Origin of the sequence: Luteococcus peritonei (assembly GCF_039526385.1) — a bacterium.
Taxonomy (GTDB): domain Bacteria; phylum Actinomycetota; class Actinomycetes; order Propionibacteriales; family Propionibacteriaceae; genus Luteococcus; species Luteococcus peritonei.
The window spans coordinates 57,344-113,835 of the sequence record NZ_BAAAIX010000007.1 but is presented as its reverse complement, the minus strand read 5'-3'; the positions used below and the strand labels follow the sequence as shown (position 1 = coordinate 113,835).

At 71.2% G+C, this 56,492-nt stretch carries 50 protein-coding genes, 1 tRNA gene and 2 pseudogenes (2 of these 53 running past the window's edge); 33 read left to right on the top strand and 20 right to left on the bottom strand.

Translation table 11 applies throughout. The features are described 5' to 3' along the window. Both ABD073_RS15520 and ABD073_RS02920 read right to left on the bottom strand, forming a co-directional pair. Window positions 1-187, bottom strand: a pseudogene (locus tag ABD073_RS15520) (MFS transporter); its annotated part reaches 302 nt to the left of the window's first position; the annotation flags it as partial. An 85-nt stretch (window positions 188-272) separates the two neighbouring features. Continuing rightward, window positions 273-1,477 (bottom strand): annotated as a pseudogene (locus tag ABD073_RS02920) (alpha-hydroxy acid oxidase). Window positions 1,478-1,526: 49 nt separating this feature from the next. On the opposite strand from ABD073_RS02920, the gene ABD073_RS02915 reads away from it, so the two are divergent. After that, on the top strand, window positions 1,527-2,711 hold the full coding sequence (locus ABD073_RS02915; RefSeq protein WP_343872272.1) for a M20 metallopeptidase family protein: 1,185 nt from the start codon (window positions 1,527-1,529) through the stop codon (window positions 2,709-2,711). Between the two features lie 138 nt (window positions 2,712-2,849). Here ABD073_RS02915 and ABD073_RS02910 read toward each other — a convergent pair whose 3' ends face one another. Continuing rightward, a complete protein-coding gene (locus tag ABD073_RS02910; protein ID WP_343872271.1) occupies window positions 2,850-3,506 on the bottom strand; it encodes an HAD family hydrolase in 657 nt (218 codons plus the stop codon). Window positions 3,507-3,540: 34 nt separating this feature from the next. Here ABD073_RS02910 and ABD073_RS02905 point away from each other — a divergent pair, with 34 nt between their 5' ends. From ABD073_RS02905 to ABD073_RS02890, 4 genes are all read left to right on the top strand, one after another. Continuing rightward, the gene (locus ABD073_RS02905) at window positions 3,541-4,092 is read left to right on the top strand and encodes an NUDIX hydrolase (protein WP_343872269.1); all 552 of its coding nucleotides are present in this window, start codon (window positions 3,541-3,543) and stop codon (window positions 4,090-4,092) included. A gap of 127 nt (window positions 4,093-4,219) precedes the next feature. Then, a complete protein-coding gene (locus tag ABD073_RS02900; protein ID WP_343872268.1) occupies window positions 4,220-4,786 on the top strand; it encodes a hypothetical protein in 567 nt (188 codons plus the stop codon). A gap of 72 nt (window positions 4,787-4,858) precedes the next feature. Continuing rightward, window positions 4,859-5,608 (top strand): hypothetical protein, encoded by a 750-nt coding sequence (locus ABD073_RS02895; RefSeq protein ID WP_343872267.1) that lies wholly within the window; start codon window positions 4,859-4,861, stop codon window positions 5,606-5,608. A 7-nt stretch (window positions 5,609-5,615) separates the two neighbouring features. Further along, window positions 5,616-6,140: a type II toxin-antitoxin system PemK/MazF family toxin gene (locus ABD073_RS02890; RefSeq protein ID WP_343872265.1), complete on the top strand. Its 525-nt coding sequence runs from the start codon at window positions 5,616-5,618 to the stop codon at window positions 6,138-6,140. 55 nt (window positions 6,141-6,195) lie between these two features. On the opposite strand, the gene ABD073_RS02885 is transcribed toward ABD073_RS02890, so the two are convergent. Continuing rightward, the gene (locus tag ABD073_RS02885) at window positions 6,196-7,053 is read right to left on the bottom strand and encodes a glycerophosphodiester phosphodiesterase (RefSeq protein WP_343872264.1); all 858 of its coding nucleotides are present in this window, start codon (window positions 7,051-7,053) and stop codon (window positions 6,196-6,198) included. 135 nt (window positions 7,054-7,188) lie between these two features. On the opposite strand from ABD073_RS02885, the gene ABD073_RS02880 reads away from it, so the two are divergent. From ABD073_RS02880 to ABD073_RS02865, 4 genes are all read left to right on the top strand, one after another. Then, a tRNA-Gly gene (locus ABD073_RS02880) sits at window positions 7,189-7,262 on the top strand. Between the two features lie 144 nt (window positions 7,263-7,406). Then, complete coding sequence (locus ABD073_RS02875; RefSeq protein WP_343872262.1) at window positions 7,407-8,051, top strand: DUF1707 SHOCT-like domain-containing protein; 645 nt, start codon at window positions 7,407-7,409, stop codon at window positions 8,049-8,051. Between the two features lie 82 nt (window positions 8,052-8,133). Beyond that, window positions 8,134-8,619, top strand: coding sequence for a PH domain-containing protein (locus ABD073_RS02870; protein ID WP_343872261.1), 486 nt, complete (start codon window positions 8,134-8,136; stop codon window positions 8,617-8,619). Further along, on the top strand, window positions 8,619-10,466 hold the full coding sequence (locus ABD073_RS02865; RefSeq protein WP_343872259.1) for a PH domain-containing protein: 1,848 nt from the start codon (window positions 8,619-8,621) through the stop codon (window positions 10,464-10,466). The genes ABD073_RS02870 and ABD073_RS02865 overlap by 1 nt, the downstream gene beginning before the upstream one ends. Window positions 10,467-10,541: 75 nt before the next feature. On the opposite strand, the gene ABD073_RS02860 is transcribed toward ABD073_RS02865, so the two are convergent. Next, window positions 10,542-11,645, bottom strand: a complete 1,104-nt coding sequence (locus ABD073_RS02860) for a glycosyltransferase family protein (RefSeq protein ID WP_343872257.1) — start codon at window positions 11,643-11,645, stop codon at window positions 10,542-10,544. A 177-nt stretch (window positions 11,646-11,822) separates the two neighbouring features. Between ABD073_RS02860 and ABD073_RS02855 the strand changes: the two genes are divergently transcribed. From ABD073_RS02855 to ABD073_RS02845, 3 genes are read left to right on the top strand one after another with little or no spacing between them, the layout of a single operon-like run. Then, complete coding sequence (locus tag ABD073_RS02855; RefSeq protein WP_343872256.1) at window positions 11,823-12,998, top strand: acyltransferase family protein; 1,176 nt, start codon at window positions 11,823-11,825, stop codon at window positions 12,996-12,998. Window positions 12,999-13,008: 10 nt separating this feature from the next. Then, window positions 13,009-13,944: a glycosyltransferase family 2 protein gene (locus ABD073_RS02850; RefSeq protein ID WP_343872255.1), complete on the top strand. Its 936-nt coding sequence runs from the start codon at window positions 13,009-13,011 to the stop codon at window positions 13,942-13,944. 3 nt (window positions 13,945-13,947) lie between these two features. Further along, window positions 13,948-14,814: a glycosyltransferase gene (locus ABD073_RS02845; RefSeq protein ID WP_343872254.1), complete on the top strand. Its 867-nt coding sequence runs from the start codon at window positions 13,948-13,950 to the stop codon at window positions 14,812-14,814. A gap of 199 nt (window positions 14,815-15,013) precedes the next feature. Here the strand turns inward: ABD073_RS02845 and ABD073_RS02840 are convergent, their stop codons facing one another. Next, entirely contained in the window at window positions 15,014-15,703 is a 690-nt protein-coding gene (locus ABD073_RS02840; protein ID WP_343872253.1) for a hypothetical protein, read from the bottom strand. Between ABD073_RS02840 and ABD073_RS02835 the strand changes: the two genes are divergently transcribed. Beyond that, a complete protein-coding gene (locus ABD073_RS02835; protein WP_343872252.1) occupies window positions 15,675-16,979 on the top strand; it encodes a hypothetical protein in 1,305 nt (434 codons plus the stop codon). The genes ABD073_RS02840 and ABD073_RS02835 overlap by 29 nt on opposite strands. Window positions 16,980-17,800: 821 nt before the next feature. Here ABD073_RS02835 and ABD073_RS02830 read toward each other — a convergent pair. Both ABD073_RS02830 and ABD073_RS02825 read right to left on the bottom strand, forming a co-directional pair. Then, entirely contained in the window at window positions 17,801-18,721 is a 921-nt protein-coding gene (locus ABD073_RS02830) for a glycosyltransferase (RefSeq protein ID WP_343872251.1), read from the bottom strand. Continuing rightward, on the bottom strand, window positions 18,718-19,392 hold the full coding sequence (locus ABD073_RS02825; RefSeq protein WP_343872250.1) for a hypothetical protein: 675 nt from the start codon (window positions 19,390-19,392) through the stop codon (window positions 18,718-18,720). The genes ABD073_RS02830 and ABD073_RS02825 overlap by 4 nt, the downstream gene beginning before the upstream one ends. Window positions 19,393-19,544: 152 nt before the next feature. Between ABD073_RS02825 and ABD073_RS02820 the strand changes: the two genes are divergently transcribed. The 6 genes from ABD073_RS02820 (at window position 19,545) to ABD073_RS02795 (ending at window position 25,328) form a co-directional block, all read left to right on the top strand. Continuing rightward, window positions 19,545-20,597 (top strand): YveK family protein, encoded by a 1,053-nt coding sequence (locus tag ABD073_RS02820; protein WP_343872249.1) that lies wholly within the window; start codon window positions 19,545-19,547, stop codon window positions 20,595-20,597. After that, on the top strand, window positions 20,594-21,916 hold the full coding sequence (locus tag ABD073_RS02815; protein WP_343872248.1) for an O-antigen ligase family protein: 1,323 nt from the start codon (window positions 20,594-20,596) through the stop codon (window positions 21,914-21,916). The genes ABD073_RS02820 and ABD073_RS02815 overlap by 4 nt, the downstream gene beginning before the upstream one ends. 15 nt (window positions 21,917-21,931) lie before the next feature. After that, on the top strand, window positions 21,932-23,656 hold the full coding sequence (locus ABD073_RS02810) for an alpha/beta hydrolase family protein (RefSeq protein ID WP_343872247.1): 1,725 nt from the start codon (window positions 21,932-21,934) through the stop codon (window positions 23,654-23,656). 23 nt (window positions 23,657-23,679) lie between these two features. Continuing rightward, on the top strand, window positions 23,680-24,042 hold the full coding sequence (locus tag ABD073_RS02805; RefSeq protein WP_343872246.1) for a holo-ACP synthase: 363 nt from the start codon (window positions 23,680-23,682) through the stop codon (window positions 24,040-24,042). A gap of 62 nt (window positions 24,043-24,104) precedes the next feature. Beyond that, the gene (locus ABD073_RS02800; protein WP_343872245.1) at window positions 24,105-24,347 is read left to right on the top strand and encodes an acyl carrier protein; all 243 of its coding nucleotides are present in this window, start codon (window positions 24,105-24,107) and stop codon (window positions 24,345-24,347) included. 63 nt (window positions 24,348-24,410) lie between these two features. Beyond that, window positions 24,411-25,328, top strand: a complete 918-nt coding sequence (locus tag ABD073_RS02795) for a class-II aminoacyl-tRNA synthetase family protein (RefSeq protein WP_343872244.1) — start codon at window positions 24,411-24,413, stop codon at window positions 25,326-25,328. Between the two features lie 60 nt (window positions 25,329-25,388). On the opposite strand, the gene ABD073_RS02790 is transcribed toward ABD073_RS02795, so the two are convergent. Together ABD073_RS02790 and ABD073_RS02785 are read right to left on the bottom strand one after the other, a co-directional pair. Further along, on the bottom strand, window positions 25,389-26,738 hold the full coding sequence (locus ABD073_RS02790) for a glycosyltransferase 87 family protein (RefSeq protein WP_343872243.1): 1,350 nt from the start codon (window positions 26,736-26,738) through the stop codon (window positions 25,389-25,391). 144 nt (window positions 26,739-26,882) lie between these two features. Continuing rightward, window positions 26,883-28,403, bottom strand: coding sequence for a carbohydrate-binding domain-containing protein (locus ABD073_RS02785; protein WP_343872242.1), 1,521 nt, complete (start codon window positions 28,401-28,403; stop codon window positions 26,883-26,885). A gap of 293 nt (window positions 28,404-28,696) precedes the next feature. On the opposite strand from ABD073_RS02785, the gene ABD073_RS02780 reads away from it, so the two are divergent. Further along, on the top strand, window positions 28,697-29,998 hold the full coding sequence (locus ABD073_RS02780) for a DUF4832 domain-containing protein (RefSeq protein ID WP_343872240.1): 1,302 nt from the start codon (window positions 28,697-28,699) through the stop codon (window positions 29,996-29,998). A gap of 82 nt (window positions 29,999-30,080) precedes the next feature. Here ABD073_RS02780 and ABD073_RS02775 read toward each other — a convergent pair whose 3' ends face one another. The 6 genes from ABD073_RS02775 to ABD073_RS02750 form a co-directional block, all read right to left on the bottom strand. Then, the gene (locus ABD073_RS02775) at window positions 30,081-31,049 is read right to left on the bottom strand and encodes a GDP-L-fucose synthase family protein (RefSeq protein ID WP_343872239.1); all 969 of its coding nucleotides are present in this window, start codon (window positions 31,047-31,049) and stop codon (window positions 30,081-30,083) included. Beyond that, window positions 31,046-31,690 carry a YveK family protein gene (locus tag ABD073_RS02770; RefSeq protein WP_343872238.1) on the bottom strand — a complete coding sequence of 215 codons (645 nt, stop codon included), beginning with the start codon at window positions 31,688-31,690 and terminating at the stop codon, window positions 31,046-31,048. Before ABD073_RS02770 ends, ABD073_RS02775 begins: the two co-directional genes overlap by 4 nt. A gap of 77 nt (window positions 31,691-31,767) precedes the next feature. Continuing rightward, window positions 31,768-32,811 (bottom strand): GDP-mannose 4,6-dehydratase, encoded by a 1,044-nt coding sequence (gene gmd, locus ABD073_RS02765; protein ID WP_343872237.1) that lies wholly within the window; start codon window positions 32,809-32,811, stop codon window positions 31,768-31,770. Between the two features lie 50 nt (window positions 32,812-32,861). After that, window positions 32,862-34,145 (bottom strand): O-antigen ligase family protein, encoded by a 1,284-nt coding sequence (locus ABD073_RS02760; RefSeq protein WP_343872236.1) that lies wholly within the window; start codon window positions 34,143-34,145, stop codon window positions 32,862-32,864. Beyond that, window positions 34,142-35,275 carry a glycosyltransferase family 4 protein gene (locus ABD073_RS02755; protein ID WP_343872234.1) on the bottom strand — a complete coding sequence of 378 codons (1,134 nt, stop codon included), beginning with the start codon at window positions 35,273-35,275 and terminating at the stop codon, window positions 34,142-34,144. The genes ABD073_RS02760 and ABD073_RS02755 overlap by 4 nt, the downstream gene beginning before the upstream one ends. Next, entirely contained in the window at window positions 35,272-36,042 is a 771-nt protein-coding gene (locus tag ABD073_RS02750) for a WecB/TagA/CpsF family glycosyltransferase (protein ID WP_343872233.1), read from the bottom strand. Before ABD073_RS02750 ends, ABD073_RS02755 begins: the two co-directional genes overlap by 4 nt. A gap of 342 nt (window positions 36,043-36,384) precedes the next feature. Here ABD073_RS02750 and ABD073_RS02745 point away from each other — a divergent pair, with 342 nt between their 5' ends. The 5 genes from ABD073_RS02745 to ABD073_RS02725 all read left to right on the top strand — a co-directional run bounded on the left by ABD073_RS02745 (window position 36,385) and on the right by ABD073_RS02725 (window position 41,521). Continuing rightward, complete coding sequence (locus ABD073_RS02745; protein ID WP_343872232.1) at window positions 36,385-36,927, top strand: LbetaH domain-containing protein; 543 nt, start codon at window positions 36,385-36,387, stop codon at window positions 36,925-36,927. Next, on the top strand, window positions 36,924-38,198 hold the full coding sequence (locus ABD073_RS02740; RefSeq protein ID WP_343872231.1) for an MATE family efflux transporter: 1,275 nt from the start codon (window positions 36,924-36,926) through the stop codon (window positions 38,196-38,198). The genes ABD073_RS02745 and ABD073_RS02740 overlap by 4 nt, the downstream gene beginning before the upstream one ends. Window positions 38,199-38,208: 10 nt before the next feature. Beyond that, complete coding sequence (locus ABD073_RS02735) at window positions 38,209-39,360, top strand: glycosyltransferase family 4 protein (RefSeq protein WP_343872230.1); 1,152 nt, start codon at window positions 38,209-38,211, stop codon at window positions 39,358-39,360. A gap of 236 nt (window positions 39,361-39,596) precedes the next feature. Beyond that, the gene (locus ABD073_RS02730; protein WP_343872229.1) at window positions 39,597-40,898 is read left to right on the top strand and encodes an O-antigen ligase family protein; all 1,302 of its coding nucleotides are present in this window, start codon (window positions 39,597-39,599) and stop codon (window positions 40,896-40,898) included. Then, window positions 40,889-41,521 (top strand): YveK family protein, encoded by a 633-nt coding sequence (locus tag ABD073_RS02725; protein WP_343872228.1) that lies wholly within the window; start codon window positions 40,889-40,891, stop codon window positions 41,519-41,521. Before ABD073_RS02730 ends, ABD073_RS02725 begins: the two co-directional genes overlap by 10 nt. Before the next feature lie 862 nt (window positions 41,522-42,383). Here the strand turns inward: ABD073_RS02725 and ABD073_RS02720 are convergent. After that, window positions 42,384-43,997, bottom strand: a complete 1,614-nt coding sequence (locus ABD073_RS02720; RefSeq protein ID WP_343872227.1) for a glycosyltransferase family 87 protein — start codon at window positions 43,995-43,997, stop codon at window positions 42,384-42,386. A gap of 207 nt (window positions 43,998-44,204) precedes the next feature. Here ABD073_RS02720 and ABD073_RS02715 point away from each other — a divergent pair, with 207 nt between their 5' ends. From ABD073_RS02715 to ABD073_RS02680, 8 genes are all read left to right on the top strand, one after another. Further along, window positions 44,205-45,524, top strand: coding sequence for an FAD-dependent oxidoreductase (locus tag ABD073_RS02715; protein ID WP_343872226.1), 1,320 nt, complete (start codon window positions 44,205-44,207; stop codon window positions 45,522-45,524). Further along, window positions 45,521-46,537: a polysaccharide deacetylase family protein gene (locus ABD073_RS02710; RefSeq protein WP_343872225.1), complete on the top strand. Its 1,017-nt coding sequence runs from the start codon at window positions 45,521-45,523 to the stop codon at window positions 46,535-46,537. Before ABD073_RS02715 ends, ABD073_RS02710 begins: the two co-directional genes overlap by 4 nt. 2 nt (window positions 46,538-46,539) lie before the next feature. Beyond that, entirely contained in the window at window positions 46,540-47,664 is a 1,125-nt protein-coding gene (gene wecB / locus ABD073_RS02705; RefSeq protein ID WP_343872224.1) for a non-hydrolyzing UDP-N-acetylglucosamine 2-epimerase, read from the top strand. A gap of 9 nt (window positions 47,665-47,673) precedes the next feature. After that, entirely contained in the window at window positions 47,674-48,525 is an 852-nt protein-coding gene (locus ABD073_RS02700) for a hypothetical protein (protein ID WP_343872223.1), read from the top strand. Continuing rightward, complete coding sequence (locus tag ABD073_RS02695) at window positions 48,503-49,375, top strand: class I SAM-dependent methyltransferase (RefSeq protein WP_343872222.1); 873 nt, start codon at window positions 48,503-48,505, stop codon at window positions 49,373-49,375. Before ABD073_RS02700 ends, ABD073_RS02695 begins: the two co-directional genes overlap by 23 nt. 208 nt (window positions 49,376-49,583) lie before the next feature. Beyond that, entirely contained in the window at window positions 49,584-50,696 is a 1,113-nt protein-coding gene (locus tag ABD073_RS02690) for a glycosyltransferase family 2 protein (protein ID WP_343872221.1), read from the top strand. 132 nt (window positions 50,697-50,828) lie between these two features. Next, window positions 50,829-51,581 carry a polyphosphate--glucose phosphotransferase gene (gene ppgK / locus ABD073_RS02685; protein WP_343872220.1) on the top strand — a complete coding sequence of 251 codons (753 nt, stop codon included), beginning with the start codon at window positions 50,829-50,831 and terminating at the stop codon, window positions 51,579-51,581. A 281-nt stretch (window positions 51,582-51,862) separates the two neighbouring features. After that, window positions 51,863-53,281 (top strand): lipopolysaccharide biosynthesis protein, encoded by a 1,419-nt coding sequence (locus ABD073_RS02680; protein ID WP_343872219.1) that lies wholly within the window; start codon window positions 51,863-51,865, stop codon window positions 53,279-53,281. A 26-nt stretch (window positions 53,282-53,307) separates the two neighbouring features. On the opposite strand, the gene ABD073_RS02675 is transcribed toward ABD073_RS02680, so the two are convergent. The 3 genes from ABD073_RS02675 to ABD073_RS02665 all read right to left on the bottom strand — a co-directional run. After that, entirely contained in the window at window positions 53,308-54,609 is a 1,302-nt protein-coding gene (locus ABD073_RS02675) for a hypothetical protein (protein ID WP_343872218.1), read from the bottom strand. Between the two features lie 2 nt (window positions 54,610-54,611). Continuing rightward, the gene (locus ABD073_RS02670) at window positions 54,612-55,976 is read right to left on the bottom strand and encodes a tyrosine-protein kinase domain-containing protein (RefSeq protein WP_343872217.1); all 1,365 of its coding nucleotides are present in this window, start codon (window positions 55,974-55,976) and stop codon (window positions 54,612-54,614) included. A 114-nt stretch (window positions 55,977-56,090) separates the two neighbouring features. Beyond that, window positions 56,091-56,492, bottom strand: the end of a protein-coding gene (locus ABD073_RS02665) for a glycosyltransferase family 2 protein (protein ID WP_343872216.1). It continues 573 nt past the right edge of the window; 402 of the gene's 975 nt are visible here — the last part of the coding sequence; its start codon lies off the right edge, out of view; its stop codon occupies window positions 56,091-56,093.

Here is a 56,492-nt window from a genome sequence, read left to right as displayed (position 1 = left end):
TGGCCGGCAGCGACTTGGGGAAGAAGAGCGGCCCGATCACCAGCGCCGAGGCGATGCCGTAGAGGGGGTAGTCGTACCACTCGATCAGGGTGCCGAACCAGGCCGCGAGCACCGCCCGTCGGGCCTGCGGGGCCAGCCGGTCGGAGCATGCCGGTGTCTGGGGGTCTGCGAACAGCGGGTTGGTCATCGTCGTCCTTTGCGTCGTCGGATGGGGCGGCGGTGGATCAGCCGTGCGATGGGTGGGTTGGCGGGACGAGCCCAGTGAGCGGGATTCAGCCGGCGAGCAGTTCGGGGCCCTGGGCGCGCAGCTCCGCCACGGAGGCGACGCCGAGCAGCTGCATGGCATTGCGGGTCTCGATGGCCAGCAGGTCCAGGGCGCGCTCGACGCCGGCCTGACCGCCGGCCATCAGGCCGTAGAGGTAGGCGCGGCCGAGGAAGACGTGGTCGGCACCGCTGGCCAGCGCGATGGCCACGTCGGTGCCGGTGCGGATGCCGGAGTCCAGCAGCACCGGCATCTCGGGGCCGACGGCGGCGCGGATGGCGGGCAGCACGTCCACCGGCGCCACGGCGCGGTCCAGCTGGCGGCCGCTGTGGTTGGAGACCCAGACCGCGTCGGCACCGAAGTCGGCCACCCGACGGGCGTCGTCGGGGGCCAGGATGCCCTTGACCACGAACTTCCCGGGCCATTCCTCGCGCAGCCACTCCAGGTGTTCCAGCGCCAGGTCCGGGTCGAACATCGAGCCCACCAGCTGGTGCACGGTGGACTCGGTGCGCTCGAAGTTGGCCAGCGCCGGGGCGTCGTGGCTCACCAGGTCCAGCGCCCAGGCCGGGTGCAGCGCGGACTGAACCACGGTGCGCGCGGTCAGCTTCGGCGGCATGGTGAGCTGGTTGTGCTCGTCGCGCAGCCGGCGCCCGGAGACGGGGGTGTCCGCGGTGACCACCAGGGTGTCGTAGCCGTTCTCCCAGGCGCGCTGCAGCAGGCCAGTGGAGTTCTCGCGGCCGCGGCGCACGTAGAGCTGGAACCACTTGCGCGCCTGCGGGCCGGCCTCGGCGACGGCCTCGATGCTGCGGGTGCCCATGGTGGACAGGGTGAAGGGGATGCCCCGGCTCTGCGCTGCGGCGACGCCGGCCAGCTCCGCCTCGATCCGCATCAGCCCGGTCAGACCGATCGGCGCGATGCCGAAGGGCAGCTCGTGACGCTGGCCCAACAGGCGGCCAGGCTGGCCTGTCCGATGCCCTTCAGGTAGCGCGGCACCAGCCGGTGCCGGGCGAAGGCCTCCAGGTTGCCGCTGACGGCCCCCTCGGTGATGGCGCCGCCGTCGACGTAGTCCAGCGCGAAGCCGGGGGTGCGACGTCGGGCCAGCCGGTGCAGGTCGTCGATGCTGACCGCCTGCGCCAGGCGGCTCTGCTCGGTGGGCAGGCTCGCGCGCTGCAGGTCCAGCAGGCTGGTGAACGAGCGGACGCGGTCGCGGATCACGGCTTCCTTCCCGGGCCGCCGCGAGACCTGCGCTGGCTAGGCTGGCGGCATGGCTTGCGAGGACACCCTGGTCACCCTGCGTCGAGACCTGCACCAGATCCCGGAGGTGGGGCTGCGGCTGCCCCGCACCCAGGAGCGCGTCCTGGCCGCACTGGCCCCGCTGGGCCTGGAGATCGCCACCGGGCAGGAGCTGGACTCCGTGGTGGCGGTGCTGCGCGGCCGCGCCCCGGCCGAGGGCGAGCGCCGGGTGGCGCTGCTGCGCGGCGACATGGACGCGCTGCCGGTCACCGAGCGCAGTGGCGAGGACTTCGCCAGCACCAACGGCGCCATGCACGCCTGCGGCCATGACCTGCACATGGCCATGCTGGTGGGCGCGGCGCAGCGGCTGGCCCGTCGCGTCGAGGAGCTGCCCGGCGACGTGGTCTTCATGTTCCAGCCCGGCGAGGAGGGCGACGACGGGGCCCGCCGGATGATCGAGGAGGGGCTGCTGGAGGCCGCCGGGCGTCGTCCCGATGCCGCCTTCGCCCTGCACGTGTGGGCCTCCACCTTCCCCACCGGCAGCTTCGCCACCCGGCCCGGCACGGTGATGGCCGCTTCCGACCCGCTCGACGTGGTGGTGCACGGCCGCGGCGGCCACGGCTCGGCACCGCACCTGGCCAAGGACCCGGTGCCGGTGCTGGCCGAGATCATCGGCCAGATCCAGGTGATGCTGGCACGACGCTTCGACCTGTTCGACCCCGCGCTGGTCACCGTCGGGCACCTGGGCGCCGGCGAGGCCCGCAACGTGATCCCCGACACCGCCTGGTTCGAGGCCACCATGCGCACCTTCAGCCCCGAGGCACGCGAGCGGCTCTTCGCCCATCTGGCCGAGCTGCTGGAGGGCATAGGGCGCGCCCATGGCGTGGAGGTGGAGCACACCATGACCCGGCTCTACCCGGTGACGCTCAACGACGCAGAGCAGACGGCGGTGGCCATGACGGCGGTGCGCGAGCTCTTCGGCGACGACCGACTGCTGGAGCTGGAGCACTCGATGACCGCCAGCGAGGACTTCAGCAAGGTGCTCGAGGAGGTGCCCGGCTGCTTCCTGCTGCTGGGTGCCGCCCCGGCGGGTCTCGACCCCGCGCAGGCACCGAACAACCACAGCGCCGAAGCGCGCTATGACGAGTCGGTGCTGGGCGACGGGGCCGACCTGCTGGCCGAGCTGGCCGTGCGCACCCTGACCCCGACCGCCTGAGCGGCACCGACCGGCGCAGCAGACCCGCACCGCAAGAATTGGGTCACTGGTCCAACCCTGGAATCCCCGCCCTCGATCCGCCCATCGCCCGATGCCGGGCGATGTTCGCGATCGGCGTCGCGGATCTCAGGGTTGGGCTCAGCCGACCGGGCCGAGCAGCCAGCGCTCCAGCTCGTCGACGGAGTCGACCACGGCGGTGGGCTCGGTGAGCATCAACGCGGTGCGATCACCCGCGCCCCAGGTGACGGCGATCTGGTCCATCCCGGCGGCCTTCGCGGCCTGCACGTCGTAGATGGCGTCGCCCACGTAGACGGCCTCGCCGGGCTCGGCCCCCAGCTGGGTGAGGGCGTGCAGCAGCGGGGCCGGGTGGGGCTTGTGCTCGGTGACGTCCTCCAGGGTGGAGACCAGCTGCACCTTGTCGGTGATGCCGGAGGCGGCCAGGCTGCGCTCGGCGGCGGGACGGCGCTTGCTGGTGGCCACACCGACGCTGACCCCGGCATCGCGCAGCGCGTCCAGCATCTGGGAGATGCCCTCGACGTCGGTCTGCAGCTGCTCGAGGTTGGCCAGGTTGAAGTCCACGTAGGCGGTGGCCAGCTCCTCGGCACGATCCGGGGTGCCGGCATAGATGTCGTTGAGGGTGCGCCCGATCCAGGTGCGGGCCTCGGCCTCGTCGAGCTCCTCGCCCAGGACGGTGGCGTGGGCATGGCGGAAGGAGGCCAGGATGAGGGCGACGGTGTCGCACAGCGTCCCGTCCAGGTCGAAGACGACGGTCTTCCAGCGGGGCATGGCGGTCATGGGGCGAGCCTATCGACCGCACTAGATTCGCAGGATGCAGCTTCATGACGCGGTCACCTGCCTGACCTCCTGGACCCCTCCTGAGCAGCACCAGCGGGCTCTGCGCGAGGCCTTCCTGGGCCTGCTGGCCGCCCGCGAGGACGCCCTGCAGCGCAGCTGCCTGCCCGGCCACCTGACTGCCTCGGCGATGGTGCTGGACGTCACCGGGAGCGCCGTCTGCCTGGTGCACCACGGCCTGGTGGGGGCCTGGTTGCAGCCCGGTGGCCACCTGGAGCCGGGCGATGCTGACTTGGCGTCGGCGGCCCTGCGCGAGGCCGTCGAGGAGACCGGCCTGGAGGGGCTGCAGGTGGACCCGGTGCCGATCGGGCTGGACGTGCACCCGATCACCTGCCGCGGCGCCGCCGCGCCCACCCGACACTTCGATGTGCGCTTCCTGGTGGTCAGCGAGGGTGGCCGGCCGGTGGTGAGCGAGGAGTCCCACGACGTGCGCTGGTTCGGCCTCGACGAGCTGCCCGACGACCTCTTCGACGAGGTGCGCGAGCTGGTGCGGTGGGGCCGTGCCCGGTTGGCCGGTGGCCCCAGCTGACCTGCTGAACCGTTTTTCCTTGCCCCACGGGATTCCAAGTCGATAACGAAGCGTCTGGGAGGGTGCGCCGCCGCGCCCTGGAGGAGGAGGCTTGCACAGCCGGTCCCTCCCACCCCCTGGAGCCCTCATGCGTCGCCTGCTCGCAGCCCTGCTCGCCCTCGTGGCGTGCACGGTGCTGGCCTTCGCGCTGTGGCGCGGGCCGCGGCAGGAGCCGGTGACCGTCGAGGTGGTGCAGTCCTCCTATGCCATCAGCGGCACCCAGCAGGTGGCGGCGGTTGCCGATCGGGTGGCGGTGGTGCAGGTGGTGGAGGAGCAGACCGGCACCACGGTGCAGGGTCTGCCGGCCACCCGCTTCCGGGTGCGCACCCTGGACGTGATGAAGGGTGCGCTGCCCGTCGACGCCGTCGTCACGCAGCTCGGCGGCCTCGACGAGCGGCGCCACAAGCTGGTGCTGGTGGACGGCGACACCCGCCTGCTGCCCGGCAAGGTGGCGCTGGTGGCCATGGTGGAGCACGGCAGCGAGCACCTGCTGATCCCGCTGGGCGGCACCCGGGTGCTGCCGGTGCTGGAGTCGGGGGCCGACACCTGGCGCTCCTCCCCCGCCGTGACCGGGATGGCGGGAGCCCTGGCCCAGCTGCCCAGCGCCAACCAGGCGCTCGCCGAGAGGCCTGGGCAGCGCGACCGGGTGCGCTGACGTCTCCCGCCCCCGCCCTGCCCGACGGGTAGGCTGGCGGTCGCACGCCCCATGAGCCACAGGAGGACCACGATGGGCCAGACACCCGCCGACGGGACCTCCCGCGCCGATCGCGACCCGCAGGCCCCGTTCGCGGTGAGCCAGGCCTTCGTCGAACCCGACCCGAGCACCGAGGAGACGGCACCGGTGTCCGAGCAGCAGACACCGGAGCAGGACCGCTCCGCGCTGCTGGCCGCCGACCAGCCCTGCACCGGGCCGGCCGAGATCGCCACCCTGCCGCCGCTGGAGCAGAGCCATCCGGCCGGCCTGCCGATCAGCGCCAGCACGGGCCAGCCGCGTCGTGCGAAGTGGATGGTGGTGGCCGACGTGCTGCTCTACGCCGCCTCACTGGTCTCGGCAGTGGCGCTGGCCCGCAGCTGGTGGCTGGCGATGCACATGGACAGCTTCATGACCTCCTCCCACCTGGTGGAGCTGTGGCAGCCCCGCCCGGGCGGCTGGCGCTCCATCGTGGCGGTCACCCTGGTGGCGCTGCTCGGTGCCGCCCTGGTGGCGGCGCCCGCGATCGCCGCGCTGAATGCCTGGAACGGGCACCGCTGGTCACGCACCGCGGCGCTGCTGGCCGCCGTGCTGGGGCTGGCCGGCTGGCTCATCTCGCCCTGGGCCTGGCCCGCACCGGTGCTCAGCCTGCTGGGCGCGCTGGTGCTCTTCCTGCCCCCGGTGACCCGCTACTTCGGGCACTGGAAGACCTTCCGCGCCGGGACCCCGGTGCCCGTCCGCGAGCGGCACGAAGTGGTCTACGGGCCGCTGCCGCGCTACCTGTGAGGTGCTCGTGAACCGCGCCGTGCAACTGCTGGTGGACCTGGGCACCCGGCTGGCCCGAACCGCGCTGGAGCAGCGCCGCAAGCAGGCCAACCATCCGGCGCCGCCGCTGGCCGAGCACTACCCGGGTGACTTCGTCGGGCTGCCGCAGACCAGCTGGACCCCTGAGCGCGACCGGGCGGGCGACCCGGGCGAGGTGGTCTGGGCATGGGTGCCCTACGAGGAGGACCACGCCCAGGGCAAGGACCGTCCGGTGCTGCTGATCGGGCGCGACGGGGACTGGCTGCTCGGGCTGCCGCTGACCAGCAAGGACCATGACCGCGACGCCGCGCAGGAGGCCCGCGAGGGTCGCTACTGGGTGGACATCGGCTCCGGCGCCTGGGACTCCCAGGGGCGTCCCAGCGAGGCCAGAGTGGACCGGATCGTGCGGATCCATCCCTCCAGCATCCGGCGCAGCGGTGCCGCGCTGGGCCGGGAGCGCTTCGACGTGGTGGTGCGTCACGTCATGGAGCATGCCTCCCGCTCCGGGCTGTGACCCGGCACTGACCATCGCGCGGTGATCACGACCTGCGCGTCGGCGGGTAGGTGGTTCACTGCGGCATGGGGGCGTCCAGCAGCTCGACGATGTTGGAGCACATCAGGCCCCGGCAGCCCAGCCGCAGCACCCGGTCGCGCTGGGCCAGGTCGGACAGCGCCCAGGCGACGGTGGACGTGCCATAGCTCCCGGCCAGGTCCACCACGCGACGGATCCGCTCGTCGTCGGCCTCGACGGGGACGCCGACGTGGTCCAGCTCCTTGCTGGGGGCCACCTGCTCCAGGTACGAGAACTGCTTCTCGCCGGCCAGCACGTAGCCGAAGGTGCCCCAGCCCTGCTGCTTGGCCTTGTCGAAGCCGGGGGCGTTGATGGGCCGTTTCCAGACCACCTTGAGGTCGGGCAGGTGGGAGAGCTTGCGGAAGAGCGGCTCGACGGCGTCGTCGCTCTTGGGCTCCACCCACATCTCGATGCCCTCGGGCCAGGCGTCCAGCACCTCCTGGAAGCGGGCCAGCGGGCGGCCGGGCTGGGAGGGGTCGAGCGTCTCGCGGGGGCTGATCGCCACCCGGGCCAGATCCTTCCAGTCGGTCTTCGCGATCTCGAGGTCCTGGGTGCCGACGCGGCCGGTGGTCGCGTCGTGGTGGCAGAGCAGCACACCGTCGCGCGAGCGCCGCACCGAGACCTCCATCCGGCCCAGTCCGGACAGCTGCGCGGCTTGTTGGTAGGCGTACAGCGTCATCTCGGGCCAGTTGCGGCCGCCACCGCGGTGGGCGATCACGAAGGCGTCGTGGTAGGGCACCTCCAATTCCTCCGTGCTCTTGCCGCAGGCGCCCAGGGCCATGGTCCCGACGGCCGCGCCCAGCAGGGCACGCCGACTGGGGCGTGGGGTGGTGCGGATCGCGCTGCGGGGGGCCATGCACCCAGCATGCCGCGGATCGGCGATGCGGTGGGGTCGCTGCCGTGGCTCGTACGACGACCCGCCTGCCAGCGGCCGACCGGGTGGCCGGGCACCCGCGCCGGTGCGCTAGAGTGGCCACTGCCTCAACGGCATGCGGGCGTAGCTCAATGGTAGAGCGCCAGCTTCCCAAGCTGGACACGCGGGTTCGATTCCCGTCGCCCGCTCCACGACGAAGGGCCTTGCCGACCACTGGCCGTCAGGGTCCTTTTCCGTGGCCGGGAGCGCCGGACGCTCGGGCCTTCCCCTGATCTGCCCCTGACCGGGCCCGAGGAGCAGTCCCGGGCGAGCCCGGCCTTCCTAGACTCTGCGCCATGAGCACCGCTGACCTTCCTGCAGTCCCCGACCGTGGCTCGATGCGCTGCGCCGACAGCGACCGGGAGCTGGTCGCCACCCTGCTGAACACCGCCTATGCGGAGGGCCGCATCACCCGCGAGGAGCACGACGAGCGGCTGGACGCCACCTGGGCCGCCCGCACCTTCGCCGAGCTGGAGCAGCTCACTGCCGACATCACACCGGCCACGGCCTCGATGCCGGTTCCGGCCGGGGAGCGTCGCGGGGTGGTGGTGGACCCCAGCCAGCAGAACCCGCAGGCCGACTCGCTGGTCACCGTGATGGGCACCGTGCGGCGCGAGGGCAGCTGGCGGCTGCGCCGACGCACCACCGGCCTGGTGGTGATGGGCGACGCGAAGCTGGACCTGCGCGGCGCCACCCTGGAGGCCCAGGAGTGCGTGATCAGCCTGCCGGTGCTGCTGGGCGACGTGAAGATCACCATCCCCGACGGCATCGCCGTGCGTGACGAGACCACCACGGTGATGGGCGACGTCAAGATCCGCGGCGTGCGCCCCGCCCCGCCGGGGGCTCCCGTCGTGGTGCTGCGCGGCCTGGTGCTGATGGGCGATGTCAAGGTGCTCGGCCCGGACCATGTCCCGCTGGGCCGTCGGCTCGGCCTGTCCTGAGCCCCTACCTTGGTAGCGGTCGGAACAACTGGCGGCCCCCGGCCGCGCCTGTTTCACCCTGTCAACGCATAGATTGCTGGCTGTGGACACCTTCGCGGCACCGACCGAGCACTGGAACCAGCTCTCCCCCGCCTATCTGCGGATGAAGCGGATGATGGTGCTGGTGGTGTGGTCGCTGGAGCTGCTGGCCGCGGTGCTGGTCCTCGGCTTCGCCTACCGCTGGTGGGCCGCGGCCATCCTCGCTGTGCTGGGTCTGTGCTGGATCTTCTACCGCTGGCACCGCCAGGGCCGGGTCTACCGGATCTGGGGCTATGCCGAACGCGGCACCGAGCTCTACATCCGCGAGGGACTGCTGCAGCGCCGCCTCACCGTCGTCCCCTATGGCCGGATGCAGGTGGTGACGGTCAACTCCGGCCCGATCGAGCGCCGCTACGGCCTGGCCACCGTCACCCTGGAGACCGCCTCCGCCGGCACCAATGCCACCATCCCAGGCCTGCCGGTGGCCGAGGCGGAGCAGCTGCGCGAGCGCCTTACCGAGCTGGGCGAGCAGCAGGCGATCGGCCTGTGATGTCCGACGACTTCTCCCGTCCCCAGCCGGAGGTCGACCAGGCATCCCCGCCCCCGGCCTCCCCCTCACCCACGCCCGAGCCTCCCGCGCCGGAGGCGGAACCCGTCCTGCTGGAGGACCTGCCGGCCGGCAGCGAACCGACCCCCTACCAGCCGGTGATGGAACGTCCCCACCCGCTCACCCCCGTCATCAAGGGCTGGATGGCCCTGGTGGGCATGGTGATCCTGGTGGGCCGCGACCTGTTGGAGAATGCCGGCAAGCGCGACGAGCCCTTCGACCTGCGCGCCGTGGCCGTCTTCGGCGGCATGCTCGGCGTCTACTTCATCGTCACCGCCATCAGCGGCTACTTCTCCTGGCGCTTCACCCGCTTCGTCGTCGACGACCGCCAGGTGCGCATCGAGCGCAACTTCATCTGGCACAACTCCGACAAGGTGCCCTTCACCAAGATCCAGTCGGTCGACGTGGTGCAGCCCTTCGCCGCCCGGCTGCTGGGCCTGGCCCAGCTGCGCATCGACGTCGGCTCGGGCAGCGGCAAGACCATCGACTACCTCTCCCGCTCCCGCGCCTACCAGATGCGCGACTACCTGGTGGCCCGCGCGCACGGCCAGCAGGTGAGCGTCGAGCAGTCCAACCAGGCTCCCGTCGCGGACGCCCTCCACGACCTGTCGGCCAGCGAGACGGTGCTGCTCACCGTCCCGCCGCAGCGATTGGTGCTGGCCGCCGTGCTGTCCACCGGCTTCCTCATCACCCTGGCGCTGGGTCTGGCGGGCATCGCCGGCATCGCCTGGTTCCAGGAGCTGGGCGCGGCCGTCGGCCTGGTGCCGCTGGCCACCGGCCTGCTCGGCATCATCAGCAACCAGGTGGTCAAGCAGTGGAACTACCGGCTGGTGCGCACCGGCGAGGCGCTCAAGGTGAGCCGCGGCATGACCAGCCTGGTCAGCCAGACGCTGCCCACCGACCGGATCCAGGCCATCTCGGTCACCCAGCACCTGCTCTGGCGACCCTTCGGCATCCACCGCGTCAAGATCGACGTGCTGGGCTACGGCGGTGGCGAGGACGAGGGCGCCAGCGACGTGCTGCTGCCCGCCGGCACCTGGGCCGAGGTGGAGCGTGCCATCGACGCCGTCTGGCCCGGCTTCCGGCTCGACCGGATCCAGCTGCAGCCCGCCAGCCCCAGGGCCCGGCGGCTGCACCCCTTCATCTTCAACAGCCTGCGCTGGGGCCACGACGACGAGGTCTTCGTGGCCGTCAACGGCGGTTTCGTCCGCCAGACCGAGATCGTGCACCACGCCCGGGTGCAGTCGGTGCACCTGCAGCAGGGACCGGTGCAGCGTCGGCTCGGCCTGGCCGACGTCCGGCTGGACACCACCTCGGGGATCCTGGACGGCTGCATCGCCCAGGAGCTCGACGCGGCCACCGCCCGCGAGGTGGTGCTGGCCCAGATGGAGCGCAGCCGCGCCTCCCGGGAGCGCGACGCCCGTCGCGCGGCCCAGGTCAGGGAGCGGTCGGCGGCCCAGGCGCCCGAGGCCATGCCGGCGCCCGCCGGGTGGCCTGCACCCCAATCCACCCCAGGGGGCGAAGTCGCCCCCGCCGTCACGGCACCAGACTGGTGCGCCGACGCCGAAGCACCGCAGAACGAGGACGAGATGGGCCAGCGCTCCCCCGAGCAGCACCTTCCCCAGACGGAGGGCGCCGACTGGGTCGCCTCCGGCAGCACCACCGTGATGAGCCCCCACAGCACCACGGTCGAGCCCGCCCCGGAGCCGACCCGCACCGAGGCCGTGCCGGCGCTGGAGGCCGACGAGCAACCGCGCCGGACCGAGCGGGACGAGGACCAGGCGAACTGACCCGACGGTCCAGGCACCCAGCCCGGTGGCCAGGGCGCCTGGACCGATCAAGCGCGTCGTGCGGACCGGACGAGATCAGGCGCGGCGGGCGATCGCCTGCAGCAGGGCCTCGGCCCGGGCAGACCACGAGTGACGGTCCGCCAGGGCCCGTCGTCGCTCCTCCAGTGCGGCATCACGCGGCTCGTCGGCGCGACGGCGCACCAGCTCGCCGAACTGCTGCGGGCTGTCCGCCACGTCCACCAGGTCGGTGGCCAGCCAGTCCAGCGACTCCATCCGGGTGGAGACCACCGGCAGGCCGTTGGCCAGGTACTCCAGCGTCTTGAGCGGGAAGCTGGCCTTGTTGAACTCGTTGATGGCATAGGGGGTGACGCCGACCGCGGCGCTGCCCAGCAGGTCCACCACCTGCTCGTGCGGCACCAGGCCGCGGTAGTCCACGCCCGGGCGGGCCAGCAGCTGGTCGAGGCGTCGGGTCACCTCGGGCTCCCGCTCGGCCCGCGGGCCGATCACCCGCAGCTCCACGCCGGCGTCCAGCACCGCCTCGAGCATGGCCAGGTCGAGCCGCTCGTTGAGCTGGCCCACCAGCACGGCGGTACGGCTCCGCTCGCCCACCAGAAGTCGGTCGGGGACGATGGCGCCATTGGGCACCACCTCCACCATGTGGCGCGGGTTCATCCGCTGCAGCGTCTGGGCCAGGTCCACCGAGACCGCGGAGACCACGTCGGCGGTGCGCACATTGCTGCGCAGCACCCGCTCCAGCCAGGCCTGGTCCAGGCCCATCATGGCGGCACCGGCCAGCCAGTCGTCGGTGGCGTGCAGCACCGTGACACCGCCACCCCTGGTGGGCAGCTGGGCCCGCGGCGAGCAGGAGATGGTGGCCCACACCCGACGCGACTCGCGGGCCTGCGCCACGGTCAGGGCAGCCCGGAGGTGGGCCTCGGCCAGCTGACGAAGTCCTGAGCGCGCCGCCCCCGGGACGGTGCCCAGCGCCAGAACCCGGATGCCCTCGGCCACCTGCTCGGTGCGCGGCAGCGGCGAACGGCCGTGGTGCAGCGGTTCGGTGGGGTCCACCCACAGCACGTCGACGCTCTGGGCCAGCGCCCGCGCCAGATGGTGATCCGTGGCCGGCAAGCCCTGCCACGGGTTCCCGGCCCAGAGGACCACCAGCTTCCTGTCCTGCACAGTGCACCTCGCATCACGTCGACGGACCCGAGCGGCAGCCGCTCGGTGGCCCCCACGATAGTGGTCGCACGCCCGGCCCCGAGTGCGCTCCCCGAGGGCCGGTCAGGCCCGCCGCCCCACAGCCCTCCCTCAGCTGCCAAAGGGGAGGCCACACCCCGCTCGGGTAACCTCGCAGGCATGGCATCGGGGGGAAAGTCGCTGTTCAGCGCCTTCAGACGGGTGGTGGCCAACGGCCGCTTCATCCCGGAGATCGACGGACTGCGCTTCGGGGCGATCGGGTCCGTCGTGGCCTTCCACGTCGCCGTCAACCTCGCCACCAAGTATCCCGAGACCTGGGCCATGCCCGACGATGTCGTGGGCTACACGCTGGGCACCGGCGCCTTCGGCGTGCAGCTCTTCTTCGTCATCTCCGGCATGGTGCTGGCGCTGCCCTTCGTCCGCCACGCCCGCGGCGTCGGCAAGCCGGTGGGGCTCAAGAAGTACTTCCTGCGCCGGATCACGCGCCTGGAGCCGCCCTACGTGCTGGTGATGACGGGGCTGTTCGTGATGCTGCTGCTGATGCACGACAACACCCCCGGCACGCTCACCACGCACTGGCTGGCGAGCCTGCTCTACCAGCACAACCTGGTCTTCGGCTCCGAGAGCCTGATCAACAACGTGGCGTGGAGCCTGGAGATCGAGATCCAGTTCTACATCCTGGTGCCGCTGCTCACCCGGGTCTTCCGGATCCAGGACCGACGCACCCGGCTCAGCGTGATCTGGGCCACCATCATCGTCTTCGCCCTGCTCACCGCCTTCGTGATCCCGGAGCACTCGCGCCCCGGCATGAGCCTGCTGGCCTACCTGCAGTACTTCCTGATCGGCTTCCTGCTGGCCGACATGCACGTGGCCGGGGACCTGTCGAAGGCCAGGAGCCTGGCCTGGGACGCGGTCACCGTGATCGGCTGGCCGGTGATGATCTTCCTGATCGGCCACATCCACGCGGCCGGCTGGGGTCGCTGGTGCATCGTCGCCATGCCCTTCCTCATGCTGCCGCTGTTCGTCGCCGCCTTCCGCGGCACCTGGACCAACCGCCTGGTCACGCTGCACCCGATCCCGGCGATCGGTGGCATGTGCTACTCCATCTACCTGATCCACAACCCGCTGCTGGGCATCACGCTGAACATCACCGACGCACTCACCCCCAGCGGCCCCTACCTGCTGCGCTACCTGGTGCAGCTGGCCGTCAACAGCCTGATCGTGCTGTTCTGCTCGGGCATCTTCTACCTGCTGGTGGAGCGTCCCTGCATGAACCCCAACTGGTACAAGGACCTCGCCGCCCGGCTGCGGGGCCGTCGTTCCGTCGAGGCCTGAGGAGAGACCGATGACATCCAACCGCCTGGTGGTGACCGCGCTGGTGGTCACCTACAACTCCGCCTCCGAGATCGACGCCCTGCTCGACTCCCTGCCGGCCGCCGCCGAGGGGCTGGACCTGCGCGTGCTGGTGGTGGACAACTCCTCCAGCGACGACACCGTCGCCCGCGTCGAGGCCCGCGGGGATGCGCGCGTGGTGGCCTCGGGCGGCAATGTCGGCTATGCCGCGGGCATCAACGTGGGGCGCGAGAACCTGGACCCCGACACCGATGCGCTGGCCATCCTGAACCCCGACCTGGTGCTGGAGCCCGGCGCCCTGCGGCTGCTGGTGGAGCCCTTGGTGAGCGACCGCACCATCGGCGTCACCGTGCCGCACGTCAGCAATTCCGACGGCAGCCCCTTCCACTCGCTGCGTCGCGAGCCGCGCCTGCTCTCCCAGCTCGGCGAGATGGCCTTCGGCTCGCACTGGGCCTCGCGACCGGCGGTGCTGGGCGACGCCCTGCGCCGTCCCGAGCACTACGCCACGGGCCGCGACGTGGAGTGGGCCAGCGGCGCCGCCCTGGTGATCTCGCGCGCCTGCAATGACACCGTCGGCGAGTGGCGCGAGGACTTCTTCCTCTACTCCGAGGAGACCGACTTCGCCCGTCGGGCCCGCCAGGCCGGCTACCGGATCCGCTACGTGCCCGAGGCACGGTGCCTGCACATCGGCGGCGCCTCCGGCTCCTCGCCGAAGCTCGAGGCCCTGATGGAGGTCAACAAGCTGCGCGACTACGAGGCCAACCACAACCCGGTCTCCTCGGTGGCCTTCCGCGGGGTGCTGGCCGCCCAGCACGCGCTGCGCGCCCGCAGCAAGCCCGGCTCCAAGCTGGCGCTCCGCCACCTGCTGCAGCGCTCCTCCTGGGACGAGCTGCCCGCCGGCGAGCCGCGCATCCGCAAGGAGGCCTGAGCCGTGGCGACCATCATCATCCCGGCCCACAACGAGGCCACGGTCATCGGCCGCACCCTGGAGGAGCTCGCCACCGGCGAGCTGCGCCCGGGAACCCGCGTCCTGGTGGCCGCCAACGGCTGCACCGACGACACCATCGCGATCGCCGAGAGCTTCGCCGACCGGCTGGACGTCACCGTGCTGGACCTGCCGGTGGCGTCCAAGCAGGCCGCGCTGAACGGCGCCGAGGACGTCCTGTTCGCCGACGACCGCCCCGAGAACTTCCCCCGCGTCTACCTGGATGCGGACATCGCCGCCCCGGCCGCGAGCGTCAACCGGGTGCTGGAGGTGCTGGAGTCCGGCGAGGTGCTGGCCGCCAGACCGCCGCTGGCGTACCAGACGCAGACCGCCGACGCCCTGGTGAAGGCCTTCTACCGTGCGCGCTCGCGCACCCCCGAGGTGCTGCAGGCGCTGTGGGGAGCCGGCTTCTACGCCGTCTCGGTGCAGGGACGTGCCCGCTGGGGCCGCTTCCCGCTGGACGCGCCCGACGACCTGTACGTCGACTCGCTCTTCTCCGCCGAGGAGAAGACCGTCGTCGGGGCCGAGCCGGTGCGGGTGCAGGTGCCCCGTTCCAGCCTCGCCCTGCTGAAGACCCTGAAGCGTGTTTACCGTCCCTCGGAGGCTGTCCAGGAGCTCTCGCCGCAGTCCTTAGGATCCTCAGGAAACACGCTGGTCTCCCTGCTGAAGGCCAATTCCGGACGTCCGTCAGAGGCGCTGGATGCCTTGTCCTACATCGGTTTCGCGGTGACGGCACGGGTCGCACTGAAGCTCGACGGCCGCGGCGGTGACCACTCGGGTGCCTCCTGGGAGCGCGACGACTCCACCCGCTGAGAGGCCTTCTGGTCACTTGTTCATGTTCCTGAAGGGATTATGAAGATTTCCTGAGTGCTGGTTATGCTCACCGAGGCTTGAACTGGTCAAGCCCAGCATCACATCGGAGCAGCACCCACATGATCAACAACCTTCGACGCCAGCGCAGCGGTGCCTTCGCACTCGCAGCCGTGACGTGCGTGGCGCTGACCAGCGCTTGCTACCCCACCGATCCGCGGCCCACCCCGCGCCCCCGGCCCACCGAGACCGTCTCCGCCGCCCCGTCGGCGAGCGCCACCCCCTCGCCGAGCGAGGTCCCCACCGCCCAGCCCAGCACCCCGCAGGCCTCCCAGGTGCCGAGCGAGAGCCCGTCGGCCGACGCCAGCGAGCCGGTCGAGGCGCTGCCCAGCCAGGGCACCTCCTCCGAGCCCACCGCGAGCGCCTCGGCCAGCGATTCCGCCAGCCCGGAGCCCAGCGCCGCGCCCTCGAGCGCCACCCCCTCGGCCACCGCCGATGACTCGGCCACCCCGGAGCCCAGCGCCTCCGCGTCGGCCAGCGACTCCGCCAGCCCGGAGCCCAGCGCCTCCGCGTCGGCCAGCGATTCCGCCAGCCCGGAGCCCACCGCCGCGCCCTCGAGCGCCACCCCCTCCGCGTCGGCCGACGACTCCGCCACCCCGGAGCCCACCGCCTCCGCATCGGCCAGCGACTCCGCCAGCCCCGAGCCCACCGCCGCGCCCTCGAGCGCCACCCCCTCGGCCTCCACCGATGACTCCGCCACCCCGGAGCCCACCGCCTCCGCGTCGGCCAGCGACTCCGCGAGCCCCGAGCCCACCGTGGACGCCGCCGGCACCCCGGAGCCCTCCGCGAGCAGCTCCGCCAGCGTGAGCAGCAGCCCGGAGCCCAGCGCCACCCCGGACGCCACCGCCTCGGCGACCCCGTCCGCGTCGCCTTCCGAGACCCCGACCCCGTCGGCCACCCCGACCCCGTCGGCCACGCCCACCACCCCGGGCACCCTGGGCAGCCTCGACCTGCCCCGCGTCCCCTGGGAGGGCGGCCCGGCCTACTGGAGCCAGTTCACCAATGCCAACAAGGCCGGCTGGGCGAAGGACGACTTCTTCCCCGTCGCCGTCTGGTGGAACTCCTTCTCCACCGACGCGGAGGTGCAGTACGACAAGTCGCTCGGCATCAACACCTACGTCGAGATGGATCCCAGCGCCGACTACAAGCGCTTCGAGCGCAACGGCGTGTACTGGATCGGCCCCAAGCTGAACAACACCTTCACCGACTCCTCGGTGAACTGGGTGGGCAACTTCCTGGGCGACGAGGTGGACGGCCGCTTCTCCCCCGCCGAGGGCTTGGCCCAGATGCGCGCCGGGCAGGCTGCCGGCAAGCAGGGTCCGCGCTTCAACTACGCGAACTTCACCGGCCTGATGGTCTCCAGCTACTTCAAGAGCGCCGACGCGGAGGCCTACATGGCCACCACGGACGCCGCCAGCATGGACATGTACTGGTACACGGTGCCCTTCTGCGACTGGGAGAGCTACAACCCGGACTACTACATCTTCAACGTGCCGCGCAGCACCTGCCGCACCTCGTCGAGCTACGGCCAGGTGATGGAGGGCATGCGCAAGCGTGACGCCGCTGACGGCAAGCTGCAGCCGCTGTGGAACTTCGTCGAGCTGGGCGACCCGACCCTGCCCGACGTGCCCGGCCGTGGCCCGATCAAGCCCGAGCAGATCAAGGGCGCCGCGATGAGCTCGGTGATCAACGAGGCTCGCGGCCTGATCTACTACAACCAGGACTACAAGGGCTGCTCCGCCGGCTCCCTGGTGCGCACCAGCCAGTACAAGGCCGACTTCGCCTGCCAGCCGCAGATCAAGGCCATGGGCGAGATCAACAACTTCCTGCACCAGATGGCCCCGGTGATCAACACCCAGAGCTACAAGTGGGACTTCGGCAAGGGCCTGGACACCATGCTCAAGGAGAAGGACGGCTCCGCCTACATCTTCGCGATGATCGACGGCTCCGCCGGTCCGGGCAGCCGCACCTTCACCCTGCCGGAGCAGCTGAAGGGACGCACCGTCGAGGTGGTGGGCGAGAACCGCACCATCAAGCCGTCGGCCGACGGCACCTTCACCGACAGCTTCGCTGCCGAGTCCAGCTACCACGTGTACAAGCTGAGCTGAGCCAAGGAGTCGCCTCGCCCCCTTTCCCCTGCGGGGCGGCTCCTTCCTCCCCCAGCACCGCGCCGGTCCCTCACGGGGCCGGCGCGGTGTCGCATCCCGGCGGTGCTGCGCAGTCCCGGTCCGGGCCCTGCAGGCATTCCCGACGAGCGTCCTGCCGTGCCTTCTTGGCCTGGGCCGGACGCCACGCCCGACGTAGGCCTGCTCTGGTCGCTCGGTGCACCGGGGAGGGTCACCTCGCCTCCAGCAACCCCGAGACCTGCAGCACCCCCTGGAGCTTCCTCACCTCACTGCTCACAATCGCCCCGCGGGTCCGCGCCCGCACAGGATCAACCAGAATCCGCCACGATCCGACCGGATACGCCCACGAGCGGCCGATCTCACCCCGATCATGGCGAGATCGGGTCGATGTGCTGAGCACAGCGACTGGCTGACCGGAGCGACGCGCACGCCGAGCCGGGCGATGTCGTCGGCGCTCCCTGACTCTGGATGTGGAGACGGCGGCTGCCGACGGGTGGCGATGACGCGGGGCTCCTCTACCCGACCTGGCGCCCCGGTATGCGACGTCGCGCCTCCTACTTCCACGTCGCGCCCGACGAGCGACGTTGCGCGCGTAGTTCCAGGCGCAACGTCCCCTGTGAGGCGCAACGTGGAGGTTGCGCGCGCGAGGTGGGCGCTGGAGGCGCGAGGTCGGCGCTGGAGGCGCGAGGTCGGCGCTGGGGGCGCGAGGTGGGCGCTGGAGGCGCGAGGTGCACGCACCAGGCGCCACAACTCCAGGCATGCGAAAGGGCCCGGACCAGACGGTCCGGGCCCCTCACGGAAACTCACTTGCTGCTGCGCAGCTCCTTGGCCTTGGCGGCGGCACCCTTGGCGGCGCCGACGCCCGCCCGGGCCACCTTGCCGCCGTGGTACTTGACCTGGTCGAAGCGCTCCTTGCCCAGCACCTTCACGAAGCCGGCGCGGGCCTGGCCGCGGGCGGTGTCGCGGGCCCAGCGCACCGGGCCCTCCACCAGCCGGTCCCTGGCGAGCTCCGCGCCGGTGGGCGCCTGGACGCCGTCCAGCAGGCCCGGGAAGAGCGAGCGATAGGGAGCCGGGTCGGTGATGGTGCCGCGCACGCGGTTGGAGACATTGGCGCCGTGGATCACCTGCAGCCAGCCCGGGCCGCCCTCCACCACGACAGCGGGCATGTGCTCGCCCAGACGGTTGTGCCAGTCATGCCAGCAGGACCAGACGTCGGACAGGTCCTCGCGCACCGCGCAGAAGGCGTTGACCCGGTCCTCGCGCAGGTAGGCGCGCGAGCCGTTGGTGATCAGACCGTGGCCGACGTAGAGCGCATGGCGCCCCTCACCGACGGGAGCCTGGCGCAGCCGCTCCACGAAGTCGACGGCCAGGCCGTCGTCGTTGTCCAGGTTGGAGGTGATGACGGGGCCCTCACCGCGCCCGACCACCTGGCGCACATCGGCCTGCAGCTCCTCGTTGGGGACGCGGGTGCGCAGCAGCGGGGTCAGCAGGCCCTCGTCGCGCCAGGCGTACATCTTGTCCAACAGCCACTGGGGGCTCTCGGTGTCCAGGTAGACGATCCAGTTGATGTCCTCGCCACGCTGCGAACGCACGGCCGGCACGGCATAGCGCTCGAAGAGCACGATCCGCTCCCGCAGCCAGCCCTCACGGGCGCGGATCAGGCTCTCGACGCCCTCGCTGGGCAGGTTGAAACGGGTCAGGAAGACATGGGCTGGGGTGGTCATGCGGTGATCTCCTCCGAGTGGGGGTGGCTGGCGCGACGAGCCGCGCGGCCGTTCATGTAGCGGTCGAACCAGTAGGTGGCCACCAGGGTCAGCCCCAGCCCGAACAGGCCGTAGCCGGCCATGGCGCGCGCGTGCGGGGTGACGACCTGCTCGATCACGGGGTCCTTGGGATTGAGCTCCAGCTCGATGCGCTCGGCCTTGGGCACCTTCAGCTGGTTCTCAAGCTCGGTCAGCTCGGCGCCCACACGGGCCACCTCGCGGCGCATGTTGGCGGCCACGGCCTCGCGCGACGGGTCCACGACCTGCACGTCGACGACCGGTTCTGTGACTGAGCTGAGCCATTGCCCACCCACATTGCGCACCTGGGCATGGGTTCCCTGGTGAATTCCAATGGCATAAAGGGTGACATCGGGATTGGATGCCAGCGGGGTGTGGACCCCTTCATTCACCCGGGCGGCGAGGATATTTGCCACGGCAATTGAATCAGGGCTGTGATAGCCCAGGATGCGCACCTTGCCGCCGTCGGGTTCGAGGATGTTCACCGTAGTCCGGCTGAAGTAGACGACGCTGGGTCCGGCCACGGCGAGGGTCACGGCGGCGGTCAGCGCCAAGCCCGCCAGCACGACGTACCACCGCCGCACCAAGAGCTTCAGAAATTCCACAGAAGTCATCGATTTCCCCAAGTAATTACGCCCGGGAGCAGTCTGAATGACTGGTCGCGGTGAATGCAGGCCATCGCGGCAGGGCGTGATTCGATTATGGCATGGCCCCGCGGCCTGCGATCATTGGAGCTCGGGGAAGAACAACTGAAAGGGGCAGCCTCGTGGACCTGCGTGACTTCGGATCGACACTGGCTCGCTGGTGGTACCTCACCCTCGCGACCCTGCTGGTCGCGACACTGGCGGCCGTCGGCCTCTACAAGAGCACCGGACCCACCTACGAGGCCGAGAGCACCGTGCTGCTCCTGCCGCCGGACGCGGTCCTGATCGCTGCCCGCGAGGACCAGCGCAACTACGCGCCCAACAACCCCCTGCTCTACCTGTCCTCCCTGACCGACGCCCGCGACGTCCTGGTGCGCCAGCTGAGCAGCACCGACGTCAGCGAGTCGCTGAAGAAGAAGGCGCCGGGCGCCACCATCACCGTCTCCGGTGACACCACCTCCGGCTCCCCGCTGATCCTGGTGAAGTCCGCCGGTTCCACCGAGGCGGACGCCCTGGCCGGCATGAAGGCCGTCAACGACCTGGTCCCCAGCAGCCTGAAGACCATCCAGGACCAGATGGACATCGCCGCCCTGCAGCGCATCGACTCCATCAAGGTCACCGCCGACAGCAAGGGCACCCCCAGCAACAAGAACCAGATCGTGATGGCCGCCGCCGGCTTCCTGGGCGCCTCCGTGCTGGGCCTCGGCCTGATCGCCCTGCTGGACCAGCTGCGCACCCGTCGCAACCGCCGTGAGGGCATCGTCGACGAGCGTGACCTGGCCCGCCAGCGTCGCCGTGAGGAGCGCGAGGAGCTGGAGCGCCGCCGCGAGCTGGAGCTGCGCGAGCAGCCCCGTCCCCTGACCACCCCGGTGGCCACCGAGACCACCCCGGCCCCGGCCAGCACGAACGAGACCACCACCTCGGCGCAGGCCACCGGCAGCACCACCGCGGCTGCCGCCACCGGCAGCCGCGCCACCTCCCGCAAGAAGAACCGCGGTGGCCGCCCGCAGCAGGAGCGCCAGGACGCGCCCGTCGAGCAGGCCGGCACCGCGCAGAGCTCCTCCGAGGGCAGCGGTGCGCGTCGCGCCAGCTGGCTCGAGGACGACGAGCCGGTGCGCCCCGGTGACGTCGACGAGAACCTGGACGTGCGCACGGCGGAGGACCCGCGGGCGTGAGCAGCCAGGTCAGCTCCCGACGCGCCGCGGCCTCCGGCTGGGGCGAGCGGGCAGGCCTCGACGTCACGGCCGTCTTCACCGGCTACGTCGTCCTGCTGTTCGCCATCCCGGCGACCATGATCGTGGCGCCCCTGGGCACCCTGGGAGCGCCGGCCACGATCCTGTCGCTGCTGGCCCTGGTCTGGTACCTGTGGCACCACCTGCACCGCTCCACGGGCGTGCAGGGTGGTTCCTCCCCGGTGCGCCGGGCAGGGATCGGCTTCATCCTGGTGATGCTGCTGGTCTACGGCCACGCCATGACCACCTTCGTCCCGGGCGCCGAGGTCACCAATGCGGACTCCTCGCTGCTGCGCATCATCGGCCTGATCGGGCTGATGCTGGTCTGCTCCGACGGCATCAACTCCACCCGCCGCTGGCGCACCCTGATGCAGCGGATGGCCTTCGCGGGAGCCGCCATCGCGCTGCTGGCCATCCTGCAGTTCGCCACCGGCCAGCTGTGGGTGGACATGATCTCCATCCCCGGCCTGACCCCGCCCACCGCGGCCGAGATCGGCTCGCGCGGCGAGTTCACCCGTCCCAGCGCCACGGCCACCAATGCCATCGAGTTCGGTGCCGTGATCGCCATGCTGCTGCCGATCGCCTTCACCAATGCCCAGACCGCGGTGCGCCACAGGTTCTGGAACTGGCTGCCGGTGGTCATGATCGCCCTGGCCGCCCTGCTCTCGCTGAGCCGCACCGCGATCATCTGCGTGGTGCTGGGCATGGCCATCCTGGTGCCTGCCTGGAGCCGTCGCGCCCGCCTGCAGCTGCTGGTGGCCGCGCCCTTCGGCATCGCGCTGGCGGGCGTGGCGATCCCCGGTCTGCTGGGCACCCTGCGCGGCATGTTCCTGGGTGTCGGCACCGACTCCTCGGTCTCCTCGCGCACCAGCGCCTATGCGGTGGCGTGGAGCTACATCGAGCGCCAGCCCTGGCTGGGCCGTGGCTACAACACCTTCCTGCCGCAGTACTGGATCCTGGACAATGCCTACCTGCAGAACCTGATCGGCACCGGCATCATCGGCATCCTGGCGCTCTTCGTGCTGCTCTTCGCCGCCATGTACAGCGCCCGGCAGGCCCAGCGGCTGTTCGTCGACCGCGACGACGCCCTGATGGCCCGCTCGCTGCTGGCCGCCACGGCCGCCGGCTCGGTCTCGCTGTTCTTCTTCGACGGCTTCGTCTTTCCCCAGTCGGCAGGCATCCTGATGCTGGTCCTGGGACTGGCCAGCGCTGCCCTGCGCCTGGCACGAACTTCGCGCGAGCCGGGGGGCTCGCGCCGCTGAACTGAGGAGTTGGCGATGATTCGGGGGAACATCACCAGTTGGATGGGGCGCCAGGAGGCGCCCCTTCTGACCCATCTGCACCTGCCGCCGCACGCCCGCACGGGCGAGGCCGGTGTGGAGATCGGCGGAGCCGTCGTGCTCTGCCCGCCGCTGGGCCGTGAGCAGGTGGCCTCGTACCGCACCCTGCGCCAGCTCGGCGACGCGTTGGCCGGCAAGGGGCTGCTGGCGGTGCGGCTGAACTGGAGCGGCCAGGCGGACTCGGCACCGATCGACGAAGGCCTGGGCCTGCTGGAGAACTGGGCCGCGGACCTGGCCGCCGTCGTGACCCAGCTGCGCGCCGCGGGCGTGCAGCAGGTGCACCTGGTGGGGCTGCGCTTGGGGGCCCTGGTGGCTGCCGGCCAGGCTGCCGCCGTCGGGGCCGACTCCCTGCTGCTGTGGGATCCGGTGGCCACCGGCCGCAACTTCCTGCGCCACGAGCAGATCATGTACGCCGCGGAGGGCCTGGCGCACGAGGAGCAGGACGGCTTCACCGCGCTGGGCTACAGCCTGCGTCCCGCCGACGCCGACCAGGTGCGCTCGCTCAAGCTCACGACCCTGCTGGGCGAGCTGGAGGGCCACGACGTGGTGGTGGGCCGACTGGAGCGCGGCGAGGCCAACACGCAGCCCGGGCCCGATGACCGCTGGACCACGAGCGAGATGCCCGAGCTGCTGGAGACCTCCTCGATGACCGCCCGGGTGGCCAACCATGCCATCAGCAGCATCGTCACCTGGTGCCTGGCGCGCAGCGGAGAGCACCGCTCCTGGGTCCGTCTGGAGCCGACCCTGGAGGCGCGCATGGTGCGTGACGGGGTGGCGCTGCGCGAGCAGGTCGTCAGCCTGGACGGCGGCCTGCCCGGCATCCTGACCCGCCGCGCGGACCAGGACCAGGCCGGGGAGGTGGGCGTGCTCTACGTCGCCGCCTCCAGCGAACCGATGGACGGCCCCAGCGGCCTGTGGGCGCTGAGCGCCCGCGAGGTGGCCGCCGAGGGCGCCGTGGCCCTGCGGATGGACAAGTTCGGCACCGGCGAGCTGGGCGGTCCGCTGCCCACCGACCCGATGCCCTACATGCCCGGCTTCGTGGCCGACGTGGCCGCCGGCGCCGACTTCCTGACCGAGCTGACCGGCCGCAGGCCGGTGGGCGTGGGTCTGTGCTCCGGCGCCTACTTCGAGATGGTGGGCCAGAACGCCGCCCGCTTCGAGTCGGTCGTGGCGATCAACCTGCTGGGCTTCGACCGTGACCCGGCCGACATCCCCGACGAGGTGGCCATGGCCACCGACCCGAGCCATGTCATGGTCAAGGCCGGCGACGAGGACGCCCCGGTGCAGCTGCCGCTGCCGCTGCGGCAGCGGGCACGTCGCGAGGTGAAGGCCAGGATGCCGCAGACCGCCTGGCGCTGGCTGGGACGGGTGGGCCTGGCCCACGCGCCCGACGACTTCCTGCGCGATGCGGCCGCAGCCACCGACCTGGTGCTGGCCTTCAGCCCCGACGACTTCGAGGCCTTCCGGGGCCAGCGCGGTGAGGCGGCCCTGGACTGGGCCCGGCGCCACGGTGGCCCGATCCGGATGAGCGTCGACCCCTTGCTCGACCACGGCCTGTTCGGCGCGGTGGGGCGTCGTCGGGCCCTGCAGCTGGTGCGCGAGGAGGTGGCGCGGGTTCGCCGATCGCGATCAGCCCGCGCGGCCGAGGCCGTGACTGCCTAGGCTGTCACGGACGAAGGAGGAGCATGCACGCCGGCATCGACCTGGTGGAGGTGGCCCAGGTGCGCGATTCGCTCGCGCACCTCGGGGACCGATACCTGCGCGGGCTGCACACCGAGGCCGAGCTCGGCCTGCTGCGCGACGGGGACGCCTCGCAGCTGGCCTGGCGGGCAGCGGAGCGCTTCGCGGCCAAGGAGGCCGTCTTCAAGGCCTTGCAGATCCCTTCCTCCACCACCGTGGGCTGGCGCTGCATCGAGCTCGACGACAGGCTCGGCGTCACCCTGCACGGCCCGGCCCGCGACTGGGCCGAGCAGCACCAGGTGACCACCCTGCAGGTGAGCACCACCCGTTCCGACGGCCACGCGATGGCGGTCGCCCTCGCCGGGTGATCCCGGCATCCCGCAAACCCACACCTCGAGGACCTGATCCCGAAGACCTGAAGGAGAAGCCCATGTCCGACACCCAGAGCACCGTCCGCGAGGTCCTCGCGGCCCACGGCCGGCTCGGCACCGATGCCGCCGGCCTGGACGCCGACGCGGACCTGTACGCCGCCGGCATGACCTCGCACGCCTCGGTCAACGTGATGATGGCCTGCGAGGACGAGCTCGACGTCGAGTTCCCCGACGAGATGCTGAACCGCGAGACCTTCGCCACCATCAACTCGATCACCCGGGCCGTCGACAGCCTGCGCTGACGACAGTCCCCATCCACCAGCCCTTCCACCAGACAAGCCCACCAAGGGGAGCAAGGACACACCATGAGCGTCGGTTCAGGAGAACAGGCCCGCGTCGCGCTGGCCCAGCAGCTGGAGGCCGCCGGCCACCAGAGCCCCAGCGGAAGCCTGGGCATCTACGGCCGCAGTGCGGACTTCGAGGCCGTCGTCGACGGCCTGGGCAAGGCGCTGGTGGCCATGGAGAAGCCCGACGAGACGGTGGACCGGATGTTCTTCCCGCCGCTCGAGCCGCGGGCCGCCTACCTGAAGACCGACTACCTGGCGAGCTTCCCACAGCTCACCGGTGCGGTGGACACCTTCACCGGCAACGACAAGGACCACAAGGCCCTGCTCAAGGTCTACGAGGAGGGCGGCGACTGGGCGGACAGCCTGGTGCCGTCGGGGCTGATGATGGTGCCGGCCACCTGCCACAACGTCTACCCCCGCTACAGCGGCCAGATCGAGGGCAACAAGCGCGTCGAGGCCCGTTCCTGGTGCTTCCGTCACGAGCCCGAGGTGGACCCGATGCGGATGGTCTGCTTCCGGATCTACGAGCAGGTCTTCATCGGCGACGCCGAGGGCGCGCAGGCCCACCGCGACACCTGGATGGCCAACTACGTCAGCCTGTTCGGTGACCTGGGCCTCGAGGTGGACACCGACGTGGCCAACGACCCCTTCTTCGGCCGCGCGGGCCGGATCCTGGCCGTGGGCCAGAAGAGCGAGGCGCTCAAGTTCGAGGTGCTCACCAACATCTACGACGACAAGCAGACCGCCATCGCCTCCGGCAATGCCCACCGCACCCACTTCGGCGAGAACTTCGGGATCACGCTGCCCGACGGCTCGCTGGCGCACTCCTCGTGCGCGGGGATGGGCATGGAGCGCGCCACCATCGCGCTGCTGGTGCGTCATGGCATGGAGGTGGCGAAGTGGCCGGCCGACGTGAAGGACCGCCTGGGGCTGTGACCCCCGACGCCTGACGGGCCCGCAGAGCACTGCTCTGCGGGCCCGTTCGTCGTGGTGGGCTCAACCGGCGTGCGCCGGGGTGGGCTCCCGGGCTGTCCTCGGGCCGGTTTCGAGGGCCGGCGGGACGGCCACCGTCAGGCCGGCTCGCTGGAGGTCCCACAGCGCGACGAGGGCCACCAGGCCGGCGGCCAGCAGCAGGGAGACGGCATAGGCCAGGTTGGCCTGCTGCGGGCTGATGCCGATGCGCAGGCCGCCGCGCACCGGGCTGAGGCAGGCCAGGCCCACCAGCAGCCAGGCGGCCAGGCAGGCCAGTGCCGCCGTCCGGTCGATGCTCCAGCGGGTGACGGACAGCGACGGCAGCGCCACCAGCAGCGGCAGCACCACCACCAGGGCGTAGTGCAGGTTGGGGGTGGGCAGCACGATGCCCAGCGCCAGGCCGGAGAGCACCAGGGCGGTGCTGCCGTGGCGCCGCCACAGCAGGGCGGCGACGCCCAGGGTGAGCAGCACGACGGTGAGGGCACCCAGCGCCAGCGGCAGCGCCTGGTCCAGGGCCGGGACGCGGGCCAGGGTGGCCAGCACGTCCATCCGGGTGAAGTGCGGGTCGCCGGCGGTGGCGCCGTCACCGTCGGAGACGGTGCGCACCAGCATGCGCCAGGCGGAGCCGAAGCTGCCGGCGCGATGCCAGACCACCAGGCAGACCGGGACCGAGAGCAGGACGGACAGGCCCAGTCCCCAGGCGGCCTCGCGGCGGCGTCGCAGCAGCACCAGGGCCACCAGCAGCGGCAGGCCGACCGGGGGCTTGACCAGGGCCAGCAGCAGGCCGAGGACGGCGCTCCATCGGGTGCGGCCCTCCGGCTCACGACGCAGGGCGGGCAGCAGCGCGGCGACGGCCCCGGCCCCGCACAGCAGGGCCCAGTTCCCCTGCGACAGGGCGGTCTGCACCGGGCGCAGGGCCAGGCTGGCGAGGGTGAGGGCCGCGACGAGCCAGGGGCGCCGGCGGTAGGCCCGGCCCAGGAAGAGGGAGAGGCTGGTGTGCCAGAGCCAGACCAGCGAGGCCACCAGGATCCCGGTCCACAGCACGGCGGCCACGCGGTAGGGCAGCAGCAGGAGCCAGACGGTGGCATACCAGTAGGTGGGTACGTAGAGCGGGAAGAACTGCACCCCGCGGTGCCGGGCGGTGAAGCCGGGCCGGTCCCACGGGATGCCGCCGTGCACGAAGTCGTCCAGCGGGATCCAGACCGAGTCGCGGAAGTCGACCATGGTGAAGGGGCCGAAGGCCAGCGGTTCATCAGGTAGCACGACATTGCGCCAGGCCAGCACGGACAGGGCGAGCCAGACCACGACGCCCACCAGAGGTGCCCAGAACCTGGGCGAGCCCGTCATGGCACGCTGATTCCCCTTGCTGGACACGCTTTCCCCCTTGATCTCCGGCCACGGGACGATTCACATGGCCAGTCGTCCAATTCTATCCCGGAGACGGCTCCGCACCGGACGCGAGGACGCCCCGGCCAGGTGGCCGGGGCGTCCTCGAAGGGGGTAGGAAAGGGGTGCGGATCAGGGCTTGCCGTAGTCCTTGGGCAGGGCCTGCATCTTGTCCCAGGGGAAGCCCACCATCCAGTCGTACTGCACGGCGCCGAAGCTGTTGTACGGGTTCTCCTTGCCGGCGCGGGTGTAGGGCGAGGAGTCCTCGCCGTAGACCACGAGCGGGCCGCCGGTGTTGTCGCGCACCACCATGCCGTACTCCTGCGCGGCCTTGGCGATGATCTTCGCCACCGGGCTGATCTTGAGCTGGTCCACGTCGATGCTCGGGTCCAGGCGCAGGCGCTGGCCCTCCATCAGGGCATTGGGGCTGTCCGAGGTGCCGTCGGTGCGGTTCGCGGGCCAGGAGAAGGCACCCTTGCGGGGGGCGTTGACGCCGATGGCGATGGCATGGTCGATGCGGCCCTGCTTCAGCTCGCTGACCCGCACGGTGCCGCCCAGCAGGGACAGGCCGCTGGCGGTCACGCCGAAGGGGTAGGGGTGGACGCCGTCGGAGGCGGAGGTGTCGGAGACCTTGCCGCCCCAGCAGGCGCGGAAGCCGCCGTCGGTGTGCTGGAAGCGCCACATCTCCCACAGCTCACCGGTGGAGGGCGACCAGATCACGATCTCCTGGTCCTCGCCACCGGCGGGCTGCACGTCGGCCGGGATCGGCACCTGGGAGAACTGCGCGTCCCAGTTCTTCTTGAGCCAGGCCGGGTCGTCCGAGGCGCCGTTGCACAGCCAGTTGGAGACGGCGCGACGCGGGGTGCTGGAGTCCACGACGTAGACCGGCGGCGCATAGGCAGTGGTGTTCAGGCTGGCCTTGCCCTGGAACTTGAGGTTGTCCACCAGGGTGTCCACCAGCGCGGCGCTGTTGGGGTGCAGCGGGGCGCCGGCCGGGATCTGCTGGTTCCAGAAGGAGCCGGCACCGAAGACCGCAGCGCCCGAGGGGGTGCGGTGGGTGGACTCGGCCGTGGCGACGGGCTCCGAGGTGGCCAGCGCGGTGGGCTGGGTGGTGGCCGTGGGCTCGGCGGGGGCCGGCTGCACCGGCAGCGAGACGATCTTCACCTCGGCGGGCCAAGGGAAGTTCAGCGCGCCCTCCCAGGGCAGCACCTCCTGGCCGGGCGTGACGCCCTGGCCGTCGACGGCCTTGGCCGGGGTGGCGCCGCGGTTGTAGGTGACGCCCTGCGCGGTGGAGGCCAGCTCCACGTCGCCGCTGCGGATCTCGCGGACCCACAGGTTGCGGTCGGGGCGGCCGGAGGTGGCGTCATTGGTGAAGCGGACGCTGACCGTGTCGCCGCTGGCGAGCGGCTTGGGCAGGGTGACGGTGAGCGGGGCCCAGCTGGTGCTGGTGACCTCGGTGGTGGTCAGGACCTGGCCGTTGACGCTGATCTCGGTGATCGCGCCGACACCGTCACTGCTGTCGGCGCGGGCCTCGACGACCAGCTGGGTGTTGTCGGTGTCGGCCGCACTGGCCAGGGTGGGCAGGGAGCAGACGGTCGCGAGGGCAAAGGAGGCCGCGAGGACCGGACGGCCCGTGGAGCGCTTGTAGAGCATGGGGGTGGGCTGCTTTCTGGGGGGGTGGAACCTGTAGAACACCTGAACTGTAATTGAGAAACACTCAGACAACTAACCGGCGACGCCTGCCCTGACCAGAGCCCTGTGGGGCATTCGTCCCAGACCGGGGCGAGCCCTCCCGCACAACCATTGCAACCACAGATCCCTTCTCCTGCTGGCCTTCTGGGCCCGCGCCGGAGGGGCCACCACGAGACCGCCGACCCGGGGGCTGTCGGCTTGGTCCGCCGGGCTAGCCTCGAGGCATCCGGTCCACCCACCACGTCAGGCGCACCATGTCCCCGCTCTCACGGCGCACCCTGCTCGCCGGCCCCGGCGCCGTGGCGCTCGCCGCCACGGTGGGCTGCTCCGCGCGCCGCACCAGCGGGCCGGTCACCCTGGACCGGATCGGGCTGGACCATCCCGAGATCGCCAATTCCGGACGGGGCCAGAACCTGTGGCTGGGGCAGGCCGCGGACCCGGCCGGCTGGCCCGTGGTGGACCTCTACCAGCGGCCCGACGGCGGCTGGCGCACCATCGAGAAGCGACGTGGGCAGTACGACTGGACCATCCTGGACCAGGCCCTGGAGCGCGCCGGGAAGCTCGGGGGCCGGCTCACCTGGCGCATCATGCCCTGGTACCTGCCCGACCATGAGCCGGAGGCACCCAGCTGGGTGCCCACCCGGACGGTGCGCCCCAGCGGCGGGGGTGCCGCCTTCCGCTGCCCCGACTGGGACAGCGCCGGTTACCTGGACTCCTGGATCGCCCTGGTGCGCGCCCTGGCCGCCCATGCCGATGCCGACCCCCGGCTGTGGGCCGTCGACATCTCCGGCTTCGGCGCCTGGGGCGAGCACTTCTGGGACGAGGCCTGGGGGCACGGCATGAAGCCCGCCTCCTTCCGACGGATCGCGGAGGCCACCCGCGACGCCTTCCCCCACACCTGGGTGCTCGGCCCAGCGATGAGTCCCGGTTTCGAGGTGATGCCGCAGGTCTTCGGCACGAGCGGCCGCTGGGGCACCCGCTACGATTTCCTGGGCGGCCAGGAGCTGGCCTACGACCAGGTGGCCGGCTACCGGGACCTGTGGAAGCGCGGACCGGTGGTGACGGAATGGGGCGCCTCGCAGCAGGTCACCATGGCCCGCGGGCTGGAGAATGTGCGAGACCTGCACGTCTCGGTGCTCAGCTCGGGCAACAAGCCGCGCACCCACGCCCAGATGTCGGCGGCGGACCGCTCGGCCTTCGAACAGGCCAACAAGCTCGCCGGTTTCCGGCTCGGCCTCGACCGGGTGGAGCTGCCCGAGGACTGGCGCGAGGGCGAGACCATCACGATCACCACCCACTGGACCAACCACGGCGTCGCCCCCACCTACGACAACTGGCGGCTGGAGCTGCTGGTCGACGGCGAGCCCGTCGCCCTGATCGGGGACCTGCGTACCGTGCTGCCCGGCAGCAAGCAGCTGGTGCATCGCCTGGCAGCGCCCGTCCCGGGCGCGCGGCTGGCCATCAGGGCCAGCGATCCCGCCAGCTACCTGCCGCCGCTGCGGCTGGCCACCGCAGGACGCCAGGAGGACGGCAGCTACCCGCTGACCGACGGCTGACCGCCGCGGGCGCGGGCGAACCCCGTCCGGACATGCGACGAGCCTCGCACGACGGCGGGGCTCGAGGCGGTGACGGCGGGGATCACTCCCGGATGTCGTCCTTGTTCTGGCGGTACCACTCGATGGTGTGCTCCAGGCCGGAGCGCAGGTCGTGGCGAGGCTCCCAGCCCTCCCCCTTCAGCTTGCTCACGTCGAGCAGCTTCTGCGGGGTGCCGTCGGGCTTGGAGGTGTCCCACTCCACCTGGCCGGTGTAGCCGACGATCTCGGCGATCAGCTCGGCCACCTCGCGGATGGTGGTGTCGGTCCCGGTGCCCACGTTGACCTGCTGCGGGCCGTCGTAGTGCTCCATCAGGTGCAGGCAGGCCGAGGCCATGTCGTCGACGTGCAGGAATTCGCGGCGCGGGCTGCCGGTACCCCAGTTGGTGACCACCTCGGTGCCGTTCGCGGCGGCGTCGTCATAGCGACGGATCAGCGCGGGCAGCACGTGCGAACCCTTGGGCGAGAAGTTGTCGCCGGGGCCGTAGAGGTTGGTGGGCATGGCGCTGATCCAGTGCACGCCGTGCTGGCGACGCGCGGCCTGCACCTGCAGGATGCCGGCGATCTTCGCGATCGCGTAGGCGTCGTTGGTCTCCTCCAGGTAGCCCGTCAGCAGGGCGTCCTCGGTGATCGGCTGGTCGGCCAGCTTGGGGTAGATGCAGGAGCTGCCCAGGAAGAGCAGCCGGTCCACACCTTGCTCCAGCGCGGCGTCCATCACGTTCACCTGGATCTGCAGGTTCTGGCTGATGAAGTCGTAGGGGTAGGTGTTATTGGCCAGGATGCCGCCCACCTTGGCCGCCGCCAGGAAGACATAGGTGGGCTTCTGCTCGGCGAAGAAGTCCGCCACGGCCTGGCGATCGGTCAGGTCCAGCTCCGCATGGGTGCGGGTGACGATGTCGGTGAAGCCCGCCTCCTGCAGGTGGCGCACGATGGCGCCGCCGACCAGGCCGCGGTGGCCGGCCACGTAGACCCGCGCGGAGCGGTCCAGCGGTGCCGGGGTGAAGTCGGTGCTCATGCCCGGGCCTCCTGGGTGCGGGTGGGGACGACGTCGGGGCCGCCGATCCGACGGCTGCGCAGCGCCTCACGGATGACCGCGGCCAGCACGCCCAGCAGGGCGCCGAAGACCAGGCCGGCTAGGGCGTTGACGCCCTTGTTCGGAGCCGACGGGGCATCGGGCAGGTTGGCGGGAGCGGTGATGGTGGGCACCATCTTCACGTCACCGGCCTGGGTGGGGGCACCGGTGACCTGCTTGACCAGCTCGTCGGCGATCCCCTTGGCGATCTTCTGCGCCTCCTCCGGGGTCTCCCCCTCGGCCTGGATGTCGAGCATGACCGACTGCGGCACCTGCGAGACCTTCACCTGCTCGGCCAGATCGGTGGCCGTGGCGTCCAGCTTCTGCGCCTTGATCACCGGCTGCAGCACCAGCGGCGACGAGGCCAGCGCCTCGAAGGTGGGCATCTGCGCCTGGGTGTAGGTGGCGGCCTGGCTGATCTCGTTGACGTCCTTGGCACCGGACATCTCGAACATCAGCTGGGAGCTGGAGGTGTAGGTCTTCGGGAGCGCGGCGGAGACGCCGAGGCCCGCGAGGAGCCCCAGCACCGTGCACGCGATCACGATCGGCAGGTTCTTCAGAACCGCCTTCAGGTAGTCGTTCATTTCCATCGTCTCCTGTCGTCGTGCCATGGCGGCACCGCTGGCGGTCGGGCGCGAGGCCCCGGAGGTCGCAGCCATGCTCAGCCCTTCTTGGACCAGTCGACGGCCCACTCGACCTTGGGGACGTCCACGTCGTGCGCCTTGCCGTCGGCCAGCGCCTTCATGTCACTCTCCACCATGATGCGGGCCAGCTCGGGGGTGTGCACCTTGGCCTCCCAGCCCAGCTTCTCCTTGGCCTTCGAGGGATCGCCGATCAGGGCGTCCACCTCGGTGGGGCGCAGGTAGCGCTCGTCGAACTTGACGTACTTCTCCCAGTCCAGGTCCGCGGCCTCGAAGGCGAACTGCAGGAAGTCGCGCACCGTGTAGTCCTGGCCGGTGGCCAGCACGAAGTCCTCGGGCTCGTCCACCTGCAGCATGCGCCACATCCCCTCGACGAACTCGGGCGCGTAACCCCAGTCGCGCACCGAGTCGATGTTGCCCATGTAGAGGTCCTTCTGCTGGCCGGCCTTGATGGCGGCCACCGCGCGGGTGATCTTGCGGGTCACGAAGGTCTCGCCACGACGGGGCGACTCGTGGTTGAACAGGATGCCGTTGACCGCGTGCAGGTCGTAGGCCTCGCGGTAGTTCTTGGTGATCCAGTAGGAGTACATCTTCGCGGCGCCGTAGGGCGAGCGCGGGTACATCGGGGTCTCCTCGTTCTGCGGCGGCGGGGTGGCGCCGAAGAGCTCCGAGGTGGAGGCCTGGTAGAAGCGCGGGCTGATGCCGGCCTGGCGGACGGCCTCCAGCAGGCGGACGGTGCCGGTGCCGGTGGTGTCGGCGGTGTGCTCCGGCTCGTCGAAGGAGACGCGCACGTGGCTCTGGGCGGCCAGGTTGTAGACCTCGTCAGGACGGATGGTGTCCATCAGGGTGACCAGGCGGGCGCCGTCGGACAGGTCTCCGTAGTGCAGGAAGAGCTTGGTGTCGGCCTCGTGCGGATCGGTGTAGAGGTGGTCGATCCGGTGGGTGTTGAAGGTGGAGGCACGACGGATCAGGCCGTGCACCTCGTAGCCCTTGGACAGCAGGAGCTCTGCCAGGTAGGAGCCGTCCTGGCCGGTGATACCGGTGATGAAAGCCTTCTTGGCCATGTCTTTCCTGTTCCTCGATGGTTCGGGCGTACCGACTGGTGCCGGCGCGCTCATGGGGCTTCGGGGGAAGTGGTCTGGAGCTGCGGCAGCGCCTCGACCGGCTCGGCCGGGGCCGGCGGGTCGGTGGCTGCCAGGGAGAGGCCGACGATGACGCCGGCCGGGACCATCACGAAGGGGTAGATGATCATGTTGTCGGTGATGGAGGCGAGCAGGATGCCCAGCAGGGCGATCACGGCGGCCCAGTCGATGGGTCGGTCGTGGCGACGGGCCCGTCGCCAGACCAGGGCCAGCAGGGCGAGCATGCCCCACAGGTAGAAGGCCAGGCCCACCACACCGAAGTCGTGGAAGATGCGCAGGTACTCGTTGTGGGGCTGCGAGATGGTGATGAACTTCTCGGTGATCAGCTCCGTGGCCGAGCCGGGCCCGTGGCCCAGGATCGGGCGCTGCACGGCGCTCTCCCAGGCCGCGGCCCACAGGTTGGAGCGGCCGGAGGTGTTGAGCGAGGTGCCGCCCACCTGCACGGCGGCGTCGCCACTGGTGAAGCGCTCACGGAAGGGCGCATAGGCGAACCAGAGGACCACCACCGAGAGGGCGGCGGCCAGCGCGATCAGCCCCGCCTTGAGCACCCGGCCGCGACGCGGTCCGCGCACCACCATGAAGGCCAGGCCCATGATGGCGATCACCGAGGCGGTGCGCGACAGGCTCAGCACGGTGCAGGCGGCGATGATCCACGGGGCCCAGCGCAGCACGCCGCCACCCCGCCAGGGCACCACCAGGGCCATGAAGACCAGCGAGGAGAGCGCGAAGGAGCGGTCGCCGTAGAGCGGGAACTTGAGCAGCACGAAGGTGATGAAGAAGAGCAAGCTCACCAGCAGCGCGGCCAGCGGCAGCACGCGGCCCCAACGCTCCAGGTCCCAGTGGTCGGCTGCGTCGGCGGTGAGCACGATGGCCAGCACGAAGCCCACGTAGACGCAGACATTCTGCACGCCCTCCATGCTCGGATTGGCCGGCAGCCGCAGCAGCGCCACCAGCAGGAAGAGCGCCAGGCTGATCGGGGTCATCACCGGCCGGTCGGTGCCGCGCCAGGAGCCCATCCGTCCCGTCACCACGGAATGGATGACGGTGGGCAGCAGCAGGAGCATCAGCGCCGCGGTACCCAGGGTGAGCATCGCCGAGAGCGAGGGCCCACCGATCCGCACCGTGGTGGCCCAGTCGACCAGCAGCACCCAGACCAGCGCCAGGGCGCCGATCAGCGGCATCCGGCGCAGCAGCAGGGTGTCGTCGGCGGCACGGCGCGGGCGCCGTACCGGGAGCAGTCGTTCGCGCAGGCTCACCGGCCCACGACCTCGCGGTAGACCTCGTCGATGCGCTGCGCCCAGACCTCGGGCGAGTACTCGCGCTCGTAGAGGCGACGCGCGGCCTCGCGCCGGGCGGTGCCACCCTCGGCGACGGCCGTCATGGCGCGGGCCAGCGAGGCCGGGTCGGCGGGGCCGTAGATCTCGCCGGCCCCGTCGCGGGTGAGCTCGGGGGCGGAGGTCATGGCACTGCTGAGCAGCAGCGGGGTGCCGGCGCTGAGCGCCTCGAGCGCCACCGTCGGGATGCCCTCGGAGTTGAGGCTGGGGATGACCAGGCCACGGGCGGCGCGCATCTGCTCCAGCACCTGCTCGCGGTTGCGCTGGCCCAGGAAGCGCCAGCTGCCGCCGGAGGCCTGGCAGCGCTCGGCGATCTCCTGCTCGTCGCTGCCGGAGCCGATTACGGCCAGCCGCTCGCCCTCGGGCATCTGGCCCAGCAGGCGCAGCACGCCCTTCTCCGGCGTGAGCCGTGCCACCGCGAGCCATTCCTGGCCCACCTCGGCGGTGGGCTGCTGCGGCTTCACGAAGTTGACCACCTGCGAGACCCTGCCGGGGCAGGCCTGCTCGAAGATGGCGCGGGCGCGCTCGTTGAGCACGACGATGCGGCGGGCATGGCGCACGATCGGGTGGTGGCTGCCGCGATCCCGGCTGGCCCAGGCCAGCGGGAGGGTGGCCACCAGCGAGTCGCGGTAGCAGCGGTGGCGCAGGGCCTCCTGCGCGCCCTTGTCGAGGCAGTCCTCGCAGTCGTGGCCGTCGCGGAAGAGCGTGGCGGCGGCGCACATCGGGCGGAAGTTGTGCTGGGTGACCACCAGGTGGTGGGCATGGCGCTCCAGCCAGGCGGTGCCCCAGTTGGGGAACAGGTTGTGCACGTGCACCACGTCGGGTGCGAAGTCGTCCAGCTCCGGGCCCGGGTCCGGGCCGGCGATGGTGGCCGCCGAGAGCGCGCTGCGCAGCTTGTACAGCCGGGCACCCTGCTCCTCGTCGGTGTGGCGGGCGAAGAGCTTCACCTCATGACCGGCCGACGCCAGCAGCTCCACCTGGTCGAGGACCACCTGGTTCTCGCCCGAGGGGAAGGCGCTGGAGTAGAAGCTGTGCACCACGGCGATCCTCATCGTCGCTGGTCCACCCCACGACGCAGCAGCTGGGGAACCACCTGCTGCAGGTAACGGCTGTTGCCCCACAGGTAGCGCTTCCACAGCCGACGGGGCTCGGTGACGAGCCGGAAGAGCCATTCCATGCCCAGGCGCTGGAAGATCTGCGGCGCCTCGGGCGTGCTGCCCGCGGCGAAGTCGAAGGCGGCGCCGACGGCGGCCACCGGCAGGCCGAGGCGCTCGGCCAGGCCCTGGGCCACCCAGTCCTGCTTCGGGGTGCCGAGGCCCACCCAGACGATGTCCGGGTTGGTGGCGCGGATCTGGTCCACCACCTCGTCGGTGAGGATCTCCTCGACCGGTGCGAAGGGTGCCGCGGAGGTGCCGGCGATGACCAGGCCCGGGAAGCGAGCGGTGAGCCGCTCGTCCATCAGGCGCAGCGTCTCGTCGGTGGTGCCGAAGAAGTAGTGGCGGGTGCCATGGGGCACACCGAGCTCCAGGGTGCGCACGAAGTAGCTGGGCCCGCGCACCTGGCCCGAGGGCTCCTTGGAGGTGCGCTGCATCACCCAGGCCACCCAGCGGCCGTCGGGATAGTTGATGCCGGAGTCGTTGACCAGGCGCATGTAGGCGGGGTCGGTGCTGGCCAGGGCCACGCAGTAGGAGTTCATCAGGCGGATCGGCACACCGCCGTCCACCGGTCCGCGACCCGTGAAGGAGGTCACCGTGTCCTCGGCGGCCTGGTCCAGCGTGGTGGCCCAGAAGGGCACGCCGGCCACATCGATCCTTGCCACGGAAGAGGATGCGCCCAGCGCACCGACCTCCGACGACCTGACGTCGCTCATGTAAGTCCCCGATCCTTTCAAACACCGGACCGATCCCCCGATCGTGATCCGGCTGATAGGCAGCATAGCCGCGGGCCTGCTGCTCGGTCACAGCCTGCCAGCTTCCCCACAGCGCACCATGAGAATTGCTCCCTTTACCTTGCAGGCAAGGACTTTCGGCCACTAGTTGAATCTTGAAAGCCAGCTGTGGAAAGACTCTGGAGCCCCCGGCGGGCACGGCTGGGCCAGTAGTCTCTTTGCGGGTGCGCGGCGGCTTCCGCCAGACCGGCACCCCTCGGGGGAAGGACCAGCATGACCCAGCCATATCCATACGGCGAGCACCGTCTCGTCGACGTGGTGCGCGCCGACCTGGCCGCGAACCGCCGCGAGCCGGCCTCGCAGCTGCTGCTGCTCGGGCTGCGTGGCGCGCAGTGGACCATCGGACGCTTCGGCCGCCGCCACCCGGTGGCCATGGCCGCCACCGTGGCCAGCCGCTTCCTGAGCGAGATCGTGCTCAAGGTGGAGCTGCGCCCCGCCACCGTCGTGGGCCCCGGCCTGACCATCTACCACCGCACCGGCCTGGTGGTGAACGACCATGCGGTGATCGGCTCCGGCGTGAAGCTGCGCCACGGCATCACCATCGGCCACCAGCGCGCCGACGGCCCCTCCCCGGTGATCGAGGACGGTGTCGAGATCGGCGCCAGCGCCCTGATCCTGGGCGGCGTCACCGTCGGCGGCGATGCCGTCGTGGCCGCTGGGGCCGTGGTGACCAAGGACGTCGCCCCCGGCAGCGTCGTGGCCGGCAATCCCGCCAAGCCCCTGGAACGTCGCCCTGAACCGGGCATCGAGCAGTGACCCCTGCCGCCCCGCCGTCACGGTGGGCCGGCCTGCTGGGTCGGCTGCCGGGCTGGTTCCCGGCCGTCGGCGACCAGGGCGTGATCGCGGTCACGAACCTGGCCCTGTCGGTGATGGTCTCGCGCACCGGTGGTGTGGCCGCGCTCGGCGTCTACGCCCTGGTCTCGATGACCATGCTGGCCTGCCTCGGCTTCGAGCGGACCCTGGTCACCGACCCCTGGCTGTCCAGCCGACTGTCGGTCTTCCCGCGCCGTGCCCACCAGGGCGACCAGATGGACGCCACCGCCTTCGGCGCCGAGCTGCGCACCGTGGTGCTGGGCAGCAGCCTGCTGGTGGCGCTGCCCACCCTGGTGGTGGCCTGGGTGGCCGGTGGCGGCTGGGGGCCGTGGCTGATCGCCGGGCCCTGCGCCGCGCTCTTCGTGCTGCAGGACGCCGGCCGTTATTCCGCTTACAAGCGGGCCGACACCTGGCGGGCCTTCGTCAGCGACCTGCTGCTGATGCTCGTCACCCTGGGCGGTCTGGGCCTGGGGGTGCTGCTCGGACGGCTGGGCATCGGCTGGATCCTCACCAGCTATGCGCTGGGCTTCGTCGTGGGCATGATCCCCACCGCCCGCTGGCTGGCCGGCCCGGTGATGCCGGGCCAGACCGGCCGCTGGTGGCGCAGCGTCTGCCGCCCGCTGGGCATGCCGCTGCTGCAGGACTCGGTGGCCTACTTCGTCTCCACCAATGTCTCCTCCTACCTGCTGGCCGCCCTGGCCAGCAAGGCCACGGTGGGTGGCGTGCGGGTGGTCACCACGCTGTACTCGCCGCTGGCGATGATCTTCACCGGCATGTCCATGTGGCTGGTGCCGGCACTGACCCAGCGCGGCCACGCCGCCTCGGCGGGGCTGCGACGCAAGGCCATGCTGGGCCTGAGCGTGATCGGCGCCCTGGTCACCCTGGCCGCCGTGGCCCTGGGGCCGTGGGTGGCGCCGCTGGTCTTCGGCCACGACGCGAATGTCTCGCGGATGGCCCTGCTGCTGGGTGGCATCTCCACCTGGATGAATGCCGTCGCCTCCACTTGGCTGGCCACGGTCAAGGTCTTCGGGCGCTACCGCCCGATCTCCTGGGCACGCACCATCTCCGGTGCGCTGATGATCGTGCTCATGCTCGTGATGGCCGCCACGCACAGCGTCGACGGCTACCTGATGCTCCTGCTCCTGCAGAATGCGGCCATCGCCCTGGTCGCCTGGATGGTCCAGAGGTCGCCGTCGACCTCGGACGCTCGATGAAAGGACAACCATGACCTCACCCCACGACCTGCGCGTGGCCGTCGTCTCCACCGAGTCGCGACCGCTCAGCAACCGCCTCTGGTACGCCGCTCGCGACAAGGTGGCCGACCTGCGCGTCATCGCCCCGGCCGGCGACGAGCCCGGCATCCCGGACTTCCAGGTGGGCCTGGAGACCGCGCACGTGCTCAAGGAGCAGCTCACCTTCCGCCGCCTGAAGGGGATGTCGCGCGAGCTGGACGCCTTCGCCCCCGACATCATCCACATCAACAGCGAGCCCTGGGGCATCCCCGCCCTGCTGGAGTTCAGCCGTCGCCCCGGCGTGATCCTGCACGGTGCGGAGAACCAGTTCTTCACCGACGGCGCCAAGCCCGTCGTGCGCTATGCGCTCACCCAGGCGGTGGCCGGCCAGCTGGCCGGCTATGCCAGCTGGAATGTGGAGGGCGCGCGCGCCGTGGAGCGCATGGTGCCCGGCATCCCCACCTTCGTGACCCCCGCGATCATCCCGCCGCCGGTCTTCACACCCTCCTCCTGGCGCGGCGACGCCACCGACTTCGAGATCCTGCTGCTGGGCCGCCTGGACCCGGAGAAGGGCTTCGACCGCGTGGTGGAGGCCGTCGGCAGCCTCGAGGCACGCGGCTCCTACCGCCTCACCGCCTGCGGCGCCGGCCCCGAGCAGCAGCGGCTGGCCGAACTGGCCGACCGGCTGGGCGTGCGACTAGACTTCACCGGGCAGATCCCGGCCGAGGAGCTGGCCTCCCGGATGGCCGCCGCGCACGTGATGGTGCAGCCCTCGCTCACCACCCGCCCCTGGGCCGAGCAGTTCGGCCGCACCGTGGCCGAGGCGATGACCGTGGGCCTGCCCGCGCTCACCTCCCGCAGCGGCGAGCTGCCCAATGTGGTGGGCGACGAGTGGTGCACCTTCGGCGAGGACGACCGCGCCGAGCTGGCCGCCAAGCTGGAGCAGCTGCGCACCGACCGGCCGAGGCTGGAGGAGCTCTCGCGCCAGCACGCCGAGCGGGCCCGCCGCCTGTGGTCGCCCGAGCCGGCCAGCCAGGCGCTGGTGGACTTCTGGGCCCGCGCGCACGACTACCAGCTCTCCCGCCCCGCAGGTCGTCTGACCAGCCTGCGCCGCGGCCTGGCCAACCGCGTGCTGCCCGCCTGAGCCAAGGCTTCCAGCCTCTCCCCGGGGATCTTTGATCCCCGGGGATTCCTTTGTCCGCTACGATTCCCAGCGACGCAAGGATCGGGGGAGAGTTGCGTGGATCAGGGGTCTGGCTGTCCGCCCCTCACGGCCCGGAGCCGTCGGGGAGACGGGCTCCGCCGCCATCCCCCCCGCCCGGTCGGGCACCCCTCGCATCGGCCCCGTCTGCGGTACCGATGGCCGACCCGCCACCACCGATGGCGGAGACGGCACCGGAACGGCTGCTGCACTCCGGGCGGACCGTGGTGGAGTGGACCCTGTTCTGCTTCCTGGTCTTCCTGCCGCTCAATGCGACGCTGCTGCAGATGCCGGCGGTCAGCCTGGGCAAGATGGGTTTCACCGCCCTGCTGCTGCTGGTGCTCGCCCTGGAATGCGCCCACGGACTGCCCTCTCGCCTCCCCCGCAGCCTGCCCGGGCCCGGCCTGCTGGGCGCGCTGGTGGCCTACTGCACCGTCGTCGGGCTGAGCACCGTGGCCAATGGCCACCCGGTGGCGGACCTGCTGCAGTACCTGGTGATGCCGATGGGCGTGCTGGCCCTGTACTGCTGCGAGCAGCGCACGCCCGGCAGCTTCTTCCATGCCGTCTTCCTGGCCTCGGCCACCCACCTGTGCATCGCTGTGGTGCTGGACAACCGTGAGGTGGGCACCGCCGGGGTGGCACGCCTGACCGGCGGCAGCCACCCGATCACGCTGGGCCTGGAGGCCGCCCTGGTGGGCCTGTTCTTCCTGGCCCAGGTGCTGGCCCGGCGCGGTTGGCCGAACCTGGTGCTGCTGGTGCTCTGCCTGTACGTGATGGTGGAGTCGCTCAGCAAGACCGCGATCCTGGGCAGCCTGGTGGCGGTCGGGCTGCAGTTCGTCTTCTTCAACCGCCGTCACCTGCTGGAGCGGGCGATGGTCACCATCAGCCTGGCGGTGGTGGGGGCCGCCCTGCTGCTGCAGTCCCTGCTGGAGCACCTGCTGGGCACCACCTCCACCGACAGCCTGGTCAACGGGACGGGTCGCACCACCATCTGGGCCACGATCCTGGCGCACCTGGGCGACTACGCCGCCTACGGCTACGGCTACCCGCCGCTGCACGAGCCCGGCCTGCGCGACGACGAGCTGCTCCGGCTCACCGGCGGCCTGCCCAGCGAGAACGCCTTCCTGGCGGCGCTGCTGATGGGTGGCCTGCTGGCGGGACTGCTCTACGTCGTCATCTTCGTCTCGGCCTGCCGCGCGGCCGTGCGCGTCACCGCCGCCACCCACGGCTACTCGCTGGCCGCTGTGGTGGTGCTCTTCACCTCCGCCCTGTTCAACGAGAGCGCCTCCGGCCTGAACTACCTGTGGTTCTGGCTGCTGGCCCTGTTCAGCCTCACCAATGCCGCCCGACGCCGCGCGCCCCGACGGGCACGACGCGGCCGTCAGCGGGTGGTCCGCCGTCCTGCCGCTCCCCCGGCCGCAACGATCCCTTCGCACCCCGCCGCCCGGCGGGCCCTGACCCGAGGACCCCGATGGAACTGACCGACTACCTCTCCCTGGGACGCCGCAGCTGGCGCCTGCTGCTGACCCTGGCCCTGCTGGGTGCCCTGCTCGGACTGCTGGCGGGGCGAGCCCAGCAGCCCCGCTACCTGGCCACCGCCGAGGTGGTGGTGGCGGTGGCAGGTGCCGACTCCGTCGACGAGCTGAACGCCGCCTCCAACTACCTGGACTCGATCGCCCAGACCTATGCCGCGGTGGGCGGCTCCCAGCTGGTGCTGCAGCCGGCCGCGGGCGCGGTGGGTCTGGACTATGACCAGGCCGTCGCCATGACCACGGTGGAGCGACGCGAGGCCACCTCCGTGATCGAGACCACCGTGCAGGCCGGCACCGCGGCCCAGGCCGCCGGGCTGGCCAATGCGGTGGCGGCCGAGCAGACCCGCAGGCTCCCCGAGCTGATCAAGCTGCCCAGCGGAGCCCGGGGCGGCGTCGAGGTGACCCAGATCACCCGGGCCGCCGAACCGAAGCGGCCCGCCGGTCCCTCTCCCCTGCTCTTCGCGGCGGGCGGGCTTGGCGGTGGCCTGGTGCTGGGCCTGGCCCTGGCCCTGCTGCGCGCCCGTGCCCCGCGCCCGGCACCGCTTCGGATGGAGCGCGCGCTGGCCAGCTAGTAGGACCTCCGGGCACCGCGCACAAATCTTCAACCCTCCCGACAAGCAAATTTCGCCACGGGGGCGATCTCAGGTCTGTGCGCTCTATGATCAAGACGCCATGCTGAACCACTACTTCACGGGGGCAGACTTCCCGGAGGGCGATCCACAGCGCGACGAGCTATATGTTCGAGAGCTGCGAAGGCAAGCATTGATCGCCACCGAGCAGATTGCCGAAGCCATAATCGTCGGCTCAGAAGTCACGCCACTCAGCACAGCTTTGAGCGATGTGACGCAGGAACGTGCGCACCACCTCACCTGGTCACACCTGCAGTCCGCACTGTTCGCAAGCATCATTGTGTCGCGCATACTGAAGCCCGTTGGTGTTCACGCTCACGGACAGCTCCCTCGAGGACACATGCAACAGCTTGCTGATTCCCGGGGAGCGCGCCTCCGCGCTGCCCTTCAAGTCGCTGAGGACGCCTACCTGTTCGAGGTCTCAAAGGTGCGGAATCCCATTGAACACGTGGACGAGTACATCGATCATCTCCTTCTCGATGGGGCTCACACAATCACGGATTGGACGATTTCCGGCGGTGAGACATTGAGCTTCAAGGCGGGAGGACGGTACGCGGCCCTCCGTCAATTCACTCCGCCAGCCGGGACCCTGCATTTCACCCACAGTGGAAAACGCTGGGTCCTTGACCTCTTCGCGCTGGATCTTGAACTCGGAGATCTGGCTGACCGCGCACTGGGCTATATCGAGTCGCAGCTGGGGAGAGGGTCACATGACGGAAGCGGCAACACGCAGATCTTTCTCGGCAGTCCAAGTCAGCTTCTCGACTACGAATCCTTGGCAACTCGCTTACCCACATGGGTCAAGCTACGCGCGGAGGCGCAACGTCCGGTTCGGCAACTTCCGAGCTTCGACCTCACCTATAGCTACCTTGGCGATTCCTTCCGCTCTCACCCGGCGGTCAGAGCGTACGAGGACGAGCGCAGCGACCAAATGTGAGCGTTCGTCCAAGCCATAGGGGCGTCCTTTCTCAGCCTTGACGGCCCGAACGGGGCCCAGCAGGTCGCGGGCCAGGCTCTGCTCGTCGGACTCCGCCGCGGCGATCTCCGGGGAGACGGTCTCCTCGGGATCCACCACCGGCTGCACCTCCGGGTGCTCGGCGGGCAGGACGGCCGGACGGGCGTGGACCACTACGGGCTCGCGCGTGGCGGGCCAGCCCTCGCCTCGCACCGCCGGCAGGCCACGGCCACGCAGCAGCTGGACGGCGGCCAGGACGGCCGCCGCGAACAGGGCCAGACCGGTCACGATGTTGGCCTGGCGGTTGTCCATGCCCAGGATCGAGAAGGCGGGACCGGTGTTGGCGAAGGGCACCGCCAGCAGCGCCAGCGCCAGGCCGGGCAGCAGGCGTCCGCGCCACTCGTCGGCACGCCAGAAGGCCAGCACCAGGGCCACCAGGGCCGGCACCAGCACCGGCACCGAGTAGATCTGGTTGGGCAGCACCAGGCACAGCCCCAGGCCGCCGGCCAGCAGGAACCAGGGGTCCGACCAGGCGACGCGGCGCACCGCCCAGGCCTGGACACCCAGGGTGAGGGCACCGGAGACGAGCAGGCAGAGCAGCGCCACCCAGCCGGGCGGGGCCGACCCGATCACGTGGCCCACGGTGCCGTAGAGGTCGATCCGGGTGGAGCTGTGCTCGCCCGGGCCGGTGCCCGGACCGTCGCCCACCGCCAGGACCTTGCGCAGCACCTCCATGGCGCGGTCAAGGCCGCCCAGCCGCACCAGGGTGATGATCCCGATCGGCAGCGAGAGCAGGACGGACAGCCCGACCGCGGTGGCCACCTGCCGTCCCCGGCGCAGCACGACCTGCTCGACAAGGGCGGCGAGTCCGGCCTGTGGCTTCACCAGGGCGGTCATCACCAGGCCGACGACGGCCCAGCGCCGCACGATCGGCATCAGCAGCACGCCCGCGGCCACCGCGCAGAAGACCGCCCAGTTGCACGACAGGATGCCGGCGCGACCCGGACGGGTCATGCACAGCACCACGCTGCCGACGGCCACCAGCCACGGCTGCTCGGCCAGCAGGCGGGGTGCGATCAGCCTCAGGCTGCGGTGGACCAACCAGACCAGGGCGTAGACCGCCAGCACGGCCCAGGCACCAGCACCCAGGCGGTAGGGCATCACCAGGAAGGGAGCCATGAACCACCAGTAGGAGGGGGTGTAGAGCGGGAAGTTCTGGGCATAGGGGAACTTGGTGAGGTAGTAGTCCACGTCCCAGGGCACGCCGCCGGCCAGGAAGTCACGCAGCGGCATCCAGACGGTGTCGCGGAAGTCGAAGCCGTGCTCACCGCCCGGCCCGTCCAGGTTCGCCAGGCCGCTCGTCACCGCCCAGCAGTAGTAGACGGACAGGGCGAAGGCGGTCGCTGCCGCCCATTCCCTGGCCACCGCGTGGGCGTCACGCCCCTGGTGCTGAGTGCTGGCCATCTGATCCCCTCGTGCCGGGCGCACGCGCCCGACTGTCCCCCGTGGTCCACCCATCTTCACATGTCCGCGGCATGGCGGCCACACGGTCTGACATCCTGCAGAATCCTTGAAGAAGCCCTCCGCCCACCTCAGCCAGAGCCCCCTCACTCAGCTTCCTGTCACCTTCAGGTCATAGGGTCGGACCAGAACCAATCGTTGGGGGAACGAATGGCACAGGAATGGATCGTCGTCGGGGGCGGGGCCACCGGCACCTACCTGGCGCTGCGTGGGGCGCAGGCCGGGCACCGGGTGACACTGGTGGACAAGAACCCGGAGCTGGGCGGGCTGACCGCCAACGAGACCTTCGAGGTGAACGGGCAGAGCTTCGAGGTGGACCGCTTCTACCACGTGATCCTGGAGTCCGACGAGCACGTCCTGGCCCTGCTCGACGAGCTGGGCCTCAAGGACACCATCCGCTGGACCTCGGCCCCGGCCGAGATCATCAACCAGGGCAAGCAGTACCCGGCCACCAGCCTGGTGGAGATGGCCACGCTGCCCATGCTCAAGCTGGCCGACCGGGCCCGGATCGGCGCTTCGATCGCCGCCTCCCTGGCGCTGCCGATGCCGGTGGCCAACCGGATGACCGCCGTGAAGTGGCTGGGCGCCACCGCCGGACGGTCCGCGCTCGAGGCCTTCTGGTGGCCCATCCTGCGCGCCAAGCTGGGCACCCAGGCAGACCAGGTCTCGGCCGGCTTCATGGTCTCCACCTTCCGTCGCCTGGTGCAGGCCCGCCTCAAGGGTGCCGGCGACCGCTTCGGCGTCCTGCCCGCCGGCTACGGCCCGGTCTTCGAGGCCATGCGCACCCGGCTCGTGGAGCTGGGTGGCGAGGTGCTCACCGGCGCCAATGCCACCCGGGTGAGCTCCTCGCCCGAGGCCCCCGGGGCGCGGGTGGCCGTCGAGCTGGAGGACGGCCGCGTGCTCACCGGTGACCGGGTCTTCGTCACCGCCCCCGGCCCCGTCGCGAAGCGCTTGGTGCCCCAGCTCACCGAGGCCGAGGGCCGCCAGCTCACCGAGGCGCCCTACCTGGGCGTGGTCTGCGGCACCCTCCTGCTGGAGCAGGCACCCAACGACTCCTACATCACCTACCTCACCGATGACGTCGGCCTCACCGGCGTCATCGGCATGCACGCACTGATGGCCGAGGACGCCACCGGCGGCGCGAAGCTGGTCTACCTGCCCCACTACTGCGCCAGCGACGACGCCTGGTTCGACGCCTCCGACGAGGAGCTGACCGAGCGGCTGCTGGCCGCCCTGCGCAGCTGCTTCCCGGGCCGGACCATCACGCCGGTGGCCAGCTCGATCAACCGCGCCCGCCACGTGGTGCCGCTGCCCCTGCCGGGCGCCGGCCGCCCGCTTCCGTACCAGACCTCGGTGGACGGCGTGCACGTCGTCAGCACCGCCCAGAACACCACGGGAACCCTGAACGTCGAGGGCTCCCTCGCCATGGCCGACGAGGCCCTGGCACCGACCCAGGGGGACACGAAATGACCAAGCCAATCGCCAGCATCGGCCTCGACGCCGACAACTTCTGGAGCTACAAGCGCACCCACGGCGATGCCGACTGGGTGGAGCGCCCCAGCTACCTCCCGGTGCTCACCGAGCGCATGGCCGACGCCTTCGGCGCCCATGACATCAAGCCCACCGTCTTCGTGGTGGGTGCCGACGCCGCCGCCGCGGACGGCCCCGACTTCGTGCAGGCCATGAGCCAGTTCGGCTGCGAGATCGGCTCCCACTCCTACGAGCACGAGCCCTGGTTGCACCTGTACTCGCCGCAGCAGCTGCGCGACGAGCTGAAGCGCACCGAGGAGGCCATCGAGGCCGCCGGCGCACCCAAGCCGCGCGGCTTCCGCGCCCCCGGCTTCGCCATGTCGCCCGACCTGATGCGCGCCCTGGTGGAGCTGGACTACGACTACGACTGCTCGGTGCTGGCCACCTGGATCGGCCCCTTCGCCCGGCAGTACTACCTGCGCACCAACAAGGAGCTCACCAAGGCCGAGCGCGAGGACCGCAAGGCCCTGTTCGGCTCGCTGTGGGATGCCGCCCTGCCCAACAAGCCCTTCACCTGGAAGGCGCCCTGCCAGCACGGCGCCGGCGGCACCACCAGCCCCGCCGTCCAGCTCACGGAGGTGCCCGTGACGGTCTTCCCGCTGGTGCGGGTGCCGATCCACGCCTCCTACGTGATCTACCTGTCCGGCTACTCGATGCCCGTCGCCAAGGCCTACATCCGCGCCGCCCTGGCCTTCTGCAAGGCCACCGGCACCCAGCCCAGCCTGCTGCTGCACCCGCTGGACCTGCTCGACGGCAAGGACGCCCCCGGCCTGGAGTTCTTCCCCGGCATGACCATGCCGCTGGAGAACAAGCGCGAGATGCTCGACTTCATCATCAACGAGTTCCGCCGCCACTACACGCTGGTCGGCGTCGGAGAGCACGCCGAGAGCATCAAGGGCATCCCGGTGGCCGAGCGCAGCACCGACCTGCTCCACCGCGGCCGGAAGGCGTGAACGTGGCAGCGGCCCAGTCGACACCGGACCAGGTGCTGGTGGTCATCGGCACCCGTCCGGAGGCCATCAAGCTGGCGGTGATCGCCCGTGAGCTCGGTCCCCGCGCCCGCGTGGTGCACACCGGCCAGCACTACGACGAGCAGATGTGGAACAACGTGCTGGCCGACCTGGCCGGTGTGACGGTCACCGACCACATCGACATCGGTGGGCGCTCGCGCGGCGAACAGATCGGCCTGGCCACCATGGAGCTCACCCGCTACCTCACCGAGCAGCCGGTGCGCGCCGTCGTGGTGCAGGGAGACACCAATTCCACGCTCGCCGGCGGGCTGGCCGCCAGCGCCACCGGCACCCCGCTGGTGCACGTGGAGGCGGGCCTGCGCAGCCATGACCGCGCCATGCCCGAGGAGGTCAACCGGATCCTGGTGGACCAGGTGGCCGACCTGTGCTGCACCCCGCTGGACGCCACTGCCGACCAGCTGCGCCACGAGGGCGTCGCCGAGGAGCGGATCGTGGTCACCGGCAACACCCTGCTGGACGCCATGGACACCGTCGCCCCGGGCGCCGAGGAGCGCGCCGAGCTGCTGCACCGCCTCGACCTGGCCGACGGCGAGTACGTCCTGTCCACCGTGCACCGCGCCGGCACCGTCGACGACCGCGACAAGCTGGAGCGCCTGGCCACCGCGCTGGGAGCGCTGGCCGAGCGCACCACCGTCGTGCTGCCGCTGCACCCCCACACCGCCAAGAACCTGGACCGCTGGGGCCTGCGCGACCGGCTGGGTGCTGCCCGGATCATCGAGCCGCAGCCGCCGCGCACCTTCGTCGGGCTGGAGGCCGCCGCCGGCCTGCTGGTGAGCGACTCCGGCGGCGTGCAGGAGGAGGCCTGCCTCTTCCGTCGCCCGCTGCTGGTGGTGCGCGACTCCACCGAACGTCCCGAGCTGCTGGTCGGCGATCCCGCCTGGTGCCGGCTGCTGGGCGAGGCGGATCCGGTGCCCGCCATGCTGCAGGCCTGGGAGGACGCGCCGGTCTGGCGCGCCGCCCTGGAGCAGCGCGAGCTGCCCTACCCGCAGCACAGTGCCAGCCGGATGATCGTCGAGCAGATCGACGAGCGCTGGCCCGCGGCCCGATGAGGTCCTGAGGTGGCCGCCGCCGTGCTCAGCGGGGTCTTCCTGGTGCTGGGCGTGCTCGCCTACGGTTTCGCCGGGGCCAACCTGCACGCCGGCTCGCGCGACGAGCGCGGCGCCCTGCGTTCGCGCACCTGGTGGAGCGGCACCGTGCTGCAGGCAGCCGGCTTCCTGTTCACCCTGGCCGCGCGGCGCACCCTGCCGCTGATGGTGGTGCAGGTCTGCGCCAACGTGGGCCTCGGAATCACCGCCGCCATCCAGCACGCCACGGGTGCCCGGCGACTGGGCTGGCGAGACGCGCTGGCGCTCGTCGCGTTGCTGCTGGGGCTGGCCATCCTGGGACCCACCACGGTGCCCGGCCCGGCGGTGGCGATCCGTCCCGCCCACGAGCTGCTGATGGCGGGCTGCGCGCTCATCTGCCTGGTGGGCCTGGCCCTGCCCCTGCCACCCGCCCTGCTCGGCGTGCTCGCGGGGGTGGGCTTCTCCTTCGGCGCCATCGGTGCCCGGCTGGTGATCGGCGACGCCGCCCACCCGCTGTGGCGCTTCTGGGAGCTGCCGGCCAGCACCTGGCTGGTGGGCCTGCTCACCGGGGTCGGCATCGTGCTGGGCCAGGTGCAGATGACCCGCGGCCTGGCCCGCAGCAGTGCCACCACGGTCCTGGGGCCCATGTACCTGGTGGAGACCCTGTTGCCCTCGCTCGTCGGCGTCACGCTGATGGGTGAGCTCCCCCGCGCGGGGATGATGCCGCTCACCGTCATCGGCATCCTTGTCGCCCTGGCCGGAGCCCTGTGGCTGCTCCGGCTGGAGCCCGAAGCAGCCCAGCCGCACCAGCCAAGGAGCCCTCATGAACAGCTCGGAGTCGTTTGAGTGCACCATCTGCCGGAGCACGGCCAGCACCCTGCTGGCCGTGAGGCAGCACCCGGCCCACCACTACCGGCTGTGCCGCGCCTGCGGCACCGGCCAGCTCACGCCGCTGCCCACCCGGCCCGAGCAGCTGTACACGCGCGACTACTTCGTCCAGGGCGGTGAGATCGCGGGCTATGTCGACTACGAGGCCGACGAGCGCTGGCACCGGCTGACCGCCCGGCAGCGGCTGCGCCGGCTGGAGTCCGCCCGCTCCACCCATCCCGGCATCCTCGAGCCCGGCACCCTGGCCGACGTGGGCGCCGCCACCGGCTTCTTCCTCGACGTGGCCCGCGAGGCCGGCTGGCAGGCCACCGGCGTCGAGACCTCCGCCTGGGCAGCCCAGCGAGCGCGGGACAAGGGCCACCCGGTGGTGGGCGAGCTCTGCCAGGTGGCCGGCCCGCTGGACGCGGTCTGCTTCTTCCAGGTGCTGGAGCACCTGGCCGACCCGCGTCTGGCCCTGCAGCAGGCGGCTGAGCGGCTGGTGGAGGGCGGCACCGTGATCTGTGAGACCTGGGATGTCGGCTCGCGCACCGCCCGCTGGGCCGGCTCGCGGTGGCAGCAGCTCAGCCCGCCGTCGGTGCTGTGGCTGTTCACCCGCGCCGGCATGGCGCGGATGGCCTGCGACGCCGGCCTGGAGCTGGTGGCCTGGCGCCCCACGCCCAAGCTGGTCAGCCTGTCCACCGTCCTGGGCCAGCAGGTGGGGGCCAGCAACCACGGGCTGGCCGCGCGCCTGCTGCGCGGCGTCGGCCGCTTCGCCGCGGCGCCCTACCCGCTGGACGACCTGGTCACCGCCGTGCTGCAGAAGTCCTGAGGCCGGCCCCGTCGGCGCGGGAAGGCAGGCATCTCGGTGACTCGCAAACACCGTGTAGGGCTGGCAGGTTCAAATGTTGGGGCCGGGTCTGCCGATCAGCTGAGGAAGTGATCAATCGACCGGTCCGGCTGCGACCCAGCGCGCGGGTGGGGATAGATTGAACAGCGTTGAACGTGGTCCGGGGGGGCCGCATCTCGGGGGGATCCACATGGGGAAGATCGACCAGGGCGCGCGCCTGAAAGGCACCTTCATCGTGCCGGCCTACAAGGAAGAGGCGACCATCGCCCGCACCTTGCAGCAGCTGGACTGCCTGTCGCGCAGCAAGGCGGACATCGACTGGGAGATCGTCGTGGTCAACGACGGCAGCCCGGACGCCACCTTCGAGGCCGCCACCGCGGCCGCGGAGAAGATCGGCACACCGGTCCGCATCCTGTCGCACCGCCGCAATGCGGGCCTGGGTGCCGGCATGCGCACCGGCATCGCCGCCTCCACCGGAGACGTGGTGCTGGCCGTGGACTGCGACCTGAGCTATTCCATCGACGACATCTCGCGGCTGATCGACACCTGGCAGGCCTCGCACCCGCACATCGTGATCGCCTCCCCCTACATGGAGGGCGGCGCCTCGGTGCAGGTGCCCAGGCCGCTGGCGGTGCGCTCGCAGGCCGCCAACAAGTTCCTGAACTTCACCAGCTACCACGACGTCAAGACGCTCACCGGCATGGTGCGCGCCTACGACGGCCCCTTCATCCGCTCGCTCTCGCTGAAGGCCGAGGGGCCCGACGTGATGGTGGAGATCATCTACAAGGCCCAGATCCTGCGGGCCCGGATCGAGGAGATCCCGGCCACGCTGAACTGGACCGGCCTGGAGCAGCGGGTCAGCCGCTCGGCGCTGACCAGCACCACCAGCCGGCTGACCACCTACCGCCAGCTGATCAACGGCTACCTGTGGCGCCCCTTCTGGGTGCCGCTGATCCCGGCGCTCGTGCTGGGCGTGCTGGCCGTCGTGCTCACCTGCCTCGGCAAGCTGGGCTGGCAGGGCCTGGCCATCACCGCCTGCGTGCTCAGCATGCAGCTGATGGTGAGCGCCCTGATGAGCCTGCAGTCCAAGCGCTACTTCGAGGAGCTCTACAACCTGGGCTACGGCCTGCGCGCCGTGCACCCGGTGGAGCCCACCCGTACCCCCAGCACCGAGATGCTGGTGCCGGCCTCCGAGGAGCTGGTCGTGGAGCCCGGCGTCTTCGACACCGAGGCCGCGAGCCCGCCCGCCGCCGAGCCCTTCCAGGAGACCCGCTTCCGCACCGACGAGCGCGTCGACGCCTGAGACAACCCCACGGGTTGAACCCCGCCGGATGCCCGGGCCGCCATGGCCCGGGCATCCGTGCCTAAGAGCACCCCGCGACCGGTCCCCGGTCGGCCTGTCCGGCCCGCGGACGATGCCCTAGGGTGGGGGCCCATGAGCACAGTGCTGGGCATCGACATCGGCGGTTCGGGCGTCAAGGGTGCGCCCGTCGACCTCGCCAAGGGCGAGTTCTCCGAGGAGCGCTTCAGGATCGACACCCCCGAAGAGTCGACGCCGGAGAATGTCGCGGAGGTGGTGGGCCAGATCGTGGACCACTTCGCGAAGACCATCGGTGACGGCCCGGTGGGCATCACCATCCCGGCGCCGGTGCGCCACGGCGTGGTGCCGATGATCGCCAACCTGCACGAGAGCTGGAAGGGCCTGGAGGCCGAGAAGTTCTTCACCAAGAAGCTGGGCCGCCCCATCACCCTGGTCAACGACGCGGATGCCGCGGGTGTGGCCGAGGTGCAGTACGGCGCCGCCAAGGGCACCGAGGGCGTCGTGATCCTCACCACCCTGGGCACCGGCATCGGCACCGCGGTGATCAACGACGGCATCCTGCTGCCCAATACCGAGCTGGGCCACATCGAGGTGGACGGCAAGGACGCGGAGACCCGCGCGGCGCACTCGGTCAAGGAGCGCAAGGACCTCAGCTACAAGGAGTGGGCCGAGCGCCTGCAGCGCTACTACGAGACCATGGAGATGCTCTTCTGGCCCGACCTGTTCGTGGTGGGCGGCGGCGTCAGCAAGAAGTCGGAGAAGTTCCTCCCGCTGCTCGAGCTGAACACCCCCATCGTCCCGGCCAAGCTGCTCAACAGCGCCGGCATCGTGGGCGCGGCCTGGCTGGCCGACCAGCGCAAGCACTGAACCACCCGCACCTGGCATCGACGGCGGCGCTCCCCACCGGGAGCGCCGCCGTCGTCGTGCCGAAGGTGTGCCCGAGCTGAGAAGCTGGGCCTCCGCCAGCAGGACCGGGCCGCCGGTCGAGGAGTAGATTGTCCAGCCGGGCAGGGAATGCGGTCGCACGGCGCGGCCGGGGAGGTGCCCTTCAGCAGGACGACGGGGGCAGCACCATTTCCAGCACAGACCAGCAGGCCGGCCAGCCGCGCCGGGACGACGGCGCAGCAGCCCAGCCGGACGCACCGGCGGTGAAGAAGCAGCGCAGCATCTGGGTGACCATCGGCTCCACCGCGGGCCTCAAGGTGATCGTGATGGGCATCGGCGGCGTGCTGGGCATGATCAACACCAAGCTGATCCTGGCCCACTTCGGCAAGCCCGCCTACGCGCAGTACGGCCTGCTGGCCTCGCTGCCCTCGCTGCTGCCCTTCGCCAGCCTCGGCATGGCCGCCGTGGTGATCAATGCCGTCAGCCAGGCCGAGGACCCGCGCGAGGACCGCGAGATGGCGCGCACGCTGACCACCGCCCTGCGCTACCTGGTGGTCTCGGCCGGCGTGATCATCCTGGTGGGACTGCTGCCCACCCTGCTGGGTGCCTGGCCCGCCATCCTGGGCAAGGGCCTGCTGCCCGGCGGCGGGGTCACCACCTTCTGGTGCCTGGTCATCTTCGCCGTCACCCTGCCGATGACCATCTTCCCGCGGATGGTGATCGCGCTGGGACGCCCGCAGGCGCAGGTGCTCAGCGGCCTGGTGGTGGCCCCCTTCATGCTGGCCAGCATCGTGCTGCTGGCCTGGACCGGCTGGCCGGCCGGCAATGCCATCGCGGTGCTCACCTATGTGGCCAATGCGCTGGCCGCCGCCATCTGCCTGCTGCTGGCCTGGCGCTCGCTGGGCCCGAACTTCCGCCGCATGGTGCGCGACGTGCCCCGCACCCGCGCCGTGCCCAATGCCGACATCATGGGCCTGGCCTGGCCGCAGCTGGCGCAGATGATGGCCCTGCCGATCGCCATGCAGACCGACCGGCTGCTGCTCAGCCACCTGGCCGACGACGACGCGCTGGCGCAGTACAACATGTCCAGCCAGTTCTTCCAGATGCTGGTGCAGACCATCACCGCCGCCGGTGTGGCGCTGTGGCCGATGTACGCCAAGGCCCGCGCCGAGGGCCGCGTCGTGACCCCCTGGCGCACCACCTGGATCTTCAGTGGCATCGGGCTGGCCTCCGGCCTGGCGCTGGCCGGAGTGATCCCGTGGATCTCGCACTGGCTCAGCGACGGCAAGATCGTGCTGAGCTGGTGGCTGATCGGCGGCTTCGCCTTCTTCGTCGTGACCCAGGCGGCCAACTACCCGCTGGGCATGTACATGACCGACGAGAAGGGCCTGAAGTTCCAGGTGCTGCCGATCGTCATCATGGTGCCGGTGAACCTGGCCATCAGCTTCTGGCTCACCACCCGGATCGGCGCCGGTGGCCCGATCATCGGCTCCTCCATCGCGGTGGTGCTCTGCCAGGTGCTGCCCAACCTGTTCTACGTCCGCCGCGACATCGCCGAGCGACGAGCCCTGGCGCAGGCGCCGGGCCGCGGTGCTGATGAGAAGGGCGACGGCCCCTTCGACCAGCAACCCGGCGAGGAGATCGCGGAGCAGGAACTGCTCGAGGGCCCGCGCCAGCCCTGAGGCCCGGGGCAGCTGCCCGGCCCGGGTCAGACGTAGTCGACCAGGCCCTCGTCGGGTGACTCGCGGCGCAGCTGCGGCAGGGTGGAGGGCCGTCTGGGCAGGCCGGCGGCCAGCACCAGCACCATGATCGGCACCGAGGCCAACCAAGGGCTGAAGGGCAGGTTCCACAGCGTCAGCAGCGCCACGAAGACCACCGCCGCGCCGGAGACCGGCGAGTGGTTCAGCTGGTGGCCCAGGATCACCAGCACGTTGATCGCCACCAGCAGGGCGAAGACCAGGCCGGCGATGCCGCACCAGCTCCACAGGTCGAACAGGACCGAGTGCAGCTCGGTGCCGCGGCCGAACATGAAGCGCTCGACGTAGCCGTTGTTGGGGTCATAGCCCAGGGTGGCCATGCCGTTCTTCGCGGCGGTGAGGTCGATCGAGTTCAGGAAGGTGCCGCCCCCGAAGCCCATCGGCCGGTGCTGGAACAGGGCCGTCGAGGCACCCAGCTCGGGGCGCCCGCCCAGCAGCAGGCTGCCGGAGGTGCGCAGCTGCTCCTCGGAGCGGGCACGGGTCTCCTCGCCCAGCACACCGTCCAGGATGGCGGCCTGCAGTCCGTAGTAGGCGGCGGCCGCCACGGCCGCCAGCGCGGACAGGGTGCCCAGCACGGTGCTGCGCCGGGAGCGCACGCCGGGCATCAGCCGCCACCCGATCAGCACGATGGTCAGCAGCAGCACCGACAGGTTGGAGCGGGCGTCGGTGAGCACGCAGAGCAGGCCGAAGAAGGCCAGCGCCCCGAGCGTGGCCCGAGGCCGCTTCTGGCTGCCCACCAGGCCCACCACGATGATGGTCACCGGGATGGAGAAGCCGAACTTCCACGGGTTCTGCGCGAACAGCTTGGCGCTCGAGGGCCCGGCGATCAGCAGGCCGATCCCGAACAGGGCCAGCAGGTGCGGCATCCGCACGTGCTCGCGGGCCCAGAGCAGCAGCCCGGTGCCGGTGAGCATGGAGGCGATGACCTTGATGATCTGGGAGTTGAGCTTCATGCTCACGTGGTGGTCCACCGAGGCGTAGCGGGTGAGCACCCAGCTGGCGCAGCAGGCCACCAGGCCCACCACCAGCAGGGTGCGGGCCCCGCGATAGCGCCGCAGCACCGGCAGCCAGAGCGGCGCCAGCAGCCAGGCCAGCGGGTCGGCGACCACCAGGCCACCACCGAGCCGGATCCGGGCGGCCACCATCACGATGCAGAAGGCGGCCAGCAGCCACTCGGCGGTGCGCCAGCCGTCGAGCCCGCGTCGCAGGCGGCTGGGCGCCGGCCGGGCACCCGGCAGGACGGAGGTGGACATGCTCAGCCGCGCCGCGCGGCGGTCCTGCCCGCGGTGCGGGCGCGGTTCATCACGACGCCCAGGATGCGGGCGCGGATCGGTTCCAGCGCGGAGCGGGCGGCCTGCAGCTGGGCGGTGGTGGTGCGACCGCTGCGCGCCACCAGCACGACGCCGTCCGCGGCGGCGGCCAGCACGGAGGCATCGGCCACCGGCAGCAGGGCCGGGGCGTCCACCACGACCCGGTCGTAGCGAGAGCGCAGCTCGGCCAGGGTGGCCTCCAGGCGCGGCGAGGCCAGCAGCTCGGCGGCATTGGGGGGCACCTGTCCAGCGCCCAGCAGGTCCAGGCTGGTGTTCTCGCTGCGCCAGGTGCGCAGCACGGCGCCCAGCTCGGCGCGGCCGGCCAGCACGGCCGACAGGCCGTCACCGGTCAGCGCCTCGGGGTCCAGGCCGTTGCCGAAGCGGGCGAAGGCGGCCAGCGCACCGGGGCTGCGCAGGTCTCCCTCCACCAGGCAGACCCGCTCGCCTGCCTCGGCGAAGGCGAGGGCGGTGTTCGCGGCCACCGTGGAGGTGCCGTCGGCGCCGGCGGGCGAGGTGAAGACCATCACCTTGGCGCTGCGGGCGCTGTCCAGGAAGGCCAGGTTGGTGCGCAGCTGGCGGTGGGCCTCGGCGCGCGCGGTGGTGCGGTCGGATCCCACCAGCAGCTGGCGGTCGTCGCTGGCCTTGTCGGCCGGGATGGTGCCGATCACCGGGGCGCCCACCACCTCGCGGGCCTGCTCGGGGCTCTTCACCGACTGGTCCAGCAGCTCGCGGACCACGGCGAAGGCGAGCGAGAGGCCCAGACCCAGCGCCAGGCCGAGCAGCAGGTTCATCTTGGGCTTGGGGGCCACCGGGTTGGGGTTCACCTTGGGCGCGGAGACGGTGTTGATCTGCACGATCGGCACCGTGCGACCGGTGTTGTCCAGCTTGTCCACCATCGGGCCGAAGACCTTGTCGATGCCCTGGGCGATGGCCAGGGCACGCTGCGGGTCGGTGTCGGTCACGGTGGCCTTGAGCAGCACCGAGTCCACCGAGCTGGTGGCGGTGATCTTCTTGGCCACCTGCAGCCCACTGAGGTCGGTCAGGCCGGCGGCCTTGACCACGCGCTCACCGAGCTCCTGGCTGCTGAGCAGCTCCCCGTAGGAGGTCATCCGGCCGGTGGCGAACTGGCCGCCGGACTGGGCGCTGGTGCCGTCCGGCACCGGCGTCGAGACGTAGAACTGCACGTCGGCGGCATAGCTCTTGGGGGTCGCGGCGTACAGGCCGAAGCCGCCCAGCAGACCCAGCAGGGAGGCCGCCAGGATCAGGGGCAGGTACTTGCGGATCAGGGTCAGGTAGCCGCGCAGGTCCATGCAGATGTCGCCTTCCAGGATGACGTGCGACGGGACCGTTCAGGCGCCCCCGCACCAGTTGCCCCAGTATGCCGGTCTCCAACTGGCAAAGGGCTGTGACGGTGGTGGTGGCGCTCAGCCCGGGTGCACCTCGGCGCGCACCAGGTGACGGCCGTCGCGGGCGTACTCGCTCCAGGCCAGACCCGCGCCGCCCAGGGCCATCCCGACGCCCCGCAGGGCGGTGCGCAGGCCCTGCGCCTGGCCGAAGGTGTCACGACGGACGGTCCCGAGCCCGGCGCGCAGCAGGCCGCCGCCGGTGCGGGCCAGGCCGCCGGCCACCAGCCGGACCCGTACCGCCGGGGCGTCGTGCTCGGTGCGACGCACCAGGGCCGCGGAGTTGCCGTAGCTGAGCGCCCGCTGCAGCACCCAACGACGGGTGGCTCGCTGCGCGGGCACCGGTTCGCTCACCTCGGCCTCCGGGCACCAGACCAGCCGGCCGCCATTGCGGACCAGGCCCCGGGTGAACATCGAGTCCTC

Bases quoted from the DNA above. Each gene is read 5' to 3' on its own strand.
- ABD073_RS02810 (WP_343872247.1), top strand. From the start codon at position 21,932: ATGATTCGGGGGAACATCACCAGTTGGATGGGGCGCCAGGAGGCGCCC.
- ABD073_RS02725 (WP_343872228.1), top strand. From the start codon at position 40,889: ATGGAACTGACCGACTACCTCTCCCTGGGACGCCGCAGCTGGCGCCTG.
- ABD073_RS02690 (WP_343872221.1), top strand. From the start codon at position 49,584: ATGGGGAAGATCGACCAGGGCGCGCGCCTGAAAGGCACCTTCATCGTG.
- ABD073_RS02670 (WP_343872217.1), bottom strand. From the start codon at position 55,976: ATGGACCTGCGCGGCTACCTGACCCTGATCCGCAAGTACCTGCCCCTG.
- ABD073_RS02755 (WP_343872234.1), bottom strand. From the start codon at position 35,275: ATGAGGATCGCCGTGGTGCACAGCTTCTACTCCAGCGCCTTCCCCTCG.
- ABD073_RS02855 (WP_343872256.1), top strand. From the start codon at position 11,823: ATGGCATCGGGGGGAAAGTCGCTGTTCAGCGCCTTCAGACGGGTGGTG.
- ABD073_RS02785 (WP_343872242.1), bottom strand. From the start codon at position 28,403: ATGCTCTACAAGCGCTCCACGGGCCGTCCGGTCCTCGCGGCCTCCTTT.
- ABD073_RS02730 (WP_343872229.1), top strand. From the start codon at position 39,597: ATGGCGGAGACGGCACCGGAACGGCTGCTGCACTCCGGGCGGACCGTG.
- ABD073_RS02800 (WP_343872245.1), top strand. From the start codon at position 24,105: ATGTCCGACACCCAGAGCACCGTCCGCGAGGTCCTCGCGGCCCACGGC.
- ABD073_RS02850 (WP_343872255.1), top strand. From the start codon at position 13,009: ATGACATCCAACCGCCTGGTGGTGACCGCGCTGGTGGTCACCTACAAC.
- ABD073_RS02885 (WP_343872264.1), bottom strand. From the start codon at position 7,053: ATGGCCCCCCGCAGCGCGATCCGCACCACCCCACGCCCCAGTCGGCGT.
- ABD073_RS02830 (WP_343872251.1), bottom strand. From the start codon at position 18,721: ATGACCACCCCAGCCCATGTCTTCCTGACCCGTTTCAACCTGCCCAGC.
- ABD073_RS02905 (WP_343872269.1), top strand. From the start codon at position 3,541: ATGCAGCTTCATGACGCGGTCACCTGCCTGACCTCCTGGACCCCTCCT.
- ABD073_RS02745 (WP_343872232.1), top strand. From the start codon at position 36,385: ATGACCCAGCCATATCCATACGGCGAGCACCGTCTCGTCGACGTGGTG.
- ABD073_RS02895 (WP_343872267.1), top strand. From the start codon at position 4,859: ATGGGCCAGACACCCGCCGACGGGACCTCCCGCGCCGATCGCGACCCG.
- ABD073_RS02795 (WP_343872244.1), top strand. From the start codon at position 24,411: ATGAGCGTCGGTTCAGGAGAACAGGCCCGCGTCGCGCTGGCCCAGCAG.
- ABD073_RS02865 (WP_343872259.1), top strand. From the start codon at position 8,619: ATGTCCGACGACTTCTCCCGTCCCCAGCCGGAGGTCGACCAGGCATCC.
- ABD073_RS02780 (WP_343872240.1), top strand. From the start codon at position 28,697: ATGTCCCCGCTCTCACGGCGCACCCTGCTCGCCGGCCCCGGCGCCGTG.
- ABD073_RS02875 (WP_343872262.1), top strand. From the start codon at position 7,407: ATGAGCACCGCTGACCTTCCTGCAGTCCCCGACCGTGGCTCGATGCGC.
- ABD073_RS02900 (WP_343872268.1), top strand. From the start codon at position 4,220: ATGCGTCGCCTGCTCGCAGCCCTGCTCGCCCTCGTGGCGTGCACGGTG.
- ABD073_RS02735 (WP_343872230.1), top strand. From the start codon at position 38,209: ATGACCTCACCCCACGACCTGCGCGTGGCCGTCGTCTCCACCGAGTCG.
- ABD073_RS02770 (WP_343872238.1), bottom strand. From the start codon at position 31,690: ATGAACGACTACCTGAAGGCGGTTCTGAAGAACCTGCCGATCGTGATC.
- ppgK (WP_343872220.1), top strand. From the start codon at position 50,829: ATGAGCACAGTGCTGGGCATCGACATCGGCGGTTCGGGCGTCAAGGGT.
- ABD073_RS02715 (WP_343872226.1), top strand. From the start codon at position 44,205: ATGGCACAGGAATGGATCGTCGTCGGGGGCGGGGCCACCGGCACCTAC.
- ABD073_RS02675 (WP_343872218.1), bottom strand. From the start codon at position 54,609: ATGTCCACCTCCGTCCTGCCGGGTGCCCGGCCGGCGCCCAGCCGCCTG.
- ABD073_RS02805 (WP_343872246.1), top strand. From the start codon at position 23,680: ATGCACGCCGGCATCGACCTGGTGGAGGTGGCCCAGGTGCGCGATTCG.
- ABD073_RS02720 (WP_343872227.1), bottom strand. From the start codon at position 43,997: ATGGCCAGCACTCAGCACCAGGGGCGTGACGCCCACGCGGTGGCCAGG.
- ABD073_RS02910 (WP_343872271.1), bottom strand. From the start codon at position 3,506: ATGACCGCCATGCCCCGCTGGAAGACCGTCGTCTTCGACCTGGACGGG.
- ABD073_RS02775 (WP_343872239.1), bottom strand. From the start codon at position 31,049: ATGAGCACCGACTTCACCCCGGCACCGCTGGACCGCTCCGCGCGGGTC.
- ABD073_RS02710 (WP_343872225.1), top strand. From the start codon at position 45,521: ATGACCAAGCCAATCGCCAGCATCGGCCTCGACGCCGACAACTTCTGG.
- ABD073_RS02915 (WP_343872272.1), top strand. From the start codon at position 1,527: ATGGCTTGCGAGGACACCCTGGTCACCCTGCGTCGAGACCTGCACCAG.
- ABD073_RS02825 (WP_343872250.1), bottom strand. From the start codon at position 19,392: ATGACTTCTGTGGAATTTCTGAAGCTCTTGGTGCGGCGGTGGTACGTC.
- ABD073_RS02695 (WP_343872222.1), top strand. From the start codon at position 48,503: ATGAACAGCTCGGAGTCGTTTGAGTGCACCATCTGCCGGAGCACGGCC.
- gmd (WP_343872237.1), bottom strand. From the start codon at position 32,811: ATGGCCAAGAAGGCTTTCATCACCGGTATCACCGGCCAGGACGGCTCC.